The sequence below is a fragment of the Acetomicrobium thermoterrenum DSM 13490 genome (assembly GCF_900107215.1).
Taxonomy (GTDB): domain Bacteria; phylum Synergistota; class Synergistia; order Synergistales; family Acetomicrobiaceae; genus Acetomicrobium; species Acetomicrobium thermoterrenum.
In genome coordinates this window covers 57,385-115,055 of record NZ_FNPD01000006.1, presented here as the reverse complement: position 1 = coordinate 115,055, position 57,671 = coordinate 57,385, and the positions used below count along the sequence as shown (strand labels likewise).

Genomic DNA, 57,671 nt, shown 5'->3' with positions numbered 1-57,671 from the left:
AGGAACACGACGGAAATCCCCTCTGCTATCTTAAAATATTCCTTCCAGCGCCCTTTAGCGAAACGTCCAAAAAACACTATGACGAAAAAGGCTACAGGGCTGTATAAAATGATGTCCAGGCTCAAAAAATATACGATCAATCCGGTACCTACACTTGCTCCCATTATGGCAACTAGGGCGCCCTCGGAGGCCATAAGCCCCACCTCTACCAAGCCCACGATAAATGATGTTGCTGCAGCACTGCTTTGCACCATTACCGAAAAGGCCAAACCAAAGAGCAGAGAAGACCCTTTTCTGGTTCCTACTTGAGACAAAAATACTTTTCCGCCTCTGCCGAGATACTTCTTTATATTCTCGGGACAGACGTTAAGTCCGTATAAAAAAAGCCCTACTCCGCCAAGGAGCAAAATAAAGCCATACAAAGGCGTCAAACCAAATCACCAACCTAGAGCCTTACAACTCCTTCCAAGATTTAAATCCCTTTCCCACGACTTCCGAAGCCTCCGTTATGACCATAAAGGCATTTTTGTCGACCATAGCCAAGTATCTCTTCAACTCCATAGTCTGTCGGGGAGTTAAAAGACACATCACTACTTTCTGTTCATGTCCCGTAAATCCCCCCTCGCCTTTGAGCAATGTCACTCCGCGACCCAGTCCGTTGATTACAAAATCTTTAACCTGATCGTACTTTTTGGATATTACGAAAACCTGCCTTCTCCTGTCGAAGGACCTCAACACCCCATCAACGGCAATTCCGCTTATGTAGATAGCCACAAGCCCGTACACCGTTCGTTCGATACCAATTACCGGAGCGGAGATCAATAGGACTGCCAGGTTTATGTAAAAGCCGTACTTTCCCACTTCCACGCCATATCTGTTTCTTAAGGCGACGACAACGATATCGGTCCCCCCGAGGGAGGCTCCGGATCTGAAGACCAACCCTCCCCCTATCCCCTTTATGACTCCTGCAAATACGGCAATCAAGAAAAGATCGTCTAAAGAAGGAGCCGGCATAAATTCGAGGAGCTTTAGAAGTAAGGAGAACAACCCGACGCCATATATCGTAAGTATCACAAACCTTGGAGACAGCTCTTTCCATCCCCAGACCAGCAATGCAGCGTTGCCGATGGCAAACAGCCACGACGGAGAAATATTGAAGACATAGGAAGACAGTACGGCCAGACCTGTCAGCCCGGAATCGGGAAATTTGTAGGGCATGATGAGGGTGAGGGTTGCGATTACAGAGATAGTCGTACCGAAGGTAATGGTAAGAAAGCTGTCTTTTTCTTGTTTTAAAAGGTGATATATATGCATAAATATCCTTTTAAAATTACTTTTGTCCACTGAAAGTCACTCTCCCTTTGAGCTGTCGGTAATTTTCCGGCATGAAAAACGGATCATATGATATCATAGGATTGAACAGAGATATCGTCCATCCCCGGTATTTACGCTTCATTCAATATACCACATAATATAAAGTTTTATTGAGGTGATCTTCTTGGCCATCACCATTCACACCTACAGATTGGCGAAGCAGCTTGAAAGGCCTCTAAAGGAGATATACGAAGCCCGCAAAAACCTCATATTCATAGTACCTTCCCGCGAGGACAAGAACTTGCTCCTTGAAATGTTGTCTTTAAAGGGATTTAGGTTCAATTTGCCCCAGATATGGCAATGGGGAGACCTGTACAGCGGACTTTCCGACATCCTTCGAAGATCTGGGTTCGAAACAGTAGTCAAAAGACAGCTGGACCCCCCTGACCATTGGCTAGTGGTAAGGCATCTGGTCCACGATATCCTCGCATCATCGAAAGAATTGAAAGAAAAGATCCCGGCGGTAGGGCAACCTGCCTTCATAGAGACCATAGGACGGCAACTTCACGAGCTAATCGGCGAGGACACATTGCCCGAGGACCTTTCGACGACACTAAATTGCAAAAGCTGCACCGATGATTGCCCCCACCTGACAGAACCGACGGGTCTTTTATGTCATATCTACAAAAAATACTTGAATTACTTAAATGAAAACGACCTTGCCGACAGTGCCCAGATACCCATCCTTGCCCGCAAGTTGCTCGACACAGAAAGTCTTGCCCGCCAATTGAAAGACAGGCCCTTCGTCCTGGTGGGTTTTATGAGTTTCATGAGGGCTCAGCGAGAGTTCATAGATACCTTGGACGATATAGGGGCAAGCATAGACATATTTAAACCGGACTCGACGATGGGCGATAAATTTTACGATGCAGAACAACAATTCGCCGAGAAAGCCTTTATCGGCAAGGTCTCAGAGGACAGGCCTGCAAAGATTCGTCTTTTCACCTGTGGCGATCCGAGGCAGGAGTTAGAAACGCTCGCACGAAATTTATGGTTTAAGGTCGAAGAGGGAGTCTTAACTTTTAAGGACATTGCCATAGAGATACCTTCCTCTTACAAAAACATCGCGGAGGACGTTTTAAACGCTTACCGAATTCCATGGAAGTCAGGCTCGGGAAAATATTTGAACGAAACGATGTGCTGGGATTTGGTAAAGCGACTTAAAATCGCCAAGGATGAAAATTGGCCCTTCCTTGCCACCATAGGACTTCTCTCCAACCCTCTATTCGGATTCGATTTGCCTAAAGAATTCTTAGAATTTCTTAAAGAAAGGATCCCGTCGGGAGCAAAGGAATGGACCGATATATTATGTAAAAGCGGCGCAACGGAGTTGACTCGCATCATTAAAAAATGGGACTCCTTTTTCGACCACATCAAAAGGGGCTCCAATGTAGAAAGTTTATTTCAAAGACTTCTCAAACTGCTCGACGATGAGCTTGAAATCCGAAAAAGGGCAGGAGCTTGCGTAACCGACCCCTCATTAGACGAAAGTTTGTACGAGGTATCTAAATTCTTGGAAGCTTTGGAGAAAAAGGCGCTTTCTTTGGCCGAGTCCTTGCCTGAGTTGGGGCCGGCTCAGAAAGACATGCTCTCCGAGGCCGAAGGATGGGAATACTTAAATCGCTTCGCCGAAGAGACGAGAATCCTGCCTCCGAAGAGAAAAAGAGAATCGGTAACGATTTACTTCGACAGCTCTCCCGTTCTGGCAACCCATAAATTATACGTAGTAATAAACGCAACTTCACAACAATGGCCCGGAAAGATAACAGATCCCCCCCTATTGAACGACGAGGCGAGGAGGATGATACACGAAAATGCCAATCTTGCAGGAATCCACTTGCCCTTAAGGCACGAAAGGCGACAACAAAAGGAAGCCCTCTTCAGAAGGCATTTATACGCTTCCACGGAAGAAACCTGGTTAACCTTTTCAGCTATCGACGCCCAGGGCAGGCCGAACAAGCTCTCTCCCTTTTTGGAAATGGACGGTGAAAAGGAAGATCTCTATATAATCGTAGAAGAGACACGAAGGCCCTTGAGCAAGTTGTTGCCCGAGGGAGAGAGGTTCCTTCGCGAAGCGGAAGTTCCCAAAGACAAGCTTTCCCGCCCGAGAAGGAAGCCTATCCCCTCGGTAAAACCAAAGGACGAAGGCTATCTAAGCGATATCGACACCTGGGTTCAATGCCCCGCCCTCTACGCTTACAGAAGCATTCTAAAGCTCTTTCAACCGAAAGAAGCAGGGCTGGACGCTCAAAAGTGCGGTAATATGCTTCACCTCCTCTGGTCGAAGGCATGGAAAATGAGAAGTTCTGAAAAGGGGCTTTCCCTTGAAGCTTGTGTGGAGCAACTGTGGGAAGAAGTGGTGGAATCGACCTATCCCCTTCTTAACCACATCAGGAAGCTCCATCGCCATCGCGAAAGGCTTCGCCTGCAGGTCCTGCGCCTTGCCCGCATTCAGGAAGAGATATACCTAAAACTTCGCACAGCCTTCGCATCGACTGAATGGGAAAGGCAGCTTCCTCCGTTTACGATAAACGATGTCTCCTTTCGCGGCAGGGCAGACCGCATAGACCACCTGAAGGAAATTGGCCAAATCCTTTGGGACTACAAGACTGCGGGTTCCAAAAATTACGAAAATTCATTGCAACTTGCCTCCTACGCCCTGGCGCTATCGAAGGCCGACCAAAAGACAGGAGGCGCCTTCTACCTGTGCCACAGTGACAGCATGTGTCTGGGGCATATTTCAAAGGAGCACAAAGGCCTCGACAAGAGACTGGTCCCGGAAGGATACTCCGATAACATAAAAATAAAACGCGAGAAACTCGAGGATATCGCAAAGAGAGCCGAAGAACAGCTGATCAGTTGGGCAAAGGACTTGACCTCCGGGTCCTTCGAACCCCATTACGATCGAAAGACCTGCAAGGACTGTCAATATAAGGTCCTCTGTCGCAAAAGCGAAATCGAAGGAGGAGAATGGTTAGAAAATGGCGAACAATGATGAAGCAATGGCCGAGATTTTCCTGGCTACCGCCACACCCAATCAACGTGAAGCAGTTTTAGCGGAAGACGATTTAGTGGTGGTTAGCGCCGGGGCCGGAAGCGGGAAGACTCGCACCCTTTCGTGGAGATTTGCATGGCTGGTCGCAACGGGAAGGGCAAGGCACGATGAGATATTGACCATCACTTTTACCGAAAAGGCAGCACAAGAGATGGAAGATAAAATATTATCGACTCTGGGGGACTGGCTTAACGCCGTGAGAAGCTCGAACCTTTCCCGGCAGAAAAGAGAGGACACAGAAAAGAGACTGGAGCTTGCCTGCAGTCGTTTCGATGAAGCGCAAATTTCGACAATTCACAGCTTTGCCATGAACCTTCTAAAATCCTACAGCCAATTTTTGGAGATAAGCCCCGCTTTTAATATCGTTACGCCACAACAGGAAGACCTGTTCTACCAATCTGCCCTCAGCGCCCTGGATTTTCTCGACGGGGAATGGTTTGCACAAAACGCCCCCACTAAGTGGAAAAAAAGAATTAAAGCAATGATTTCCGACGATAATTTCAAAAAAGCCTTAGACTTCTTCGGCGCAAATGCCATCGTCGAACTTTCTAAGGCAGCTTCCTCCCTCTTTGGAAGCAGAGGATTAAACCCCGAGGACCTCTTCAAAGAATCGGCCTCCCTTGAAAAGGTTGACAAAAGGGCAGAGGAGATGATCTTCGGCTTAAAGGAACGTTTTAACTTATATCGCAACCTCTATGACTTCTGGGTTGAAGAAATTAGGACAGAAGACGACAACAACGACGGCCTGTCCGAGAGGGTTAGAGAATTTCAAAATCGGTGGAAGGGCATTTACCCCGACTCACCTGCCACATGGGTCAATTTTTTGCTGGACTTAAACGACAGTCTTCTCTCGAACATCAAAGGCGGTGGAAAATTCAAAAAGGAACTGGAATCGCTTCTAAGCGATCGTTTTGGCCATAAGGGGCTGAAAATCCATCGCGAAAGCCTATCTCAGGAGGTGGCTCTTGCCAAATGGTCGAAGGAGGCCCATGAAGACAGACCCCTTCGCGAAACCTTGCTCAAGTTTGCCAGCATGCTTTGGGCCCTATGGGAGGAACAGAAAAAAAGAAAGAACATCCTTTCCTTCGATGATTTGTTGACCAAAGCAAAGGATATGGTAAACAAATATCCCAAGGCTGTCGAACGATACAAATACATATTAGTCGACGAATTTCAGGATATAAACGGCGTTCAAAACCTTCTGATAAAAAACATCGCCGCCGGTAAAGAAGGAGCGACAAAATTGTTCATCGTGGGAGACCTTAAGCAGTCCATCTACAGGTTTCGCCACGCCGACCTAAGGATTTTCGCCGACTACATCGAGAAAGCCAAAAGTGGAGCCGGCAAGTACGTTGCCTTAAAGGAATCTTTTAGGATGACCAGGGATCTGTTGGAAAGGATAAACGATCTTTTCGAGTATATCTGGAAGGATGGAATAAGCTCTTCCTTGAAAGAGATTTACGAACCGTTGGTCTATCCGGAAACGTTAAAAAACGAAAATAGCTCAGGCGATTTAAAAATACTGCTTGAGACGAACGCTGAAGACGAAGATGGGAACAAGGCAAGTTCCGCCCAAAGAAAAAACTCCCTGGCCACGAAGTTGGCGCACCGCTTCAGGATGTTTCACGAAGGGGGAGTTTTCTGGAAAGATATGGTGGTCCTGGTTCCAACCCGCAATTATTTCGACACTCTGGAAGAGGCTTTTGAAAGGGAAGAAATACCTGCAGTATTCGTGGACCAAAGGAGCTTTTTCTCAAGGTCCGAAACGTTGGATGCCACGGCTTTGTTGACCGCTTTAAACAATCCCGAGGATGATTTTGCCCTGATCGGGATGCTTTCGTCTCCCTTTTTGAGACTATCTCAGGAAAGGGTATCGAAGGCCCTTTCCTCTATAGAAGGCGAAGGTGGAGAGGGGAGGATCTGGAGATACCTCAAGACAAACCTCAAAGGTACGGCCGAAAAGATAGAATATCTCCGCAGAAGGGCAATTTTGCGCGGCCCTTCCGACGTCTTAAATTACCTTCTGGAAGAACCCCTGTGGCTCCTTGCCCTTCCTTCCAACAAAAGGATGAGGGCCTTTTCTAACATCAGGTATCTAATACACTTTTTAAGAGGCTATGAAGACGCCTTCGGAAAGGACCTCGCCGGGGCAGCCGACTATCTCAAAAAGACGGCAAGGCTAAACGCTCCCTACGAAGAAGCAACACCCCTGGGAGAGGACGAAGATGTGGTGAGGATAATGACGGTCCACGCCGCAAAGGGATTGGAGTTTCCCGTTGTTGCCGTCTTCGGCCTCGAATACGCCCGTCACCCGAGAAGCGGCTCCTCCCTGGTACCGTCAATTTTCGTAGGCACCGTGGCAAGCTCATACGGTGACCCCTTTGACAGAAAGAAAAATCCGCCTTCAAAGGCAGCTCACGACTACCTTGAGGGCTTAAAACAGGAGGAAGAAAATCTGCGCCTCTTTTACGTCGCCTGCACCCGCGCCAAGAAACACCTGATCCTCTGCGGCAATTACGAAATCGATTCGCAGGGCAACCCTTCAAAAAAAACGGGTCTTTGGCTTAAAACCGTACTTAATTGGGAGGGTGCTCGCAGATACGCCGATCCCGACGACATTGACGAAGCTGAAATAATTACACCGAAGACAAGCGACGCCGGGAGCAAAAAAAATAAACTGTCCCATTCCAGAGGCATATCCCTTAAAAAATTGATAAGGCCCATAGCCGACTCTCCCCTCGATAAGTTCAGCGCCACTGAATATGCCTTAATTTCATGGTGTCCCCATGCATATAGGATGAGCTGCAGGCAGGGTTTGCCGTTGAAATGGGAACTTCCGAGATCCGAAGAATACGGAGGCCCCGACGTTGGCAGTTTGGTGCATTGGATCTTATCCCGTTGGGACTTGAAAGAAGAAAGTCTCGTGAGGTTCTTCCCTGAAAACGACGAGAACCTAGAAAGGACCTTGAGGATGCTCCCCACGGGACTTCGCCCGATCCTAAAGGACAAAAGCCACTGGCCCCTTCTTCAAAGATGGCTCACCGCATTCGCCGGCAGCTTTCTGGGCTCTACCTTGAGAAGGATCCTTTCGTCGAAAGATCCCGAATATAAAACCTACAGGGAAATACCCTTCGATTTCGAGCTTGAATCGGGCACTCGGCTGGCAGGCCAGATAGACCTCCTTTACCTGGACGACGCGACTGCCCATATATGGGATTACAAAATAACCGAAGACCTCGACGAAGGCTCCTTCATGGAACTTTATCGCAAGCAGCTGGAATTTTACGGATATGCAGTCAATCGGGAGTTTCCCCAAAAGAACCTGCTAATGGGGCTTTACATGTTGAGGGAAAGCAGAGAAATCTTGCTAGACGCAGAAGACATTTCCTTCGCAAAGATAAAAAGAAGCATTGAGGAGGCAGCCCTGAAGGCCGCTGTTGGGCCATATGAAAAAGACACCTCACGCTGCAATGCCTGTCCCTGGAAAAACGCTTGTGCCTGAGAGGGATGTATCTTCCGTCATGATGCAGTCGATTTAAATATACATTATCATACTTTTGCCTGTCGTAAGAAATGAGAAAATTCCGAAAAGTTACTAATCATTAAACCAGATTACGTATATAATAAGAACCCAGGCTTGCCCATATCAAAGAAAGAGAGGGTTTCCTTCATGCCTACATTTGACGAGAACCCGTTCAAGATCGCAATAATCATTACGGACGAATTGGGAAAGGTTATATCTGCTTCATCGAGCATCGTATATTTCATCGGCCTTTCGCCGAAAGAGCTGATCGGAAGATCAATCTGTGAATTTGTCGATGAAAAGGACTTACCGACGGCGAAAGAATGCCTTTTGAAATGTCTATCGAAAGATGGTGGTTCCGTAACAACGGCGTACCAAGTCTTAAACCCTCAAAAAAAGAGCAAAAACCTAGTGCTGGCCACCTATCACGGATTATTAAAAGACGTCAATCCAAAGGGCATAGCAATTAGTTGGAGCGATATTTCCAAGGAGACGAAAGCCCGACAGGAATTGAAAAGGGAGAGAGCACGCCTTCAATATTTATTTTACGACAATCCAGAGGCCATAGTATTGACGGATAAAAACAACTTTATCGTTGAAGTTAACGACCCTTTCTGCAAACTTTTCGGATACGATAAAGAGGAAGTTAGGGGAAAGCATGTCGACGAGATCGTGGCAAAAGACTCCCCCTACTTCGAAGAGGCATCTCATTTGAGCTCCCTGGTAACTTCCGGCAAAGCTCTCGATTTGGAATCGGTGAGAAAGAAGAAGGACGGCACCCTTTTCGAAGTAGCCATTACCGCAATCCCCGTTAAGTTCGGTGACGAATTCTTCGGAATATACACTATTTATAGGGATATATCCGAAAGGAAAAGGGCCGCACGAAAGCTGAAAGAATACGTCGGCTACTTAGAAAGGGCATGGATTCAGACTATATCGGCTTTGGGTTTCGCATTGGAACAAAGAGACCCTTACACGGCAGGTCATCAACGGAGGGTCGCAGAATTAGCCAAAGCCATAGCCTTGAAGTTACAGTTGACAGAAGATGACGTTAAGGCCCTCTATATGGCTTCCCTAGTTCACGACATAGGCAAGATTCGCATTCCTGCGGAGATACTGACCAAACCGTCGAAACTTACCTTCGAAGAATACGAGCTCGTGAAGACGCACCCCCGTGTAGGATTTGAAATCTTGAAAAGTATAGAGTTTCCGTGGCCCATAGCCGAGATCGTCTATCAGCATCACGAAAAACTGGACGGCAGCGGGTACCCGCGAGGGCTATGGAGAAGCGAAATTCACCCCTTAGCCCTCATACTGACCGCCGCCGACGTAGTGGAGGCCATGGTTTCAGACCGGCCCTACAGAAAGGGGCTCCCCGTAGTAACCGTCCTTGCGGAAATAGAGGCCTTCAAAGACACGTATTACGATCCTTGGGTAGTGGAAGCCTGCTCAAGCCTACTTAAAAACGGCGAATTTTCCTTCAAGGACTAGTCCGTCCCGCTTTCCAGCACGGAGTTTAAAACTTGGCCATTGTCCCGGATACCTGCATTTAGTGTAAAATTTCAGTAATGATGTTACCTGAAAAGGAGGCGGCCCACGAATGATATCCTTTGTAAAAGCCCATGGCAACGGCAATGACTTCATTATAATAGAAAACAAAGAAGGGACATACAGCGACGATGGGTTATCCGATCTGGCAAAGAAGATATGCCGCAGAAAGACTTCTCTGGGCGCAGATGGAGTCCTGGTGCTCGAGGGTTCGAAAACGTTCGATTTTTATATGAGGCTTTTCAACGCCGACGGATCGGAGGGAGAGATGTGCGGGAACGGTGCCAGGTGTATCGCGAGGTACGCCTTTGAAAAAGGCCATGCGAAAAGCGACATGACCTTTGAGACCAAAGCCGGCCCCTTAAGGGCTTCCGTAAATCCTCCCTGGGCTACAATTGACATGGGCGAAATCGATGTCTCAAACCTGAAAGAGGGGAAAATCAACGCCTTTGACAAAGAAATTCCCTATATGGCCTTTTACGTTGGCGTACCTCATTGCGTCCTCTTTTTTCCTGGATTTCGGGACATACCGCGCGACAGTTTGCTTTTCCTTGCACGCCATATGCGCCGGAAGGGCGCGATCTTCGACGAAGGGACAAACGTAAACTTCGCAGAGAGGAATAAAGACTGCATAGTGGCGATGACATACGAACGAGGGGTGGAGGATTTCACCCTCTCCTGCGGCACGGGATCCATAGCCTGTTGCCTCGCATCCCATCTGTTTTTCGGTTCTCCTCTTTCGATGAAGGTTAAAAATCCGGGGGGCGTAAATAAAGTGGCATTGAGGCTCACATCCGAAAAGGTCTTCGAGGCCTCTCTTTCGGGTAAAGCTCTAATAGTGGCAGAAGGACTTATTACGGAAGAGGCCTTGTCAGAAGAAGAAGGCTTTAAATAAGACGCCGGGGGGGAAAGCAATGACCGATAGTAGGATAGGCTTGTTAAAGAATTACGGATTTCCCGTAATCTTGCTGATATCTATAGCAGTAGGTTCGACTATCGGCGCCTTAATGGGCAAAGAGGCATTGGTCTTCAAGCCCTTAGGCGACGTCTTTATAAATCTAATGTTCATGATAGTCGTGCCATTGGTATTTTGTACCATAACGAACGCTGTTGCCGGAATGTCGTCTCTTAAACGTTTGGGAAAAGTGCTCGGAACGACTATATCTATTTTTCTCATAACCGGCGTCATAGCTGCCGTACTAATGCTCGCCGCCGTAGTATTTTTTCCTCCTGCACAGGGCATAGTGATAGAGGGAGTTGCTCCTCAGGATTTCGAGCCTTTGAACACAGCCGAACAAATCGTAAAAGCCTTCACGGTAGAGGATTTTGCTGACCTATTTTCGAGACGGCACATTTTACCCCTGATAATCTTTTCCATATTGCTGGGCGTCAGTTTGAACGCCCTCGGCGAGAAAGCTCGCCCCGTAGTTAATATCGTATCAATACTATCCGATGCCATGTTGCAACTGGTCAAGATCGTAATGTATTATGCCCCCATCGGGCTTGGGGCTTACTTCGCCACCCTGGTAGGCGACTTCGGACCGCAACTTCTCGGTTCATACGCAAGAGCCATGATAGTCTATCACACCGTTACCTTTGCCTACTTTTTCATCGCCTTCAGCGTCTATGCTTACATTTCGACGGATGGCGAGGGCATAGCCCCTTTCTGGAAGAACATGATCACCCCCGCCATTACTGCCCTTGCAACGGGAAGCAGCAACGCCACACTGCCCGTAAATCTGGAGGCCGCGAGAAATATTGGAGTTCCGGAAGACATAAGAAACATGGTCCTGCCCCTGGGAGCGACAATTCACATGGAAGGATCGTGCTTGAGCGGCATACTTAAGATATCCTTTCTCTTTGGCTTTTACGGGTTGAGTTTCTCAGGCGTGAACACCTTCGTCACCGCCATCGCAATTGCCGCCTTAAGCGGAGTAGTCCTCTCGGGGATTCCCGGAGGCGGCCTGGTGGGCGAAATGCTGATCGTAAGCTTATACGGTTTCCCCCCGGAGGCCTTTCCCATAATAGCAACCATCGGCTTTCTCGTCGATCCGGCAGCTACCATGGTCAACGCCACGGGTGACACGGCCTCCTCCATGCTTGTGGCCCGATTCCTCGAAGGTAAAAATTGGTTCAGGAAGGCAGGGCACTAAAGGCCATGTGGCAAGAGGTTCTTCAGCGCCCTGCCTCGGGACAGCCCATTTATTTTTGACTGCCTATGGAAATTTTAAGGGTTCCTATCCACTCCACTGTTACAGAAACGACGTCCCCCCTGCGAAGCTCTCCAACGCCGCTAGGAGTTCCCGTCAAAACCACATCTCCAGGAAATAATGTCATGAAAGAAGATATGTAGCTCAATATCCTCCTGACGGAAAATATCATAAGGGATGTCCTGCTGTTTTGCCTTATCTGTCCGTTCACTTCCGTTTTTATGCCGAGATCGGTGGGATCGAGCCGGGTCTCGATCCAGGGACCGATGGGACAAAATTTATCGGCCGATTTGGCCCTTATCCACTGCAGGTCTTCCCTCTGAGCGTCCCTAGCTGTAAGATCAAAGGCGCAGGTATAACCCAACACATAGTTTAATGCTTCATCTTCCGGAACCTCTTTCATCGGTTTAGCGATTACCACCGCAAGCTCTCCTTCGTAGTGGAATTCCTTAGTGAAAGCAGGGTAGGGTATTATGTCCTCAGGATCGGCCAAAGCATTCGGTGCCTTTAAAAAAAGTCCGGGCTCCTTTGGAAGACTGCTTACATCCCCGTCCATTTCCTCGATGTGATCGACGTAATTTTTCCCGACGCACACGATCTTTGACGGCTCAACGGGGGCCAAGAGCCTCACTTCGGAAAGAACAAAGTTCTTTCCCGTAAAAGATCCCAACAAACCTTCTGTCTCTTTGATCTCATTTTCTTCGACTATACCCCAATGAATTGACCCCTTTGGGGCCACGAAACGAACAATTTTCATTCTGCATCCTTCTCCTTATCATGTTAGAATGGTTTAATACCTTGGTTAGCATTATACGACAACATCGCTGGATGAGGTGATGACGATGAAGGATATTGAAACGAAACTGGACGCAAAAACTAAAGAGGCAGTTTTAAAATCGCAAAAGACTGAAATGACGGAACATGTCGTCTACAAGAGGTTAGCTAAAAAACAGCGCGGCAGGAACGCGGAAATTTTAGAACAAATATCTGAAGACGAGGCTCGACATGCTTCAATATGGGAAAGATATACGAACACAAAAGTAAGGCCAAATCCTGTGGCCGTTATCTTGTACTCATTTTTGAATATGTTATTTGGAATTACCTTCACCTTAAAACTCATGGAGCTAAACGAAGACAGGGCTCAGAAAAAATACAAGAAGTTTCTGACGCTCCTTCCGGACGCCGAAGAAGTATTAAAGGAAGAGGAAAAACATGAGCAAGCTCTGCTGGACTTGATTGACGAAGAGAGGCTAAAATACACCAGCTCAATAGTATTAGGGCTAAACGACGCGTTGGTGGAGCTTACCGGAACTTTGGCCGGACTGACTTTTGCTTTGGCAAACAGCAGAATAGTCGGTTTAGCCGGCCTGATTACGGGCATCGCCGCATCGCTATCTATGGCAGCCTCGGAATACCTCTCCCAAAAGTCGGAGGAAAGAGATACCCACCCATTGCGGGCTTCTGTATATACAGGAGTGGCTTACATCATAACAGTCGCTTTGCTCATATTTCCCTTTTTCGTATCCTCTTCGGTATATGCAGCGTTGGCATGGAGCTTGATCAACGCCCTCATTATCATTGCTCTGTTTACCTTCTTCGTTTCCGTCGTGAGGTCCGTCAGCTTTAAGCCAATGTTCACCGAAATGGCTTTGGTGAGTTTCGGCGTCGCCGCCATCTCCTTCGTCATAGGTTCCATCGCCAATAAACTATTGGGCGGTTCCCTCTAAGGATAAAGATCAGGGGAGAAGAGGTTTTTCTTTCTTCCCCCCTGATCTTACGATGAATTTAAAGGAACTTCGCTATCTCCTTTACGGGGAAGCGGAACCTGGGCAGTAAATTTATCCCCTCTCTCATATAGCCAAGGGCAACGATACAGGGTATGATCTTATCTTCCGATATGCCGAACTCTTTCTTTATGGCCTCCTCATCGAAACCATCCATGGGATGGGTTTCAAGCCCCAGGCCCTGTGCGGCAATCATGACGGTCATGGCGAAAAAGGCCGTGTTCTTGGCGGCGAAGATCTTCCTTTTGACGCTTTCCTTTGGACCGTATAAGTTATGGACCATTTCTGTCGTTCCCTGGCGTCCTTCCGGTTTCATATAGCCAAGCTCGACATTCTTGTCCAGTATTTTATCCAGGTTCTTTTCCACAGCACCTGGATCGGCTATGAATATCAAAACTGCCGAGGCTTCTTCCACCTTAGGCTGGCCGGAGGCACAGCGCCTTAAGGCTTTCTTCCTCTCGGGATTTTTAACTACAATGACTTCCCAGGGTTGCAAATTAAAAGAAGATGGGGCAAGGCTGCCGAGCTCGAGCAATTTCTGTATCGTTTCATCAGGTACTTCCTTAGCGGAATCGAAGAAGTTAATGGCTCTCCTCTTTTGAATGGCCTCTATAACGTCCATAAATAAATCACCTCCATATAATTAGGTAACCCTAATCTTATTTCATTTTAAACTCTAAATAAATTCATGTCAAATAGCAATATAGAGCAGACCATGACAGAAAATAACGGAGGTATTTTGCGATGGGCATTTATTTTATCTGACCGCTGGAATATATAATTATTCCCCATTTACGAAGCAGGGCAGAGGATACACCTCTGCCCTGCTTAAGTTTACCCGTGAAGGATCCGTCGTAAATGTTATATACACCACAGGATGGACTTTTATCCTTTAAGATAGCATATTTAATGTTGTTCTTTATCGCTAAATCCAAAAACTTAAAAGCTCCTCTAACAAATTGTGGCGTTACATCCTCTCCGTTTTCATTTATGACTCTGGCACGTCGAAGCAAAACGTCCTCTCCCGTCCCATCGACTATTTCAGCCCTGGGCCTGGGTATTGCAAACCCTCCAAGCACCTCCGGGCAAGCCGATAACGCCAGGCCTTTTTCAACTAAGGCCCTTAAAATTTCATCCTCATAGGACTTGCCGTCATATCTACAGCGACATCCTACCAGACAGGCGCTGACCAAAAGTTTCACTTTTATGCCTTCGATTCTTCTATCCACTTACTAAGGGTCAAGAGGTCTACGTTTCCGCCCGACATCAAGGCCACTGTTTTCTTGGACTTAAAGGGAACTTTCCCGTATAAAAGTGCGGCAACGGGTACCGCTCCCGACGGCTCCACGAGCAATTTAGCCCTTTCCAGAAGCAAGAGAACCGTATTTTTAATTTCCTCCTCCGACACCAGAAGGACATCATCTACATATTTCTGAACTATCGGAAAGGTAATCTTCCCGGGGCTTGCAGTCCTCAGGCCATCTGCAATCGTCTCGATGTTTTTAAGTTCTACTATGTGACCGGCCTTAAGGGACAAATAGGTGCTGTTGCTCCTCTCAGGTTCTACACCGTAAACTTTGACCTTTTTAGAGGATTCCTTTAGGGCCGTGGCCACTCCTGAGATCAGACCACAACCACCACATGGGACAAGGACGGCATCGACGTCGGGCAATTCGTCCAGGATCTCGAGACCAGTCGTTCCCTGACCTGCCATGATCCAAGGATGGTCAAAGGGGGGTACAAAGGTCATCCCTCTTTGTTCTGCTATCTCCATAGCTCTTGATATGCGTTCCGTCGACGAACGTCCGCATCTTTCTACAAGTGCTCCGTATCCTTCGATAGCAGCCACTTTAGCGGAAGAAGCATCTTCAGGAACTACCACTATCGCCTTTACACCCAAAATCTTGGCTGCGCAGGCAAGGGCCTGACCGTGATTTCCCGAGGATCCCGTAACCACTCCCTTTTTTCTCTCCTCTTCATCCATAGAAAGCATGAAGTTCATCGCTCCCCTGAATTTAAAGGCTCCGCTTTTCTGTAAATTTTCCGCCTTTAGATAAACCTCGTTTCCGGACCATAAGCTGAAGGTAGCCGAAGAAAAAAGCGGCGTCTCGTGAATCCAATCCTTTATTCGTTCTCTCGCCTTCTTTACGTCTTCCAAAGAAATCATCAATTATCACCTCTTAAACATTGATCAAAAAAGTTCTTCCCCATGCTTGGCCCTTTCAAAATCCTCCCTGACAGCCCTCCTAAGATCTCCGTCGCAATAAATGGCCAGGGCCATCCTGACCAAAGCCCTGCTGCCTAAGATCAAAGCCTCGTGCGCCCTGGAAGTCGTCACTGCTTCTGCGAACTCTCGACTGTGGGTCACCAGAGGTTCATCGCTTATAGCCAGTTTTGGCTGCAAAGCGGGGCAGCGATGGCTCACGTTGCCCATGTCGGAAGAACCCTCATAACCCTCCTCTTCGCTTATTTCTATGCCAAGGCCTTTCATTATTTCCTCCATCTTACTTTCCGCCGCCTCGTTGCTCAACATATTGTCGAAGCTAAATTCGAAGTTCTTCATCTCTACTTCCGTCTCCGTTGCCATGGCCGCGCCCAGGGAGATTTTCCTGATTCGTTCTACCAAATGATCCAGATAAGCCCTGGTGGGCGCTCTGAAGTAAAATCTGCAGGCAGCAGCTTCCGGAACGATATTTGGCGCATCGCCACCTCTATGTATTATCCCGTGCATCCTCGCTTCCGATCGAATGTGCTGGCGCAACATGTCCAGGGCGTGAAAAAACAGCTGAACGCCATTCAAGGCGTTACGGCCCTCCCAGGGGCAACTTGCCGCATGGGCGGGTTTTCCTTTGAAGCTAAATTCCATGGCATCCATGGCGAGGCTCCTGTATCTGACGTAGCTTTTATTCCCGGAAGAGTGAATCATGACGGCAAGATCAAGATCATCGAACACGCCCTTTTCCGCCATAGTGACCTTCGCTCCGTTCGTCTCCTCTGCTGGAGTCCCTATAACAAATAAGGTGCCTTTGATATCTCCCTCATCCAGGAGAGGAGCCAGCCCTATGCCGGCAAGGGTAGACATGGCACCATGGAGACAATGCCCGCAAGCATGGCCGATCTCGGGAAGGGCGTCGTATTCGACCAATAAAGCCACCTTCGCACCCTCTCCGTTGGATTTTTTTGCACAAAATGCCGTGGGAATGTCTAAAAAGGGGTATTCGACCTCAAAACCGTGACGGCGGAGCAGCTCCGCGTGTCTTTTGCTAGACTGAAATTCCCTTTCCGAGACCTCGGGATGTTCTGCCAGATAATCGCTCAAAGCGACAGCTTCGCCCGAATATCGATCGACCGCATCTTCTGCCTTAGAAACCAATCTTTCGTACGAAATTTCCATGTGGCCTTCCTCCTTCGCGAAGATAATAAAAACTATAAAATAAAGGGAGGAAATCCTCCTCCCTTTATTTTATATCTTTAAGCCGCAAAGACTTCCAAAATTATTTATTCAAGGTTAATCCAGGGGAACCAAACCCGCGCTCCCAAATCTCTCGAGCTTGCAAAAGCTGTGCTCATCTTTAGAATCTTTCATTAACACGCAGGTATACTCTTTCGTGAAATATATCTGATATAATGTAGCCCCTTTATCGAAAAATCTATTACTTTAGTCATTATAGCAAATTATACATCCAAATTTCTCACTTCGTTAGCGTGGCTCTCTATAAACTCCCTTCGGGGCTCCACCTTGTCTCCCATCAATATCGTGAAATACTCGTCGGCAGCGAGGGCATCTTCTACATCAACGCGCTTCAGTATTCTTTCGTTGGGATCCATCGTCGTCTTCCACAGCTGTTCGGGGTTCATCTCGCCAAGGCCCTTGTAACGCTGCACCGATATCTTCTTGTTAGCAAGTTTGTCCGCCAGATTGCGCAACTCCTTATCGGAGTAACAGTAATATTCGCTTTTGCCCGCCTGTACCCTATAAAGAGGGGGCTGAGCGATATAGAGGTGCCCTCCCTCGATTATTCCCGGCATGAAACGATAAAAGAAGGCGAGCAAAAGGGTCCTGATATGTGCGCCGTCGACGTCGGCATCGGTCATTATTATGACCCTATGGTAGCGAAGTTTATTGACGTCGAAATCCTCCCCTATTCCGCAACCTAGGGCTTGAATAATCGTCCTGATTTCGGCATTTGACAGAACTTTGTCGAGGCGCGCCTTTTCGACGTTGAGTATCTTGCCGCGAAGGGGTAGTATCGCTTGAAAGGTCCTGTTCCTGCCCTGTTTTGCGCTGCCTCCCGCCGAATCTCCCTCCACTATGTAAAGCTCGCACTCTTCGGGATCTTTGCTGGAACAGTCGGCCAGCTTGCCCGGCAAGTCCAGCCCTCCAAAGGCCGATTTTCGCCTGACCAGCTCCCTCGCCTTTTTCGCTGCATCCCTCGCCTGCCTTGCCTTTATGGCCTTTTCAACGATAGGCCTCAAACAATCGGGCTTTTCCTCCAAAAAGGCCATCAGCCCATCGTAAACGATCGAATCCACTATACCCCTGACATCGCTGTTACCAAGCTTCGTCTTGGTCTGTCCTTCGAATTGGGGCTCCTTAAGCTTAACCGATATTATCGCAGTAAGCCCCTCTTTCAAATCATCGCCCGACAAGTTTGCATCCTTGTCCTTTAAAAGTTTCTGCCTCCTCGCCATTTCGTTTACAGCCCTGGTCAAAGCCGTCCTGAAACCCACCACATGTGTGCCGCCTTCTACTGTATGGATTAGGTTGGCGAAGGCAAAGACCCTCTCCTGAAAGGAATCGTTGTACTGGAGGGCAACTTCCACAAGGACATCGTCCTTATCTCCCTTTATGTAAATTGGTTCCTTGAACAGAGGGTTTTTGTCTCTGTTCAGATACTCCACAAAGGAAATCACACCGCCATCGTATTTAAAGGCAACAGATTTGTTGTTCCTCAAATCCTTCAGATCTATCTTCAAGCCAGGCACCAAAAAGGCAATTTCCCGCAACCTGGAGCTTAAAACGTCAAAGGAAAAATCCTTTTCTTCAAAGATAGTATCGTCGGGCAAGAAGTGCACTTTAGTGCCAGTCCGATCGGCCTTGCCCACAGGGGTCAATTCGCACTGGGGAACACCCCTGGAATAGCGTTGATGCCACTCCATCCCGTCACGCCATATGATAAGCTCAAGCCATGTCGAAAGGGCGTTGACGACGGATACGCCGACACCGTGCAGCCCACCCGATACCTGGTAGGCTTTGTTGTCGAATTTGCCCCCGGCGTGGAGAATCGTCAACACCACTTCCGCCGCAGGCTTATTCACCTTCGGATGGGTATCTACGGGTATACCCCTTCCGTTATCCTCCACGGACACGCTGCCATCGGGATAAACGATCACGCTCACCTGATCGCAATATCCCGCCATTGCTTCATCTATGGCGTTATCCACCACTTCGTAGACCAGATGATGCAAGCCTCTGATGCCCGTATCGCCGATGTACATGCTCGGCCTGCGGCGGACCGCCTCAAGGCCTTCCAAAATCTGTATATCGTTTGCAGTATATTCCTTTAAATCAGCGACTGTTGTCTTCATCGACTCACCACTTCCCCTTTGCATTTCATATCCCATAGTCTTGGTTTTATCTATCCCGCCAATTTTTTTGATAATAATCCAAGATTTCCTCGTATTTTCTCTTCAATGCCTTGACGCTTTTATCTGTCTCCAGTATCTTCCCATTCCGCATGTAGATCAACGCACCTTTCTCTGCATTGATCAAAGCCACAACGTCACCCAAAAAAGCAAAATCATCGTTATTAGACGAAAATTTCAAGACAGGACCTCCATCGGGGTATCCACTTTATTAAGCCAAATATATTATAGCAAAAAAAGCGTTCGGCCGCTAATAAAGCGCAAGGGATCGAAATGCAAACGATTGCATAAACTTATATAAGATTTATAGATTTTTAGTAAACCTAAGTTGACAATGTTCTTCGGATGTGATATAAATCTTCCAAGGAAAAAAGGGGGATCACAGATATGAACGGTTTCTTTCGACGCCCAGGACGAATAAGACGAAGCCTCACAACAAGGAAGGGCTGATTTTCACCAAAAAATTTTCCTGGTTGGGAGGTTTTAAATATGTGGTTGAAAGATAAAAGCGGTAACTGGTTTATATTACAAGATACTCTTTTTACCGAAATATTTGGAAGCTATGGCACATGGTTTAAAGACGAGAACGGCGATTGGATTAAAGATATGCAACCCGTTGAGATGAGTCAGGTTTCATTGACGGCATAAGCGATAATAGCTTTTAAATAAAATAATAATATATATCCTAAAAATATATGGGAATGTCTGAGACATTCCCATATATTATATTTTAAGGACATATACTAATTTAATGTTACGGTTTAACTCAACAGTTTAATTAAACCCTTTAAGATTTCCTCATCCGAAGGGAGGGACAGCGCAATTTCAGGTATGGCCTCGAGATGTCTAACTTTTCCTTCGGTATTTATATAAGTGCCCGAACGTTCGAACCAAAGCCTGGAAGGCAAGGCCAAATCGGCGTAATTTACCGCTTCATTTTCGTAGCAAGACTGTACCGCAAGGAATTCGGCATTGCCCAGTTGTCCCAACAAATCGTCGGAAACTTCGAAATCGCCCAGCAGAGCGTATAAGCCTCTGAACCCTTTGTCTTTCTTCCAAGGTTTGATCTTCAACTTTTCAATACCGCGAATGTTGCTTCCTCGAGCCAGGCCAAGCTGTCTGACGCCGGGACGTAGCCCCCATAAAAACTCCATAACCGATCTTTTCGTCCCCGGCCCATAGACGACAAGGGGATTAGAGAACCTTCCCATGACCTCGCTCAGAGAGTCAATATCTTCATCATGAAAGCGATATGTCGCACGAATATCTACCTTTGCCCCGGCAGAACCCATGACTACGACGGTCGATCCTAGATTCGCGCCCCTCTTGACGAAGGAACTTAGGGCCTTAAATTCCTCGTCCAGATTTGCACCGACAACGACTATACAATCTGCATCGTCGATTTCTTCAATAGAGGCATTGCCAAGGGGCACAGAAAAGGAATCGATTAAAAAGACGTTATCGCCAAACAGCATTTTGAATTGAAACGCAGCTTCGTTTGTGGCTCGAGGGGATATCAATCCCGCAAAGGAATTAATTCCCCATTCTTTGATCTTTTTTGCTAAAACAGACAAGGCTTCATTTAGATTTAAGCTTCTTTTGCCCTCATCTTCCCTCAATAGCGGTCTGTCCAGCCTTTTATTTACCTCGAAAAGGGGCTCAAACCTTCCCTTTGAACACAAAATCCCGGAAGTAGGCCCCTGGCCGAATATTCCTTCTATTCGCAATGGCTCGCCGTCTCGCGAGGATATCTCTACTTCACAGCCAACGCTACAGAAGGCACAGGCACTTCTCGTTTTAGTCATATGTTCTTGCCTTCCGATGTATGTGCTCTTCCTGTCCGCCAAGGCCCCGGTTGGGCAGACTTGCAAACAGGTTCCGCAAGAGACACAGGTAGATTCGATGAAGGGAAGGTCGACGTCAGCACATATCATACTTTTGGGCCCCCTGTCTCGAACTGTCAAAACGGAATGTCCGGCCAACTCTTCGCAGGCCCTCAGACATCTCCTGCAGAGAATACAGCGGTTTTGATCGTATAAAAAATATTTTCTGCTGATATCCATGGGCAATTCGGGCCAAAAGAAACCATAGCTGATGTGGTCCAAGCCGTACTCGTAGGCCAATTTCTGAAGTTCGCAATCTCCGCTCTTTTCGCAAAACATGCAAAAATGGTTTCGCTCGGAAAAGAGCATTTCGAGATTTGAACGCCTGAGATCCCTGATTTCATCGTTTTCGGTAACTATCGCCATGCCATCCGTAGCTTGCGTTGTGCAGGCTGGAACGAGACCTCTTGCGCCCTTTACCTCAACCAGACACATGCGGCAAACTCCGATATCGGCAAGGCCCTCGAAATGACACAGTGTAGGCACGACAATAGCATTTTTCTCGCATACCTTTAGTATCGTATCTCCCGAGCTCCCCTGAACTTTCCTGCCGTTAATTTCCAAGGTAATATCAGACATCGTCAACACTTCCTTTAGCGCTCTTCCAGGTCGCATCGAAGGCATCTTCTCGCTTCCGACCTGGCCACAGCTTCGTTGGGAAAACCCAAGTTGACCTCCCTGAAATCGTAAACCCTCGTTTCGGGCGACAATATGGACGTCTTAGCCCTCGGTCGCTCCGCATCTTCTTCGGAAATTTCATACTTTTGCGGCTCCGGTCTTTCGATAAATGAAGGCGGTTCAGGAAGGGATAGCCCTCTTAGGAACCTGTCGATTGCCCGTGCCGCTTTGTTTCCCTGGCCGACGGCTTCCACTATGCTTGCTGGCCCCAACACTACATCTCCAACTGCAAATACGCCCTCCCGACTGGTCATCAAGCTCCTCTCATCTACCAAGATCGTGCCATTCCTGTGTTGTTTGATGCCCAAATCCTCCAATGAGGGTTGCTCTACCTTTTGCCCTATGGCGGCAACGATTACATCAGCGTCAAGAACAAACTCGCTTCCTTTCACCGGAAAGGAGACCTTCCTGGCCGAGGAATCGAACTGGCTTTTACCACTTTCGTCGTGAAGTTTAAGTTTTTGACAAAGCAATCCTGTAACCCTTCCATTCTCTCCGAGCACCTTTACGGGAGATGTTAAATAATGGAATATAACCCTCTCCTCTTCTGCCGATATTCTCCGTCTGCGCCACCTGCGTGTGCTGAGGTCGAAGTGGATTCCCTCCTCCTCGGCAGCCTCGACTTCTTCCACAAGGGCAGGCATATCTTTGCGCTCCCTTCGATAGACCAGGTGAACTTCCTTGGCCCCTAGCCTGAGAAGGGATCGTGCGGCATCCATGGCGACATTTCCTCCGCCTACCACTACTACCCTTTTACCCTTGACGAAGGAGAGGTCATCGCCCATATTTAGCTTTCGCAGCAAGGAAACGCCGCTTTCGACGCCGGAAAGCTCATAGCCAGGAATTCCTAAATCCCTGGAGCCCTGTGCCCCTATGGCCAGCAAAAGGGCATCATGAGTTTTTAACAGGTCTTCAATTGTGATATCGCGACTTACTTTAGTATTTAACTTGACATCGATTTTCCCGACGTTCAAGATCGAATTTATTTCCTTTCTCAACACGTCCTTGGGCAACCTGTAATCGGGAATGCCCCACCTCATCATGCCGCCCAGTTCCGAGCTTTCTTCATAAATGCAAACTTCATATCCAAGTTGAGCCAATCTTAAAGCTGCGGTAAGGCCTCCCGGTCCGCCCCCAACTATACCTACGCTTTTTCCTTTATCTGGTTCGTAAGCTTTAGGGAACCATTCTTCAGATTCGCGATCGGCCATGAAGCGCTTCAAATCTCTTATTGCAACGGGTTCATCGACCTCTCCTCTCCTACATTTATCTTCGCAGAAAGAGGGACAAACCCGCCCACAAACGGAAGGGAAGGGATTGGATGCCCTGTGTATATCCAGCGCTTCGTCATACCTTCCTTCCGATATTAAAGAAACATAGATGGGAATTTTTACCTCTGCAGGGCAGGCACTTTGACAGGGGGAGGGCGCAAGAGTCGTACACGCCCCAGCAGGACATCTTAAGTCCAATATATGCCTTTCGTATTCATCTCTAAAATAACGGAGCGTCGACAACACCGGATTTGGAGCACCTTGTCCGAGAGCACAGAGAGAAGCTTTTTTCATGAACTTCGCTATCTCTTCCAGCATATCCAAATCTTCCATCTTGCCCTGTCCTTTTGTTATCCGCGTGAGTATCTCGAGCATCTTGTTTCCGCCAACCCGACAGGGGGTGCATTGCCCGCAGGATTCAGCCACGGCAAACTGCAGGAAGAACCTAGCGAGCTCCACCATGCAGGTAGTCTCATCCACGACGATCATTCCGCCGGAACCCATCAGGGCGCCGGAAGCCGTGAGGGAATCGAAATCGACGGGGAGGTTTAAAGCGTCAGAGGGAAGACATCCTCCCAAAGGGCCTCCCGTTTGCACTGCCTTGAACTGCCTGTCCTTGGCCACACCTTCTCCCACATCGAAAATGATTTCCCCTATAGTCGTTCCCATTGGAATTTCAAGCAATCCGGTGTTTTTTACCTTGCCGGTCAGGGCAAACACTGCCGTCCCCTTGCTTTTTTCCGTGCCGATGGAGGAAAACCACTCATGACCGTTTAAAATGATTTGGGGGACGAAGGCGTAGCTTTTTACGTTGTTTATATTCGTCGGCTTGTCCCAGAGACCCCTTTCTGCGGGAAAGGGTGGCCGCGGCCTGGGCTCTCCCCTTCGGCCCTCTATAGAGGCAATCAAGGCCGTCTCTTCGCCACAGACGAAGGCTCCGGCGCCTTCCTTTATTTCTATGTCGAAATTAAAGTTGGAACCTAAAATGCCTTCTCCCAACAAACCATATTCCTTAGCCTGGTCAATGGCTATTTTCAGCCTCTGTATGGCCAAAGGGTATTCGGCCCTACAGTAAATGAATCCTTTTTGCGCTCCTATAGCATAGCCTGCGATGAGCATCCCTTCGATCAAAGCATGAGGATCTCCCTCGATCAAGCTTCGATCCATGAAGGCTCCCGGATCCCCTTCGTCGGCGTTGCAAATCACGTATTTAGGTTCCGCGGGGTTTTTTCTTGTTAAATCCCATTTAACCCCCGTTGGGAAACCGCCGCCTCCTCGCCCTCTCAAATTTGAGCTTTTTACTTCTTCTATGACATGTTGCGGAGACATTTTATAAAGCGCCTTGGCCAAACCCTGGTAACCTTCTCTTGCTATGTATTCCTCGATGCGTTCCGGATTTATGAGGCCACAATTTCTCAACAAAATTCTCGTCTGATTCATGTAAAAGGGAATCTGATGATAGTGAGGGATAGCTTCATACGTTATAGGATCTTTAAACAAAAGTCGATCCACCAATTTGCCCCGAATAAGGGTTTTCTCCACTATTTCAGGCACATCTTCTGGCTCTACTTGACAATAAAATATATCCTCCGGATATATCACCACGATAGGACCTATGGAGCACAACCCGTGACAACCGGAAAAGGAAAGGGAGACCTCATCTTCTAGGTCATGCAACTTTATTTGTTCTCTAAAGGATTCCAATATCTCACGGGATCCGCCCGCCGTACAACTCGTACCTCTGCAACACAAAATATTTGCACGATAATTAACTGACATGACAATCTCTCCAATATATCATTAGAAATTAATGCCAGCTAAAGAGCACATGCTGGCTGCGCTTCTGAGAGATGATCCACTCAGAAACAATTTTTCCCCTTACCAAATGCTCTCTTACCAGGATGGGAACTTTGTCGGGAGTGATGTTTGCGTAAAGAACAACGCCGTCCCGCGGTGTATTTATCTCGACGAGGGGGTCGAAACCAGAAGCAGCTTCACCCTCTGCAATTATCACCCTGGCTCTGACGTTAGCCCTTTTCGTTTCATCCACAAAGGCCTTGGCCACTTTTTTATATGTCTCTCTGTTATTTAGCGATCCGATGAAGACTTTTACCGTAAATTCAGCACCCTCCCTAATTACCAGCTCCTTCCTGGCCTCTTCGGCCAACTTCTCAAGATCCTCGGGGCCTTTCAACTTAAAGCTGCACATTTCGCTCCCCTCACTCCATCGAATCTAAAATTCTCTTCATTTTCTCCTGAGTCAGCCTTCCAATCACCTTGCCATCGATCATTGCAGCTGGCGCCAGGCCGCAGGAACCCAAACAATAGACGATCTCGTATGTAGCCTTCAAATCCTCGGTAGTTTCGCCGGGAGAGATGCCCAATTTTTCCTCTATGACACGCCTTATCCTGGGACCTCCCTTGACATGGCAGGCAGTACCGTCGCATTGTTGGATCACGTGACGTCCTCTTGGCGTCAAATGGAACTGTGCATAAAATGTAGCTACTCCGAAGACCTTGCTGTAGGGAAGGTGCAACATCTCCGACAATACTACCAGGGTCTCCTTCGGCAAATAGCCGATTACCTCCTGGGTTCTCTGGAGCAGAGGTATTAAACCTAAATTCTCTTCCTTAGCCTTGTTTACGATATCCTCTAGCTCCTTAATGTCGAGCTCGACTTCTTTAGTGCCTTTAGTCACACACCTCACCTCTTTCCCTTCTTTAGTGATAGTGATATGTTTGACTAGTAACATGTTTTTTATATTATACTACGCTTTAAAAGTAAATTATCTGTATATTGTATTATATTAATGAGGATAAATCGCGCTCTGGAAGGAAGCTTTTTTTTCGAGAAGTTCCCCCTAGAAATATGACGAAAGTTTGATATCCTATTACGAGACGAAATGTCGAGCATCTCACATACAAAGCAGACATGAGGGATAGAATTGAAACTTGAAATATTGGCCAACAGACTGAGAGAAATAGGCATAAAGGACCTAAAAAAAGACGAGCCGCTGGCCCTCCACTCGAGCTGGAAGATCGGCGGACCTGCCGATGTGTTGGTAAATGTGAGCGACATACCCTCCCTGCAGAAGTTGATCGTCTTCGCCAAGGAGTGGGACATCCCCTTTATCGTCATCGGAAGGGGAAGCAATATACTTTTTCCCGACGAAGGCCTGCGTGGCATAGTGGCAAAATTCGGCAAAGCCTTCGCAAGTGTTCGGACAAGCGGCACAAGTATTGTCGCCGATGCCGGTGTGTGGACTCCTCGCTTGGCAAAGATCGCCGCCTCAAAAGGCATCTCGGGACTTGAGCACGTCAGCGGAATACCTGGTACCTTGGGCGGGCTTATCTACATGAATGGAGGCAGCTTGAGGCGTTCAATCGGCGATAATGTAAAAAGCGTTTTGGCTTTGGACGAAAGTGCAAATCTCATCGAGATATCTCGCGATAAGTGCGAATTTTCTTATCGCAGCTCTCTTTTTCAAAGAAAAAATTATGTAATCCTCAAGGCCTGCATCGAGGGCAAAGGCGATGACCCCAAAAACATCAAAAGGCGCATTTTAGACATACTGGCCGAGCGAAAATGCAAATTTCCCCTTAAATTTCCAAGTTGCGGCTCCGTCTTCACGAACAATGCGGAAATATACGAAGTATGCGGCCCGCCGGGCAAGATAATAGAAGAGGCGGGTTTGAAGGGACTTCGCGTGGGGGGGCTCATGGTTAGCACAATGCATGCCAACTTTATAGTTAATGTGGGAGGCGGGCGCTGCAAAGACGCCTTCGAGCTAATTTCCATGATTAGAGAGACAGTCCACAAAAGGACTGGTTTTTGGCTCGAATGCGAGGTAAGGTATGTTACCCCCAAGGGAAAGATAGCGCCTTTACATGAATTTCTTTAGGGAAGGAGGTGGTGAGCCATGGGGTTTTGAACAGGGAGAGGCCTCAGGTACTATCGAAATAAAGAGCGTGAACCCCGCCGACTACGAATCGGAGATCGTTGACCTCTACAGACGTGCTTACAAAGGCTTAGAGGAGTACGCTGACACCGATATCGAGACGATCAAAAGATATCTCGGATGGCTTTACAGGCGAGCCGATGGCGGTTTTTTGGTCGCCTTTGACGGATCGCGAATCGTAGGTTTCGTGTCCATAGACCACAAATGGCTTTCCCCGGAGAGCCATATCGTGGGAGAAATACATGAAATCTTGGTCGACCCCGATTACCAGGGCAAAAGAATCGGGAAACTGCTATTGGAAAAGGCCGTGGACTTATTGGCTAAAAGAGGCGTCAAGATGATAGAGCTGTGGGCGGGCGAAAAGAATTTCCACGCCCAAAATTTTTACAAAAGCCAGGGTTTCGAAGAAAAAGAAAAAAGAGGAAAATGGATAAGGTTTATAAAAAATCTTTGAAGGGATGCTTTTTAAGTTAACATTGGCTGTTTTAGGTTTAACCTAAAACAGCCTTTATTTTTGAATGTTCAGCGAACCCTTGAAATATTCAACTCATCCCTCGAGATATCTGTAAGGGAGGCCAAAAAGGCCGTCAAAATCCTGCTTGCAACATCCATTTCCCCCAAGGAGATGTGTTCAAAGGGCGTATGGGATATGGAGAGCTTTCCTGGACCAAAAACTATCGCGGGGATGCCCGCTGTAACGTAAGGCTCTGCATCGCTCCAACTTTTAAAAGCTCCCGTTTGCAAGCTCAGGCCTAACTTTGCTGAAGCAACTTCCTTAAGTTTCCTGGCGATTGGAACTTCATCGTCCAACTGAAAGGAAGGCGAGACATCGTCGATCTCGTAGTCGACCCCCTTCTCCTCAAAGAACTGCCTTAACTGAATCTCTGCCTCTCTGTGATCTACCCCTGGCAATAACCTGAAATCGACGTACATCTCGCTTCGGCTTGGAATGACCAGTTCGTCGACAGAACCGCCAAACAGAGCCTGCACGTTGAATCCGGCCTCGCCAATGCGAGGATGCTCCCCTTCGAGAAAGGGTAATTCCTTCAATTTGGACAAAAATTCGATGGCCTTTGTAATGGCGTTTTCTCCCGCCTCGAAATCGCTTCCATGGGCGGGCCTACCTGAAAAATTCAGTCTGACTCCTATGGCTCCTGCTTCCATTGTGCATATATCAAGCTCCGTCGGCTCAAAGACGATGACCTCTTCCGGCTTTAGGTTCACTGCTTCGCAGGCTCCTCTGCCGCCCTGTTCTTCGTCGACGGTAAAAACTATGCTCGCAGGAAAGTCAACATCCCCTTTGGTTATCTGTGCATAGTCTTCCAGGGCAATTATGAGCGATGCTATTGACCCTTTTATGTCGGATGCCCCTCTGCCGTAAACCAAATCTCCGTCCAGATACGGGTTACACTTAATACCTTCCATGATTTCAGGAACGGTGTCTACATGAAGATCGAACAACACCTTAGAACCCGGGTTAAAGACTAAATTTCCCATATTTTCGGTTATCATTTGCCTTTTTGAAGGAAGGTCAAGAAACTGCAGCCTTTTTTCGAGGTATCCCAAGATAGGTCCTTCATTTCCGCTCGGACTTGGAATTTCTATGAGCCTCAAAAGCTCACCGGCCAGTCGATCAAATCTTTCGTCATTCAATCAAAACACCCCCTTGAAGCTCCCGCTTCCGAATCACCTCCGCAACATCTTTTAATAAAGAGGAACTTAGAGGTTAAGATTAATTGTATCACGAATATCAAAAAAATATATTTTTATCCTGATATAAAAAGGAATTAAGGCGAGTTCATTGTTATATTAAGCTGCTATGTATATCATTTAAAAAGAGGATACTTACACCTTTACTCAAAGGCCCATCGCTCATACTTATACAAAAAGACGGCAAAAAATAGTAGGCCTAAAAAGGCCCTTGAAAATTTGAAGGGCTTCGGTCCTTTCTTTGCAACTTCTACCCCTTCGGAAACGCCGGTCATCCGGCATAAACTTTTGACGTTAAGCATATGTATAACTGGTATTCCTCTTTTGAGGACCAATCCTATAACCCCATTGCCGGCGCGTTCGGCATATCTTGAATCCAAAAAACCTGGTGGTAACGACAATACAGCATCGTCGGTTCCCATATTTGCATGAGATCCGCCAATTTGCACCACCAAAGCAGGTTTAAATATATCCAAACGTCCTACCTTTGCATCAATCACTTCTTGCAATGACTTCGCTTGTAAAAGCGGTACATCGTCCGATATCGCAGATTGCGACAATATTTCAAGTCCATCCGGAGGAATGCCTGCTCCTATTTCGTAGTCTCCGCCAAAGGTATAAAAAGCCGCCTTCGTAGAGATAAATCCTGCCCTTCTCAGTTCCCTTAGAATTATCGGGATAGGAAAATTCGGATCATTAGCGCCATAGGAAGATGCGCCCAGCGAGACAACAAGCAGCACATCTAACCCCCTTTCCTCTGCGGCGACCAGGGAAGATATCAAAAAACCTGGAAAAGAACCTGAGCTTAAGATTGCAATCCTGTCTCCTCGCTTTAGTCCCGCCTTATCGAACCAACGCAGAAAGATCGCGCCCCAGAGGGGATTACATGAAATCTGTTTGGACGCCAAAGAGCCCACTGTGGTAGTTATGATGCTCCATTCGGTCCCGATAAGACCGCTTTGCCAAGGGTCCAAGCTTTGAGAGGGAGCAACTCCTTCTCTTTGCGTTTTTAAGCTGTAAAGATAAAATTGAGCTTCTCTGATCCGATCCCAAACCCTTTCCTCCTCGACAGTGAGAGTTCCTGAAGGCCAGGACCACACCAATAAAGATATAACGGCGGCAAGCATGAAAAGATACAGGTTACACCTTCGCGATAAAGTTGTGTCCTTTCCCAGGATCATCGAAAATATGCCACGCACGAAGGCGTTAAAATATCTCATATACCAAATTCCCCATTAAGACAGATAATCCGGTAACGACAAACAGCGCCAAGGACGTTGGAATGACGCCTTGACGCTGCATGTCAGCAGCGATAAGGCCTGGGACCACCCATCCAACCCATGGTAAAAAGGGGTTCGAGAAAAAGCCCAGCAATGCTGCGATGAGCAAAGCAAAGGACACCCTTTCCCTTCCGTATAGGCCAAAAACCCTGACGAGGACTTCCAGTAAAGAGAGTACAAGAAGCGAACTCAGTATGACGAAGGCAAACGTACGTGGTGCAAATGGCCCCAAAGCCAGCAAGCCCGGCGAAATTATCCCTCCCGTAGCTACACCTGTCCTGCGATAAAATATCAAACCTAAAGCTATACTTACAGCGATAACGATTAAATCCTGTCGCAGATATAATTCACCTCTTCATAAGAGAGCAGTTCTCGAAGGGGCAATCCTGCTATATTACCGCAACCGAAAACCAAACCTCTTTCACTCACGAAAGAAACGATCTCGTCAACATCCCTAAAATAAATCCATTTAGCACCTTTTATATGACGAAGGGGATGGGAACCGCAAATGTAAATACCTTTGTACTGAGCATTATTAAACCATGGTTCAAACGCCTTCAGCCTTCCCGGCCTATCTCTACGATTGTTAAAAAGCACAGTAGTCTCTTCTTTCTGCCATTTAAGGGAAAAAAGAAGGCTTACGGTGCTTTCTACGTCGTTAGCCGAAAAACCCCATGCCAGAAGACCATTACCCATCTTTAGAACTCTAAATCTACCTGGATCATCAGTTAAATTACTGCTCAGAGATTCCTCTGTTACATTAAGTCCATATGTCTTTAGAGCATTTATAGCTAAAGCCTTATTTGCTTCCTCAAAATCTACAGCATCTCCTGTCAAAAAAACCTCGTTACGATTTTGTTTTAAAATCCCGTGCAATTTTTCTTCCAAATGCATGTCAGGGCCCAATGCTACAGGCACGCCCTTCGGGATCCCAGAAAGCAAAGCCCGCATCGCACCTTCTTTCGTCGGACCCCAAGCTTCTGGATGGTCTTCCTTTAAGTTGGTCCAGATTACTAGGTTGGGCTTGAGCCACTTTGCCGCCAGAGGCTGAAGCTCGGCGGAGACAGCACTGTTTTCCACGACGATAGCTTCCGAATCTTCGGGCACATGGTAAAGCCACCACCGGAGCTCTTCGATATGCCCCTCTCTCGATCTGACTATCTGCCGAACACCGCTGGGCAATATTTCCATCGGGACGACTCCGGTAATACGAGAAAAACAGGAGATACCTAATGCCTTAAACCCAGCCGTCATTAACCTTACCAAAGTGCTCTTTCCTCTTGTTCCTGTAACAAGGATTTTGTATCTGGTTATGTTTTTACACCTCTTATTTGATTATAATATCACACGATAGAGAAGACTTCTTCTCTATTGTGTGATAGACATTATCAATTAATTTCTCCTGAGCTCCGTATTGAAAATGAAATACAAAAATAATTTTAGAGAGCAACTTAGGTGGATTTTTATATTTTAAGTGAAACTTATTCCTTTGGTTCCATTTCCTCCTTACCAAATTCGACAGTCTCTAACCACCACGTGGGATATCCAACAGCATCCTGTTTTCCGTCAGGATAGGTTATATAACCATCACAATATTTTCCAACAAGCCTTTGCGCTAGCGACCACCAACCATCAACAACCTTATTTATATTGTCATTAACGTAATCCGTCAAATAAGATTGTGCCTCGGCAGGATTTTTACTATAAAGGTCCATAGCCTTTTCCTCTATTATAGGTTGATACATTAAAAATTCATTTTCATATGCTTCTTGTGCTTCTTTTATATCTTCTATACTTGTACTTATACTTATCATGTCGATGTTATAATCTATAGATAACAAAATATTATCTAAAATTTATAATATCAATCTAATTGGGTATTATGTTTTTCGTTTAGAAACATCCCCTATCGAGCCAGACCTTCTAGATCTTTGCAACATCCAAACTCCAACTATTGCGATTACGCCACCCATAATCGATATAAAAGTGGGCATTTCGTCCAGCCATATCCAAGCTATGAATATAGCCATTACAGGATTCAGGAATAGACTGCTGGCAACCAGAGAGGCAGGATTTCTGGAAGTGGCGTAAGCCCAGCCCGCATAGCCGATGCAGGTCGGGAAAATGGCGAGATACACGACAGTGATAGTGGCAGATGGAGGTGCCGTTATAACCGCCTTCAAAAGGTCCTTTCCAAAGGGGATCATCAAGATAGTTCCGGCCATTATTACATAAGTTGTAAGACGAAAGGCACCATATTTAGGTAAAAGCTTTTTCTGGTAAACGAAATAGAAGGACTCCATAAAGGCCGCACATAAAATCCAGAGAGCTCCCAACTCCAGGCCAAAATCGCCTTCGCCAAGTGAAATCACGGCTGCTCCCGTAAAGCTCATGATAATGCCGGCCCAGCCCAAAGGGTTCATCTTTTCCTTTAAGATGATAACGGCCAATATGGCAGTGAAAACGGGAGCCGTGGCGATCAAGAGACTTGCCGAACCCGCCGCAACCGTCTGTTCTCCAATGCAAAGCGGTATATGGTAAAGGAGCATGCCCGTAGCGCTCAGAAAAAATATAAATGGGAGATCCTTTAATTGGGGCAAACCGAACTTAAAAAATACGAAGGGAAGCAATATCAGCGAAGAGATCATAAAACGGAGGACAGCAAGATGAAGAGGAGTATAATGCTCTAGAGCTGCCTTTATCGCAGCGAAGGCCGACGACCACACTAAAAGAGTAACTGCCAAGGCAATGAGGCTCGACCAATCTAAAGAAGTATCGACGGTCGCTTCGTCGACTTGAAATTCCCTGTTCTCCATTATATATCTCTCCCTGATCGTTTATATTGATTCTTTGATAGCTATCTCATTGTACTAAAGAATAAGTTCTTTTGCCCAAGCTCCAATTGTGAAGTATAATAAATTTCGAAAACATATCAAATTAAGGAGGGATTTTCCATGGCCGAATATCATGAACCGGTAGAAGAGCTCACTGCACAGGATAGAGATTTTCACAGAGCCCTGGCCAGCCTCAAAGAAGAGATAGAGGCAGTCATGTGGTACAACGACAGAGCTGCAGCCACAAAGGATCCAGCGATTAAAGCAGTAGTAGAGCATAATCGCGACGAAGAAATGGAACACGCAGCCATGCTTCTCGAATGGCTGAGGCGAAATATGCCGAGTTGGGACGAAGCTCTTCGTACCTACCTTTTTACCGAAGAGCCCATTACGGAAATTGAAGAATCGGCGACGTCAAACGAAACACCCTCGAAGGATAAAGCCCCTTCGAGCTTAAACATCGGATCTCTTAAAAAGTAAAGGAGGGATGAATCAGATGGATTTTTTAAAAAAAGAGCTTGCACCCGTAAATAACCCTGCGTGGGAAGAGATACTCCAAAGATCGGAAGAGATATTAAAACAGAACCTCTCCGCAAGAAAGTTTGTGGATTTCATAGGCCCCCTGGGTTGGGACTATGCAGCCTACCCGACGGGAAAGCTTAAAAAGGGCGATGCCTCCAAAGAGGTTTGTTATGCTACGCGCCTGAGTTTGCCTTTGGTAGAAGCTTACGTGCCCTTCGAGCTATCCCTATGCGAATTAGACAGTATAGCCAGAGGCTCCAAATCTCCCGATCTCTCTAGTCTCGAAGAAGCAGCCAGAAAGATAGCATCCTTCGAAGATAAAGCAGTATTCTATGGTTTGGACGATGCCTGCATAGAAGGCATTTTCGCTGCCTCAAAAGAGTTTGTCCAGGAACTGCCCCTTCAAGACCCATCGGAGCTCCTAGCAAGCTTGGCACAGGTAAGGGCGCATTTTACCTTACACGGCATCGAAGGACCCTACGCCCTTGTTGCAAGCCCGGCCCTTTATACCAGGATATACTCCGCAGGAGAAGGCTATCCCCTTTACAAGAAAATCAGCGACATTCTTGGCGACAGCAGGATAATCCTATCTTCCCAGATAAACGACGGAATAGTTGTCTCCCTTCGCGGCGGAGATTTCGAGCTCGTATCGGGACAGGACATCTCGATCGGTTATAAAGAGCACAATGATACAGTAGTATCCTTATATTATACTGAAACATTTACGTTTAACGTAAACACCCCGGAAGCTGCCGTTCCTTTAAAGCTGGTCGACTAAGGCTCCTATAAAAGGCTTACACCGATATGCCAAATAAGGGCCGCAGAAATCCGCGGTCCTTATTTTATGGTCTCAGATAACAAATCAGCACCCTTATTTTTTCTATGACTTCAAAATCAAAAGACATCGTAGGTATTGACGAATATATCAATTATCTTTACAAACTCGCTTGGCAGGAGCATCCTCGACTTTTCTACCATTTCGCCGGGAATGCCTCCATAATATGCGTGGGCCACGGCTCCTGCTATGGCAGCCTGCGTATCGGCGTCGCCGCCCAAAGATATCGCTTTTCTCAAGGCGTCTCCGAAATCATCGGACTCCAAAAAACCTATAAGCGCTTCTGGGACGGAACCGGGACAGGTGGCATCAAAGTTGTAGGAAGGACGTATTTCCTCGAGTTCTCTCGACAGGTCGTATCCAAAACGGCGTTCTATTTCTCGTTTTATCTGCTCCTTCAAATAACCTTTTCGAGCTAAAAATACGGCCAAAGCCACGGCCTGGGCGCCCTTTATACCCTCCGGGTCTGAATGCGTGGGAAGGGCACTTTTTTCGGCCTCCCTCAAAAGGTCCTCCGCTTCGTTACATGCCCATCCTATGGGGCTCGCCCTCATCGCCGAACCGTTTCCAAGGCTTTTTATAGATCTCTGTCCGTTAAATTTCAACCAAAGCTTAAACATTCGACCATAGCCAGCGTTTGGATATCGGCTGGCATATTTTAAATAATAATCGGCGTAAGACCCTCTATGCAACAGACAATCGGCCACCGCTACAGTGAGAACGGTATCGTCTGTGTAGGTGCAGCCTTCTTTAAAGAAAATTACCGCCTTTTCGTCTTTTACCGGATCAAACTCATATACCGATCCGACTATATCTCCCACAATTGCACCTAATATCAACAGATCCACCTCCGAGAATCAAAGGCCTTCATCCCTCCATCCTACGTAAAAATTCCCATTTTCAATTCCAGTATAAAATATTAGAATTAATATTGGAAATGAGAATTAAAATAAATCTAGAAATTTACCCCACTATGGATGGGGGTGATAAAAATGAAAAAATTTGCACGCTCTTTCCTCGTTGGGGCGGTAATTATTATATTTCTTTCGGCTAACGCTTCATTGGCTGCGCTGGAACCCGATTCGGTAAAAAGTGTTTGGGCGAAATTGGCAAAAACAGCCGGAATCGATCCTTCTGCTCCAATCGCTGTCGTCGACCAAAAGGAGCCGAACGCCTGGGTCTCTTTTTCCTTGAATAAGTATTCGATAACGGTGACAAAGGGAATGCTCGAATTGCTGGACAGCGAAGATGAGCTTGCGGGCGTGCTGGCCCACGAGATCGGACACATAAAACTCAATCACTACAGCAGAACGGTCACCCGAAGCATTTTATGGGGCCTCTTGTTCCGCAAGGTGGGAAGTTCTTCGGGCATAGATCCTTTGGACATTGGCTACGCCCTTGCAGAATCCGGTTTTAGCCGTGAGCAGGAAGTGGAAGCAGACGACTACGGCATAGAGTTGGCCGCCAGGGCCGGTTACGATCCATGGGGTTTGGTTAGGGCACTGGAAAAGATGAAAGAGGCAGGTTACGAGACCAGTCCCAGCGGCTTTAATTCGCATCCTCCAACCGACAGAAGGCTTATCCATGTAAGAAACAAGGCGGCAGAAGTATCGACACGTTATTAAGCGCTCCTTCAAAATGAATTTTTTAGGGAGCGTAAGGAGAAGGGATCCTTACCATCAAACTCCTGTATGGGCCTTTGGGCTTTTTATTGCAACCGGTAAAGCCATTGCAATATCGTTCTGGTGCCGAACCCCGATATTCCGCTGGAGTAGTACCCGAAAGGCTCCTTATAGTAACTTACGCCTGCTATATCGATATGAGCCCAGGGAATGTCTTCGGGCACAAACTCTCTCAAAAACATGGCAGCAGTGATGGCGCTTCCATATCTTCCCGCTGAATTGGCCACATCGGCAAAGGGCGAATCCAAGCGCTTTCTCAAGCGCTCGTCGTCCATGGGAAGCTGCCAGAGCATTTCTCCCGTGAAGGACGACGCATCGAGCAATGCGTTGCAAAGGGCTTGATCGTTCGCAAATATTCCTGCCCTGTAAGGACCCAGGGCTACGGCACAACCTCCCGTAAGAGTAGCAATATCGACCATGCAAGAGGGATTTAACTTCGAGGCAAAACCCAACACATCTGCCATAGTCACCCGCCCTTCGGCGTCGGTGTTATCGATCTCTATGGTCTTTCCTGTATAGGTTTTGATTATATCATCGGGTTTATATGACGAACCGCTCGGCATGTTCTCAACGGCTCCTATCAAGGCGTGCACTTCCATCGGCAAATTTAACTTGACAAGGCTTCTCATCGCTCCCAAGACGACACATGCTCCCGTTTTATCACCCTTCATGGTCCTCATGTTCTCTGAGGTTTTTATATCCAATCCGCCGCTATCGAAGGTGAGCCCCTTTCCGACAAGGGCAATTTTCTTTAAAGGCCTGGACGACGGCTTGTACGTCAGGTGGATCAACCTGGGTGGATTAGCAGATCCCCTCCCGACAGCAAGGAGGGCATTCATGCCCATGCGTTCCAACTCTACTTCGTCGTATATCTCGCATTCCAAGCCCATATCATCAGCCAAATCAACGGCCGCCTTCGCCAAGGTGGCTGGGTTGACAAGGTTTGGAGGCTCGTTCGCCAAATCCCTGGCATAATTCTGTCCGCAGGCAAAAAGGACGCCTCTTTCGATGGCATCGTCGTCGCCATTTATTATATAGAGGTCATCAATTTTCCCTTTATCTTCCTCCTTTCGGCCATCGGTTTTATATCGGTCGAACTTGTAGGCGCCGAGCAAAGCCCCCTCGGCAAAGGCCTGTGAAATGGGAGGGTTAATTTTTGGAGAGTAAAGATATAGTTCTCCGACATATGATTCTAAAGCGGCCTTCGTTACAATTGCAGCAGCAACCCTGTAATCGTCTATTCTCGCTTTCGATTCTTGTCCCAATCCCGCCAGAAAAACCCTGGGCGTCGGGCCTTCGGAAAAAGTGACTTTGAGCAAACTTTCCTTCTTACCGGTAAAGTGCTCATGTTCCGCCTGTCTTTTGACCCTCTTGCCCAAACCTTCAAGCTCTTTCAAAGACTCCTCAATTTTGCCTTCAAAGACGAAAATACCCAATGCCTGCGAGCTCACCTCGCTTGGCCTCGCTGAGCTTTTGTAAACTTTCAACATCAACACCTCCAGTTTTATTCCAGGAACCCAACAAAATTTAACACCCTAAAGCCGAAAATGCCAAGACAACAAACTTTTTCGGATATTTCCTGCCAGTACTGAAACTATACGGCGGCGTGACGCCAAAAAAGACTGTTTTTAAAGTAACGTTGGTTTTACAATTTTGTAAAATTGTTGTTACATAGAATATGATAAGCTCTTAGCGAATGTTATTGTTTTCATAAGTATGTACAGGCATGAATTTTTCATGAAGCTTTATAGAAGCGTAAGTCAGTTATCCAAAAGGAGGAAGTTCTGATTTGAGGGATAGAAAGCAACGGGATCTCATAGCCAGGACCATTATAAGCGGCATAGCTATGGTGGGTATCTTTATCCTTATATTTATCTTGTTTTTCTTGATAAAGGAAGGAATCCCGGTTTTAAAATCGACGTCGCTCAAGGAGCTTTTATTCGGATTATATTGGTATCCCACTTACTCTCCTCCGGATTTTGGAATGCTCCCTTTAATAGCGGGGTCATTGGCCGTAACTATTCTGTCGTCCCTCTTCGCCCTTCCATTAAGCGTTCTGGTCGCCATATACTTATCCGAAATTTGCCCATCCCCTTTAAGAAATATAATGAAACCTCTGCTCGAAATGCTTGGTTTTTTACCTTCTGTGGTGCTGGGTTTCGTCGGAATGGTCCTTTTGGCCCCCTGGCTTCAAAATACCTTTGAGCTGGTCTCTGGATTAAACCTTTTCAACGCCTCCCTACTTCTGGGCATCCTAATCATACCTATAACTGGGTCGCTGGCTGACGACGCGATTTCTTCCGTACCTTCCGACATTAGGGACGCCTCCTTTGCCCTGGGAGCCACAAGGCAGGAGACAATCACCAGAGTGGTCCTACCCGCCGCATTGCCCGGTATCATGCAGGCCTGTCTACTTGGCATGATGAGGGCAATTGGTGAAACCATGGTGGTTTTAATGGCCGCAGGAGGGGCAGCCATTATCCCAAGGAGTTTATTCGATCCCATAAGGCCTCTGACGTCTACTATAGCTGCCGAAATGGGCGAAACCCCAGTCGGTTCTCCTCATTATCACGCTCTTTTCTTTGCCGGATTACTCTTATTGTTAATGACCCTGGCGCTTAATTTTGCGGCCATCTGGGTAGAAAAGCGATGGAGGTGGCAATTGCATTGATGGGAAGAAAGTTAAAGGACAAATCATTGACCTTTATATTGTGGGCCTCTATGTTCGCTGTGATACTTATTTTATTCGGCATTTTGGGTTTCGTGATCGTCCAGGGAGCCGGAGCCTTGTCTATAGAATTTTTAACACAACCGCCCAGAAATTCTATGACGGAGGGCGGTATATTAACACCGATCGTGGGAACCGTACAGCTAATACTGGTCTCCATTGCCTTTTCCCTTCCTGTCGGAATTTGTACGGCCATATATTTGGTGGAGTACGCCAGAGACGATATATTCACAACAACACTGAGACTGGCCATAAGGAGCTTGGCGGGAGTTCCCTCAATAGTCTATGGTCTTTTCGGACTTTCCTTTTTCTGCATAATGCTTAAGTTCAATCCATCCCTCTTATCGGCAGGACTCACTTTGGGCTGTATTGCCCTACCGCTTATAGTGGGCGCAGCCGAAACGGCGCTCTTTGCCGTCCCCAAAAGCCTTCGATATGCATCTTATGCCCTTGGTGCCTCCAAGTGGCAGACTATCAGTAAGGTAGTAGTTCCTACGGCTATGCCATCCATCCTCACTGGTGCCATACTGTCCGTTGGCCGCGTCGCAGGGGAAACGGCACCTATTATGTTTACAGGCGCAGCCTTTTTCACGCCCGGAATTGCAAAAAGCCTGTTTCAGGAAGTCATGGCCCTTCCCTTTCACGTTTACGTTTTGGCTACTGCAGGCACATCTATAGACAAGACACGACCGCTTCAATATGGCGCAATTTTGGTCTTGCTCATTTTGGTCTTGGGAATCACTTTAGTAGGCATTATAATGCGCGCCAGATTAAGCCGTAGACGTTACTTAATGTAGCAAAGGAAGGTTTTTTAATATGAGCGACATTACGAGGGACATCATGAAAATGAAAATCGAAAATTTATTCCTTTATTATGAAGGCGTTATGGCGTTAAAAGACATAAACATGAAAATACCTAACAAAAGCGTAACGGCTCTCATAGGACCCTCAGGGTGCGGAAAAAGCAGTCTGCTAAGATGTCTCAACAGGATGAACGATTTCGTGCCAAACGCAAAAGTCGAAGGCAGGATTTACCTGGACGATACCGATATTTACTCTCCAGGCGTGGATTTAATCGAGCTTCGCAAAAAGGTGGGAATGGTCTTTCAAAGACCAAACCCCTTCCCCATGTCTATTTATGACAATGTGGCCTTCGGACCTCGCCTCCACGGTGTAACCGACAGAAACAGGTTGGACGAAATTGTAGAAAACAGTTTAAAAGCATCTGCCCTTTGGGATGAAGTCAAGGATATACTCACCAGGTCGGCTTTGTCCCTGTCGGGAGGACAACAGCAGCGTCTGTGCGTGGCAAGGGCTATCGCCGTAAATCCTGAGGTGCTTTTAATGGACGAACCAACTTCTGCGTTAGACCCTATGGCCACTGCCCGCATTGAACAGTTGATAAGAAACTTGAAAAATCATTTCACGATAGTGATCGTGACGCACAATATGCAGCAGGCTGCAAGGATTTCCGACGTGACAGCATTTCTTCTGATGGGAGAACTGGTGGAAATGGGGCCTACGGAAAAAATATTCACCTCTCCCGAAGACCAGCGCACTGCCGATTACATCACGGGTCGTTTCGGATAAAATATAACCAAATTTTAATTAACATAAGAGGGTCGGTGATGGAGTGATGGATATTAACGTTAGAGAGCATATAGACCTAGAATTAAAAAATCTGGAGGAAAAACTCTTAAAACTTGGCAAGCTGGCCATAGATGCCGTATCTCAATCGGTTCTTGCTTTAAAAGAACAGGATGTAGAAAAGGCCAAGGCAGTAATAGAGGGCGACAAAAATCTTGACGATATGGCCGAAGATATCGACATGAGTTGTTTGACGTTTATGGCCAGATTTCAACCCTTGGGACAGGATTTGAGGACGGTATCGGCAATAATGCATATGGCAGTCGACTTAGAGCGTATAGGCGATTACGGCGCAAGCATCGCAAAAAGGGCGATCAAGCTTTCCGACAGACCCCATATAAAACCTCTCCTGGATATACCTAGAATGGAAAGCGACATACGTAAAATGGTCTTTCTCGCCCTTAATGCCCTGATGGAAAAGGATACGAAAAATGCCGAGGATGTATGTCGTATGGACGATGAAGTTGACGATCTTGAGCGCCAGATATTCCGCGAACTTCTGTTGATCATGATAGAAAGACCGCAAGTAATAGAACAGGCAACCGAGCTTCTTCTTGTCGCCCGAACGCTTGAAAGAGCCGGAGATCATGCTACAAATTTAGCTGAAAGGGTTATCTATATAGTCACCGGGAAAAAGATAAGTGCCTCACAAATAAGGAGGCCTAGGGAGGAAAACTCTTGAGCGGTGAAAAAATACTTCTCGTAGAAGACGAAGAGAATATAGCTTCCCTCCTAAGCCAATACCTCTCAATGCAGAGATATGAAATAATAAAGGCCGCAGACGGAGATAGGGCTTTGGAGATTTGTTACGAGTCGTTGCCGGATTTGATCATATTAGACCTCATGTTGCCAATTATGGACGGCTGGGAAGTGTGCAGGAGGCTTAAAAAAGACCCCATAACGAAGGATATACCCATAATTATCCTGACCGCAAGGCGCGACGAAAGAGACGTCATTGAAGGTTTAGAGCTTGGTGCCGACGATTACGTAAAAAAACCTTTTTCCCTGGCTGAACTTCACGCGAGAATTAAGACCATCCTTCGCAGAGCCCATCCAGCTTCCCCTCAAAATGAAACGATAAAGCTTGGTAAGCTGGAACTCATTGCTGATGCGGATATCCTGACATACGAGGATATAAAGATAGTACTAACCCCCATAGAGACTGAGCTGATAAAGATATTGATGAAAAATGCACCAAAGATAGTCTCGAGGGAACAGCTGCTGGCGAAGGTGTGGGGGACATATCTTGGAGAGACCAGGACCATAGACGTTCATATAAGCAGATTGAGGACGAAGGTCAAGAAGGCTGGCTTGAACTTCAACCTAATTGAAACTGTCAGACATCGAGGCTACAGGCTCGGCGGTGACATCAATGATGAAAAGCATTAAGGGGCAGATAGTATTCTTCACGGTCTTTCTAGTCTTACTCACAATATGCTCATCGTGGTATTTATCTTCTAAAGCATTTCAAAATTCATTGATAAATCAGGCCTTCGAAGAACAGAGCCTCACGCTAGAGAATATTGAGAAATCAATTGCAAAGCTAAATCGATCGGAGGCCATCCGTTTTTTAGCCCAAAAAAATTTTGCCCATTCAGACAGAATATCTCTTTACGATTTAACTGGAAAAATAATATGGGATAGCAAGCCGGAAAAGGCAAAAATAGAATATTTATCGGGGAGCGCTGATTTTCAAAGAGCTTTAAAAGAACCGCTGGTCTTCGACAGTATTTACAATAGAGCAAAGAGAACCTATTTGACCCACATGTTGAAAAAAATTTCCTTGAGCGATGAAGAATTGATCGTAGTGTTATCCCGATCATTAAATCTGTTGACCTCGGTAAAAGGGGGCTTAAATTTATACTTTTTCCTGCTGATGTTGATCCTTTCTTTTTTTGCTGTTTTACTAAGCCATTTTATTATAAGAAAAATATTAACCCCCTTGGAAGAATTGTCCGGCGTAGCATCAAAACTCGCAGAGGGAAAAGAGGCCAGGTTTTCTCTCATCGGCCCTCCAGAGATATCGAATTTAGCGAAGAGCTTGAGAGAGATGGCGGAAAATCTGCAAAACACTTTAAAACTATTAAATCAACAGAGAAACAATCTAAAACAATTGATAGACTATCTCCCCGCAGGCGTCATCCTGATAGACAGCGAGGGGAAGATACTCTATCTTAACAAAAGCACGATAGATATGTTGGATATGGCTCAAGGCGATTACATCAATAAACTATTCATAGGTATAATAGGCCTTCCCAAACTGATAGAACTTTACGACGAATTAAAAGAAAGATCCGAAGCGGAATCGACCATTGAAGTAACCAATCAGAATAAAAGATACTTAAATTGCAAAGCAAAGCGTCTAGAAAAGGGTTATCTCTTCTTGATCACAGACACCACCGATCAGAAGCAAATGGAAATCGCCAGAAGGAACTTCATCGCCGATGCAAGCCACGAGTTTCAAACCCCTCTCACCGTAATAAAGGCCGCAACGGAAATTTTGGCATGTAATCCCAATATGGAGACCTCCGAGCGTGAAAAATTGTTGCAAAAAATCGCAGAACAACAGGATCGACTCTCCAGGTTGGTAGACGACCTTCTGTATCTCGCTAAACTTGAAAGCCAACAAACTACAATTACAATGGGAGAAAGAGAGACCGTAGATATCGTCTCAATACTTAAAGATCTGGTGAGTGAATATAAAGGCTACCCGCAGGTCAGATATATAGAATGGAAGGTGGACATACCCTTCTCTCGCGCTCCCATAGAAGCCTCCTACGACGCTATAAAAAAGGCCTTGGGCAATATAATCGATAACGCGGTCAAATATACACAGCAAAAATTCAAGGACCAAAAGGGAGGACTTATCTGTATATCCCTAGATGAGAACAAAAATTTTTGGCATGTGAGCATATCGGACAACGGCGTAGGAGTACCGTCGAACATGACTGAAGATATCTTCGCCAGGTTTAAGAGAGGCTCCTTTAAAACAGGATACAGAGAAAAATCAGCGGGCTACGGTCTTGGCCTTGCCATAGCGAAAAATATAATAGAAGGACACGGAGGAATCATAGAGTTAAAATCGCCTATAGACCCTACCACCTTTCTTGTAAGTTTGCCGAAACTACGTAAAAAAGATTAAGTCGGGTTGGCAAAATCCAGCAAAACATGTAAAATCAGATTTACAAATATAATCCACTTATTTTGTTGTATACAATAGATCGCCCATGGGCGGTCTATTGTGTTTTTAAGACAGGCCAAAGGGAAATTTCTCTCTTCCGTGGCCATAAGTGCAATTTTTCAAGGAGGTTGTGATGATATTGAGACATTCGCTGAATATCAGCTCTCGAATCATAAAGATCGTAACTATATTTCTATTTTTCAGTATATTTTTATCCATAACGACACGAAGCGATAGTGTGGTAAACAACGAACCTGCAAAAAAAATGTTAAATCTTCAGGAACAAGTCATTAAAGCCCTAACTGCAATGGGAAATACCCCCAAAGACGTACTTCGGTGGCAAGAAGAACACCCCAATTCGTCCCTCAGATTCTTGGAAGAAATGCCCCCTGAGGAACAGGATAAAGTAGCCAAGCTGGCCAGACACATAAAAAAAGCCAACCCAAAGCTGTCTTCAAAAACGGTGTGGAGAGAAGCCTGTGCTTTCGTTCACTATGGAAAAAAATATGGCATTTCGGAAGATCTGTTGGTGGCAGTTGCCAATACCGAAAGTCACTTTAACCCCAAGGCGGTGAGCAAAAAGGGGGCTGTGGGCGTGATGCAGGTCATGTGGGATATTCATGCAGGATTGTTGTCTGCCAACGGTATAACATCGAAAAACTTACTGCATGACCCGGAGTTTGGAATAGCTGCCGGAGCCCTGCTGTTATCCCGCTATATAAGAGCCTATGGCTCGGAACATAAGGCCCTTGACCGATATTACGGGAAAGCTTCTTCTAAATATAAAAGCGTAGTTAACAATCACCTAAGGACGCTTCAAGAGATCTTATAAACAAAATCATCCCCCGGAATTTACCGGGGGATGATTTTGTTTATATTTGATTATTGTGATGGTTAATATCTACTTAACCTTTATCTCTTTGGAGTTTTCCCAAAGCCCGTGAATATTACAATAAGACATCACCAAAAGCGTGCCAGATTTGTTGAGTTTAATTTTTGCCACCGCATAGGGCTCGCTATAGACCGGGCCTGTATTAGGGCCGTTTACGTGCTCACCGTGGGCGTTGAACTCGTATGTACCAATTTCAAAGGGAAATTTCTCGTCCTCTCCCTTAAAAAATAACTTTATCCATCTTATATGATGTTCTGTAGTATTGGGATGCGGTATCTCCTTGCCGACGCTAACTGTAACGGTAAAAGCTTCGCCCGAGGCCACCTCTTCGGGAGCTTCGATAACGGGAACGTGTTTTTCACCCTTCCAGTCGCCTGACTGTATTAATGTTTCAAATTTCATATCCAATCCCTCCTTCTATATGCGATAGTCTTTTAAAAACAATTTTATTTTAACATACTTTAAAAATTTGGCCATATCTCGTCCTCATTTCGCCCGCCTTTGACGTTGTATATCCTACCCCTCGCCCTATCCCAGGCATAAACGCCGGATCCACCTCTTGGCCTTCCAAGGGAATCGAGAAAGGTCATTTCATGGACAAGGGCGGTATCGACAGATATGTATCCGTATATTTTTCTTGCATAGGGAAGCCTCCCTAAGACCTTAGGGTTTGGCCACCCCCCAATAGGCGGCAAGGGTGCCCTCACTTTCAGCTTTTCAATTATATCAACGACTTCTATTGGAGCAGTCCTTATTCCGTATATTCTGGCTCCTCTGGATTCATAAAGCTGAACTAGTAAGCTCCTAGCAAGCCAGGCAGCTCCCTCATTATTTAATGACAGCAACGATCCTACTGCTACATAAAGAGCATCAAAGGCTGCCAGCGGTTTTGGAACCAGCTGTGGAATCCACAGCCCCCCTATCTCGTCCCATTTTGCCGGATTCCCCTGAGGATAAATCTCGTCTATTAACTTCAAAGCTAAAGCAGCCCTTTCCTCTTCCGTTACATCCTCCTCGAAAAGGCTACGCCACATGTCGTATTGTGACATATTCTTCGGAGCCTTTTCCAATAAATTTTTCTGCAGTATCAGACCTTGACCCTCACCACGTTCTTTTTCGCCGTAAATTACAAAAAGATCTTCTATTTCCTCAGCACCTGATATTTTTGTCAAGTATGAAGGATAGATAAGAGTTATAACAACCGCAATAAAAGTCAATTTTTTAATCAAATTAAATAAGTGACTTTTTTTCATAAAATGCCACCTCTTTTTCTTAATATTATTAAAATTATTTTAAGGAATTAAACCTTCTGTTATAAGCTATATATAGCCTGCAAAGTCCATCTAACACATCTTTAGGCAGGCCTTTCTGATTGAATCTGTTTTTTACCCTTTCTATATCATCTGTCGAGTAACCCCTTAAAATCGGCTTAAACCGGTGACGGTTGCCTTCATTCAAAGATCGGGATCCGACAATAGGTTTCACTCTACCGATATTAACCAAGACCGACTCGATCTTAACGCCCTTGGAGAGGGCTTCGGAAATTATTCTCCCCGACATCATCATGATTTCCTGAGCCACAGATGGAGAATCGGCTACAATCTTCAGTTTTCCCTTTAACAAACTAACAGGTCTTGACCTGCTCGACACTCTGCCTGCAAGTTCAGGCCATGCACTGCTTACTTTATAAAACTCCAGAAAATTCTTCAGGTTTACCGATGAAGCCTTATCAATGACCTCGGCTATGTGTTTTGGTTCTCTTATTTTCCTCCTCATGACGCTTTATTTTTACTCCTCATCTCCAAATACATCCACAAAATTTGAAGGTCGGAAGGCGTTACCCCCGATATTCTACCTGCCTGCCCCAAAGTGCCGGGCAGGATTTTTTTGAGTTTCTCCTTTCCCTCGGAAGAAAGGCCCTTAATTTCGTCGTAATTTAAATCCAAAGGTATGCGTAATTGCTCTATCCTTTGCAATTTAGAAGCAAGGCTGGTCTGTCTTTCTATGTAGCCAGAATACTTGACCTCGATCTCTATTCTGGATTTTATTTCTTCGTTTAAACTCTCTTCCAATGGAGCTATTTTATATAAAATATCGTAGTCAATTCCCGGCCTTTTGAGTAAATCGTAAGCGCTTACGGTTTCTTCTAACTTTGGTTGATTTAAGGAAGATAATAAAGTATTTACCTCGTAAGATGGATAAATCTTCGTACCCTTAAGGCGATCGATTTCCTCGTCCATGGACTTCCATTTCTTTAATAAGAGGCTCCATTTATCGTCGTCTATAAGCCCCAACCTTCTTCCTATAGGCGCAAGCCTCTTGTCAGCATTGTCGTGTCTCATCAGCAGTCTGTATTCACATCTGCTCGTGAGCATCCTGTAGGGCTCTTCCGTCCCTTTGGTCACGAGATCATCGATGAGTACGCCTATGTAGGCTTCCTCTCTGCCTAGTATTATGGGGTCTTCTTTTCGTAATTTCAGTACGGCATTAATGCCCGCCATCAATCCCTGGGCTGCCGCCTCCTCATAACCGGATGTGCCGTTTATTTGTCCTGCAAAGAAAAGCCCCTCTACCAATTTCGTCTCTAGCCAGGGATAAAGTTGTGTCGGAGGAAAATAATCGTATTCGATGGCGTATCCCGGTCTCAATATGTGCGCCCTCTCACATCCTGGAACGCTTCTTACCATTTCCACCTGCACATCATAGGGCAAGCTTGTGGAGAAGTTTTGCATATAAATTTCCTTCGAATGACGGCAGGTGGGCTCCAAAAATATGGGATGAGATTCCTTCTCAGGAAACCTCATGACCTTATCTTCAATAGAAGGACAGTATCTGGGCCCGGGACTATTTATCTCTCCCTTTGCCAGGGGAGAACGGGTAAGAGAGTACTTTATTATCTCATGCGTCTTCCCCGTCGACCTCGTTAAATAACAGGAATAGCCACTATAGATCCGCGGTATCCCCCAGTGGCTGAAACATAATGGTTCATCTGCAGAATCCTGTTTAGTTAAAGAAGTAAAATCTATACTATCAGCATGAAGTCTTGGTGTGGTATCAGTTCTCAATCTTCCCATTATGAAACCTATTCGTTTTAATGAGTTTGATAACTCTAAAGAGGCCATCTGGCCCAATGGCCCCGATGGAAAGCTGTGCGAACCTATAAATACCCTGCCATTCGTATAAGGACCCGTGGTTATTATCACACAGGGGGAATAATATTCCTCTCCCAACCATGTCTTTACTCCTCTAACCCTTCCCTTCTCCACCCAAAGGTCCGTTACCAGAGCTTGGTGGACATAAAGGTTAATTGTAGTCTCCAAGGTATTTCTCATGTATTTATGGTAATCCGACAAATCACACTGTACCCTAAGCGCCCTGACAGCAGGCCCTTTTGAAGTATTCAGCCATCTGATATGAATGGTAGAGGCATCGGCTGCCTTTGCCTGTTCTCCGCCCAAGGCGTCTATCTCTCTCGTAATATGCCCTTTGGCCGGACCGCCTATCGAGGGATTACAGGGCATCAATGCAATATTATCCAGATACAAATTGAGAAGGAGGGTTCGCGCCCCCATCCTCGCCGAAACTAAAGCGGCCTCACATCCGGCATGCCCTGCTCCCACCACTATAACATCGAAATTTCTTTCGTCCTTATATATCATCTATGCGGATAAACCTCCTCGACATATATGCCAAACCTTTGCCGGAAAATCCTCAATATAGCCTAACTGTTCATCGGCCGTGGCAGTTATGACTTGCCAGTTGCTCTCAACCAGCGCCTTTATCAACTGCTCTTTACCTTCCCAATCCAGCTCGGCCGTCACCTCGTCCAATAATATTATAGGACTTCTTTTCAGCTTATACTCGACGACCTTTGCTGATGCCATCATAAAAGCAACAGCAAGCTTTCTTCTCTGCCCTCTGCTTAAGGCCTGAAATGCAGGCCTTCCCTTTACCGTTATTCTCAAATCGTCTCTATGGGGTCCCACCAAGGAAACTTTTCGGGCAATTTCTTCTTTTTTAAAGAAGGCAAGGGATTCATAAAAAGCCTCTAAGGGATCTTCATAATAATCCTTGTTTCCCTCTTCGATGTCGACTTCAAAGTCGAACTCGACCAAATGGGACGATACCTCCTTAAGTCCCACCTTTAACAGGTCTACAATGCTTCTCCTGTAAGACCAAAGCCACGCAGCTACGGGTGCCATAGCTTTAATCACGGCATCGTCGTATCTGCCCGCCCGTAGAATATAATTTTTATGGCGCAGGAGCTTTCTGTAGTCATATAATCTCCTGGCATACAGCGGAACTATAGTAGCACAGAGGTGATTTAAGAAATTCCTTCTGATCGCAGGAGATCCTTCTATCAACCGAACGTCGTCACTCCAAAAGGATAGACAGGGAACATGAAGCCTTAACGTTGAAGCGCTGCATTGTTTTCCTGCAACCGATATTGTTCGTTTGTCCTGTATCGAAACCACTACGGATATGTTCTCTTCTCCGTCAAATTGCGAATAAAGCTTTGCCTGGCCGGGGCTATCCCAATTTACGAGATCCCTTAGCTTTCCCCGCTGAACCTGACCCCAACCGCAAAGCATGGACAAAGCCTCAAGCGTGTTAGTCTTTCCCGATGCATTAGGTCCTACGACGACATTTAAGCCTTTATGCCAGGATATTCGCACTGGTTTTAAATTTTTATAATTCAGCCAATAGGTCTGGCTAAACCACATCTGCCTCTTCTTCCCCGTCTAACAGCTCTTCGGGCAACACTACAGGCATTAGAATGTAAAGGAAATTATCGCTGCTTATTTTTTGCAACCTCATTTGCCCGTGAGGGCCATTAAAACTCATCCTTACCGATGAATCCCCTATGGCCTTTAATCCCTGCAATAAATAGGCGACGTTAAAACCCACTTTCAGAGGTTCTCCATCCACCTCGGCAGCCATTTCGACGAAGCCCTCTCCAACGTTTTTGGCAAAGGCAGATATTGACAAATTTCCGGCAGGCTTTAAATCCATTATTATAACTTTATTGAAATCTCTCACTATTACCTCTACTTTCTCAAGTGCATCAATCAACGCCTGACGATCGATCGTCATCCACGTAGTCCTGTCGGAGGATATAATTCTATCGTAAGGGGGAAAAAGAGATTCGACCCTTCTAATGGAAAGCTCTATATCATCGCCTCTGAAATAACATTGGGAGTCATCGTATAATATCTCTATAAGACTTTCTTCATCCAGTGTCGAAAGTATCCTCTCAAGCTCATTTATCCCTCTGATGGGTATTAGGATACTATCTTCCTCGGTCGATCCTTCCATCAGATCCGCTTCCGAAAGGGAGAGTCTTTTGCCATCGGTGGCAATTAGCTTGAGGGAGTTCCTTTTAAATTCAATTAATGCACTTGATAGGTATTGAGGAAATTCTTCATTAGTTGAACCCGTAAAAGAACCTTCCCTTATCGATCTGGATAGATCCTTTGATTTTATGCGGCAGACCAGCTTCGCCGATTCCGAAGAGGGTAGCTTTGGGAATTCCTCCGTAGGATAGGTTGTGAAGTTAAATTGGTTTTTCTCGTGTCTAATCGTTACTTTTGTGTTAGTGGCCTCTATAGTAAATCCGTGGGATAGCTTTTTTAATATCTCCCCTACTCCCTTTGTTGGAAATATGGATTCTCCTTCTTCCTCAATTGTGACATCGTGTATTAAACATTTTATGGATGTCTTGAGGTCCGTTGCCATCAAGATAACGTCGTTGTTATATGCCTTTACATATATGCCTGACAGGATAGCCGATGTCTTTGGTCCTCTGGAGGTCCTTTCTGTGATTTGCCAGCTTCTTATTAATTTTTGGTCATCAATTTTTATCCTCATTTTGCAATGGCCCTCCTATTTATTACTTTTATTTTAATAATATAAAAAATAGTAGTGACAGTAATAGGTGCGGTGGATATTGTGGATAACGTGGAACAAGGCCGATCTGCTTGAGTTTTCCACAGTGGATAGACGTGCGAAGAAGCTCGGAATCTATCCACAATATACGCATATCAGCTGGAATAAAAATTATATATGTGGATTTATGACAACTTATCCACTATTAGACCGCAAATTACTCAATAAGTTATCCACAATCTTTTTCATCTTCAAATCTTCCTTCATCATCTCCTCAATCTTCCTACAGGCATGAAGGACGGTCGTATGATCCTTCTTGTTGAAGGCTATACCAATCTGTTGTAAGCTGGACTCAGTCAATTCTCTGGATAAATACATGGCTACCTGTCTTGCCAAGGCAATATCGGCAGTTCTTTTTGAGCTTTTCAGGTCCTCAACGTCGAAGCCAAAGTAGGAAGCGACGGCATCCTGAATGAGATCGACCGATATAGGCCCCTGTTGTTGTATTTTTATTATGTCCTTCAGCCACTCCGTGGCATTTTCCACCGTTATCGGTTCCATGTTAAGTTGAGAGCACGCTATTATTCGGTTCAAAGCTCCTTCTAGCTCCCTTATGTTGCTGGGGATGTTTTGAGCCAGAAAATAGACGACGTCCTCGGGGATGTCATATCCTCTAAATTCCGCCTTCTTTTGAAGTATCGCTATTCTAGTTTCCAGATCGGGAGGTTGTATGTCCGTTACAAGTCCCCATTCAAATCGGGAGACCAGCCTCTGTTCTATACTCTGAATTTCCTTGGGAGGCCTGTCAGAACTTAAAACGATCTGTCTTTTTGCGTTGTGCAAGCTGTTGAAGGTGTGAAAAAACTCCTCCTGGGTGCTCTCTTTGTTGGCCAAAAACTGTATATCGTCTATCAAGAGGATATCCACATTCCGAAACTTGGCCTTGAATTCCTGTGTCTTGTTGTTTTGTATAGCCGATATCAGTTCATTAGTGAATTTTTCGGAACTGGCATAAACTACACGTGCGCCCGGCAGGTGTTCCAATACGTAATGACCTATGGCATGCATCAGGTGAGTTTTCCCAAGACCCACGCCTCCCCAGATGAATAAGGGATTGTAGGCTACTCCAGGAGATTCGGCCACGGCAAGGCTTGCGGCATGGGCTAATCTGTTGGATTTCCCTACTACGAAGGTATCGAAATAATAGTTAGGGTTGAGTCCGTCGGGATTCGGAGGTGGTGGTTGTTTTAAGGCATTTTCAGCTCTCTTTTGTTCTCCATCGCGCACCTCCGTTCCCACTACCAGCTCAACTTCCCTGGCAATACCCCTGTCGGCCACGAGATCTTTAAGCCCGCTCAAGAAGCGAGATTGAATTTGTTCCTTTACGAAAACGTTAGGAACATCGAGGACTAGTTTTCCTCTGTCAAGGGAAATGGGTAAACAGGTCTTAAGCCATATTTCAGTAGCCCCCTGAGGGAGTTTTTCACGAGCTATCGAAAGAATGTCTTTCCACGTATCGTTTAACTTGTCGTCCACAAAAAGGCCCCCCTTGGTTATCCACAGGTTATTCTAAATATTACCACATATTTTCCACAAAAGTTATCCACATATACACAAGTTATTGACCAAATATGTGGATAACTTTTTTCTTAATTGTGCGTTAACCACGGGATTTCGATTATTAAAACCAATTTAGTGAAATATATAATTTATAGTGAGTGAGCGCGATTATGTAGTTATCCACAGGTTATTCACCGACTGTGTATAAGTTTTTTTGCGAAGTTATCGAAACTTTACTGGCTAATTGATCACACCATAGTGAATAAATATGGGAATCCTTATATCCGGATGATGTATTTTTCCACATCGCCTACGTTGAAATCGCAAGGAGGAAGATAAACAAAGCATCTGGGCCAACCGTACCCGTAGCTTGCGGAAAAGATGGTCATACATCTGTTGTCGAAATTAAACTTATACCCTCTGTTAGGTACGTATTGGTGTCCCCTTATCAGGAGTTTCGCGCCTGTTAGCTTCAAAAAAGCTTCCAAATCTTCGGCGGTAAAGGGTTTTGTCCCTCCTCCGCGGGGCCAATAGCCTTCGTCCAGAGGGTCGTTCCACAAAATTTGCATCCCCAAAGGATCGGTGGCCCTTATTCCGGAAAGGTCGTCTATATTTGAGGGAATCGGTTTTGGGACGCCACCGTGTAAAGCGACAACGTCATCGAAAAGGGCAATTAAGGGCAGAGACTCGTACCAGGAGAGAATATCTTCGATTACCCCTTCGTAGCCTTTGGCTATTAATTCGCTGGCGAAGGAATAGCGTATATTCATATCCCAATCTTCGTGGTTGCCTCGAAGCAATATCACTCTTTCTCCGTTGTTTATTTGAAAGTTGATGATGTCTTCAAGTAAGCCCATACAATCTGGACCCCTGTCCACGTAATCCCCTAGAAATAGAAAAAGGGAATCTCTTTCGTCGCTTGTTATCTCTAAGATTTCTTTCAGGGAATCGCGCTCTCCGTGGAGATCACCTATAATTATCAAAGGGAAGTCTCTTCTTCTTTTGATCATATTTTCGTGACGGTCGGGACGTTTTATATTAAGCTCTATACTGCGTGATATGAGTTTTTTAAGACACATGCAAATCACCCCTTTCAAATATTGGAGGTGCAGTTTATTTTGATGAGGCCTTTGATTAATATAATAAGCCATACAGACCTCGACGGCGTAGTGGCCGCTGCCGTGGCCTGGCATGCCCTCTATCCGGATAACTCCCCCCTGCAGATTTATTTAATAGGATATGGGGATGTGGACAACGTTATCTTCGATTCGGTGAAGTCGGGAAGAAGCCTTGTCGTTTTGGATTTATTCTGCCAGAGGAGGGAGACGATCGATTTAATAGACAACTTTTTCGACGGAGGTTCGCCAATATGTTTTGATCACCACAAGACCACTCTGGAACGCTGGGGCAACAGGCCCTGGCTGAAGATAGATACATCGTGTTGTGCTGCCAAGGTTTACTATAATTGGCTCATGTCACTTGAACTTCCAAAAAACGTAGAGGAACGCCTCTTGCCGCTTTCTGACATAGTTGAAGTAGCAAACGACAGGGATCTTTGGCTGGGACAGATTCCCGAAAGCAGGCTTTGGCAGGCGTTGATCACGATGTGCGGACCCTGGAGCGTTTTAGGCAGGCTTATAGCCAATCCTTCCTCATCCCTCTCAGAAGGAGAGTACGAGGCGACCGTGACTTTCGTCAGGGATCAGGAAGAGCGGTTCGCAACGGCTCTAGAAAGGGTAAAACGTTTTGGAGACGATCTTGTGGCCGTAGGTCCCGAACTGTTGCAGTTTGGGGATGTCTCCGATTTTTGCGGCCTAATTTTGGATAGGAGCGAGGATCCCCCAAAAATGGTCGCCGTTGCGAATAAAAAGGTCACGGGCGAGTGGGCCGTTTCCCTTAGGAGCAGGACGGGATTGGCGGGAAAGATAACGGGGATGTTGCGCGATGGCAAAAAGATCCATGGAGGTGGTCACGGCGATGCAGCTGCCCTCTACTTCCCTTCCCATTATTCCCTTGAGCAGATTTGCGATTCCATTATCTCGGCGATCAAATTGATTTCAGAGCAGGAGACGCCCATTTCCATGACTCTGGGAGATATGCTTAAAAATAAGCTGAAGCAAAGCGAGGAGCGAAAGTGATTATGACAAATGAGAAAAGAAGGGCAGCTATAATACATTCGTCCATTGGGACGGGGCATAAGACGGCAGCAAATGCATTGTGTGAGTGGTTTTCGATGTTCGGTGTAGAGACGATATGCCTCGATGCTCTAGCTTACGTAAACCCGCTAATTCGAGGAATATATGCTCGCTCCTATCTGGAGATGGTTCGTAAGGCGCCGCAGATTTGGGGATATTTTTACGAATCCACCGATTCGCCCGAAGGATCTATAGGGCTACTGATTGGACTTCACGAACTGACCGTAAAGTTAAACGCGAGAAAATTGCTCAAAATTTTATACGATTTTTCCCCAGATGTGATAATATTCACCCATTTTTTTGCCGCCTCCGCCGTTGCTCAGGAATTCAGGGGGAGAATTCCCATTATTTCGGTGAATACGGACTTTTTGAGTCATATCTTTCACCGCGATAAGGATGTTTACGACGAGTGGTTTATAGCTTCGGAAGAGGCGAGGTTACAATACGAAGCAGACGGTATCGACATGAACAAAGTTCACGTTTCTGGAATTCCTGTGAGGCGCTGTTTTGCAGACCCTCCAACAAAGTCTACCGCTCGTGCCAAGTTGGGCCTGTCGCAGGAGTCCGAGGTATTTTTAGTTATGGGGGGCGGTATAGGAGTCGGCCCTCTGGAAGATGTTGTCGAATCTCTGTCTCGGATAGATGGAGCCACAGTCTTGACCCTCTGTGGTAACAATGACGACCTAAGAGAGGCAATGGAGGAGAGGTTCTACGACAACTTCAAGGTGAAGGTATTCGGTTTTGTCAAGGATATGGTGAACATATATGCTGCCTCTGACGCTATCGTGATGAAGCCGGGCGGTTTATCGACCTCCGAGGTGCTGTGCATGAAACGCCCGTTCTTTCTTTGTGGAGTCATCCCGGGGCAGGAACAAAGAAACTCCGATTATCTGCTCGATCGCGGTGCTGCAAAAGCCATATTTGAACCCCGGAGGACAGCCCATACTGTATTGTCCGTCCTCAGAAACGATGCGGAGAGAAAAAGGCTTACGGATATTGCGGGCGGCTTGGCCAGGCCAAGGGCAGGGGAATTCATAGTTAAAAAGGTTTTGGAGAATATTTAGTTTTTACTGCAGGAGGAGTGAGGTTAGTGTCCTTATATCTTAACAACGCTGCGACCAGTTGGCCGAAACCAAGGGCGGTGGCGGAGGAGATGTCGAATTTCATTCTGAATGCCGGCGCCAATCTTGGCAGGGGAAGCGCTTCCGACAGAGACGTGAGGACCCTCGGTTTGGTCGCCGATGCGCGTGCCAAAATTGCGGCCCTTTTTGACGGCCATTCGGATCGGGATCCCAGGTATGTAACCTTTACTTCCAACGTTACGGAAGCTCTAAACGTCGTCATAAAGGGATTTTTGAGGCCCGGCATGACCGTCTTAACCTCCTCCATGGAGCACAATGCCGTGATAAGGCCCCTCAGAAGCTTGGAGAGAAGGGGCGTAAAGGTCATCGTAATGAGGTGCGACCGAAATGGTTTCCTATCTCCCTCGTTTTTTGAAGAGGAGATAAAAAAACACAGACCAAATTTGATCGTCTTAAATCACGCAAGCAACGTCTGCGGAGCGATTCAGGATATCGAGGCCTTATGCGGGACATGTATTGATTACGGCCTTCCTGTGGTTATAGATGCCGCCCAAACCGCCGGTCATCTGCCTATATCGGTGTCCAAAAGGGGCATAGCTGCTTTATGTTTTACGGGGCATAAAGGGCTGCTGGGCCCCCAGGGCACGGGAGGGATTGTGTGGAGGCCCGACTTTGCCGAAGCGGTTTCTCCAGTTATAGAGGGGGGGACGGGAAGTTTCTCTCACGAAGAGGTTCAACCGGATAAACTACCCGATAAATTCGAGTCCGGCACCCTTAATTTGCCCGGAATAGCTGGGTTAAGCGCTGCTATCGATTGGATAGAAGCTCGTGGGATAAAAAATATCGCAGAAAAATCCAACCGCCTCGGCGAGAAACTTTTAGATGGGCTGCTGGGCATGCCCGAAGCCATCCTTTATGGGCCGAAGACTATGGCAGGCAGGCTTCCCGTATTCGCCTTTAACGTGAAGGGTTGGGATAACGCCGAGCTGGCGTTTAAGCTTAACGACAGGTGGAAAATTGAGACCCGTCCGGGGCTGCACTGTGCTCCGCTGGCCCACAGGACGCTCGGCACCTTCCCGGAAGGCGCCTTGAGGGTCTCGCCCGGCCCCTTCAACGAAGAGGAAGATATAGAGTTTTTTTTGAATGCTCTGTCGGAATTAGTTAAAGATAGCGGGGAATGACGATCTCTTCAATGGCTACGGCTACGCCATCTTCGTCGTTGGAGGCAGTTACGAAGGAGGCCTTGGATTTCACGTCCTCTCTGGCGTTTCCCATGGCGATCGACACTCCTGCCGCTTCGAACATCTCTACGTCGTTTTCGGAATCGCCTATGACGCATATTTCGTCTCTTTCTATGCCAAGGCGATCGGCCAGAAATTTTATAGCCCTTCCCTTGCTCGTCTCCGGATTCCCAAGATCGATATAAAGTGGTGATGAAATGGCCACGAAGAGGCGGTCGTTGAAATTCAGTTTTATCTCGTCTCTGATTTGCTCCGTCTGGTTTGGGTCGTTGGCAACGACGAGCAGCTTGGTCGGCTCTTTTTTTGGGTTGTATATCTCATCGCCCGCGACTTGGGGCGTTACACCCGAGTTTCTGGCATATATCAAGGCCTTTTGGTTCAATTCCTTGACGTAGAGCACATCGTCAATGTAGCTGTTTACGTGCCATTTCCTCTCCCTTAAAAAGGACATCACGTCCTTGGCCAAATTCAGCGGTATCGGCTTATGCAACAACAGCTCGCCAGCAGCGCTTTTTATCAAGGCGCCGTTATAAGATATTACCTGAGTATTGGGTCCGAATTGAAGGGCATATTTTCTTGCAGAGGGAAACATCCTCCCCGTTGCTATTACAAAAATAACCCCGCGGGAGATCAGTTCTTTAATGACCAGAGCCGTCCTTTCGGTAATGTTGTTTTGTGAAGTCAATAAAGATCCGTCCAGATCTATCGCGATCAGTTTTATTTTTTTTCTTACCGGATTTTTCATTCTTACCACTTCTTCTTTCCTTATCAGTGTGCTAAAAATTGCGGATCTGTCCTGCCCTTGGTAGTTTAGGACGTAAATAAAGCTATAGCAGCAAGGGCAAGGACTTCGCCCAAAACCTCCGTTGCCCCAAGGACGTCGCCGCTTATCCCCCCCAATCTGTATTGTGCCCAAAGGGACATAAGGACGCCTACGACCGTCGTCGCTAAAAAGGACAAGACCCACATCCAAGGTCCGAAGAAGAAGATTAACACAAAACAGACAAAAGCGTAAGCGGTTTCTTTGAGGGAAAAATTTTGAACGAAAGAAAAGGCCATACTGTTCTTCCAAGGACAATTGCCGATACAGGCAGCGCAACACATCGCCCATTTGCCCGATGCGCTCACTATCATTCCTATCGTTATCCATCGCCATGAAGGGAGGGCGAACAGGAGGGAAGTCCAGAGGCCAAAGGTCAAGACCAGGGCCATAACGCCATAGGGACCGCAGCGGCTGTCCTTCACGATCTCTCTCATTTCCTCACCGCTTTTACCGCTTGCCCAACCGTCGGCAATGTCGCTCAGACCGTCCAGGTGCAATCCCCAGCCCAAAAGGACGTATACTACTGCCGAGGCCCAGGCGGCACCGAGCGCAGCAAACCTCAAGCTGAGGAATGCCCCTATCCCTCCCCATATAGCGCCTAAGAATCCCCCCATTAGAGGAGATACGACGAGAATCATGGCA

The 57,671-nt window shown here is 46.5% G+C and carries 53 protein-coding genes (2 of these 53 only partly in view); 22 read left to right on the top strand and 31 right to left on the bottom strand.

Features of this window, described 5'->3' with window-relative positions; all coding sequences use genetic code 11:
• A protein-coding gene (locus tag BLU12_RS06195; protein WP_091461406.1) for a Na/Pi symporter crosses the window boundary here: on the bottom strand, positions 1-431 show its start. 1,207 nt of this gene lie to the left of the window's left edge; 431 of the gene's 1,638 nt are visible here — the first part of the coding sequence; its start codon is at positions 429-431; its stop codon lies off the left edge, out of view.
• 22 nt (positions 432-453) lie between these two features.
• Positions 454-1,344, bottom strand: a complete 891-nt coding sequence (locus BLU12_RS06190; RefSeq protein ID WP_306337021.1) for a YitT family protein — start codon at positions 1,342-1,344, stop codon at positions 454-456.
• A gap of 145 nt (positions 1,345-1,489) precedes the next feature.
• Between BLU12_RS06190 and BLU12_RS06185 the strand changes: the two genes are divergently transcribed.
• The 5 genes from BLU12_RS06185 to BLU12_RS06165 all read left to right on the top strand — a co-directional run bounded on the left by BLU12_RS06185 (position 1,490) and on the right by BLU12_RS06165 (position 11,653).
• Positions 1,490-4,369, top strand: coding sequence for a PD-(D/E)XK nuclease family protein (locus BLU12_RS06185; protein WP_091461404.1), 2,880 nt, complete (start codon positions 1,490-1,492; stop codon positions 4,367-4,369).
• Entirely contained in the window at positions 4,356-7,931 is a 3,576-nt protein-coding gene (locus tag BLU12_RS06180) for a UvrD-helicase domain-containing protein (RefSeq protein WP_009202004.1), read from the top strand. The genes BLU12_RS06185 and BLU12_RS06180 overlap by 14 nt, the downstream gene beginning before the upstream one ends.
• 168 nt (positions 7,932-8,099) lie before the next feature.
• A complete protein-coding gene (locus BLU12_RS06175) occupies positions 8,100-9,443 on the top strand; it encodes an HD domain-containing phosphohydrolase (protein WP_009202005.1) in 1,344 nt (447 codons plus the stop codon).
• Between the two features lie 109 nt (positions 9,444-9,552).
• Positions 9,553-10,395, top strand: a complete 843-nt coding sequence (gene dapF / locus BLU12_RS06170; protein WP_091461402.1) for a diaminopimelate epimerase — start codon at positions 9,553-9,555, stop codon at positions 10,393-10,395.
• Between the two features lie 19 nt (positions 10,396-10,414).
• Entirely contained in the window at positions 10,415-11,653 is a 1,239-nt protein-coding gene (locus tag BLU12_RS06165) for a dicarboxylate/amino acid:cation symporter (RefSeq protein ID WP_091461401.1), read from the top strand.
• Between the two features lie 49 nt (positions 11,654-11,702).
• On the opposite strand, the gene BLU12_RS06160 is transcribed toward BLU12_RS06165, so the two are convergent.
• Positions 11,703-12,467 (bottom strand): fumarylacetoacetate hydrolase family protein, encoded by a 765-nt coding sequence (locus tag BLU12_RS06160; RefSeq protein WP_091461399.1) that lies wholly within the window; start codon positions 12,465-12,467, stop codon positions 11,703-11,705.
• A gap of 85 nt (positions 12,468-12,552) precedes the next feature.
• Between BLU12_RS06160 and BLU12_RS06155 the strand changes: the two genes are divergently transcribed.
• The gene (locus BLU12_RS06155) at positions 12,553-13,437 is read left to right on the top strand and encodes a VIT1/CCC1 transporter family protein (RefSeq protein WP_234945508.1); all 885 of its coding nucleotides are present in this window, start codon (positions 12,553-12,555) and stop codon (positions 13,435-13,437) included.
• Between the two features lie 58 nt (positions 13,438-13,495).
• Here the strand turns inward: BLU12_RS06155 and BLU12_RS06150 are convergent, their stop codons facing one another.
• The 6 genes from BLU12_RS06150 to BLU12_RS06125 form a co-directional block, all read right to left on the bottom strand.
• On the bottom strand, positions 13,496-14,116 hold the full coding sequence (locus tag BLU12_RS06150) for a nitroreductase family protein (RefSeq protein ID WP_091461396.1): 621 nt from the start codon (positions 14,114-14,116) through the stop codon (positions 13,496-13,498).
• Between the two features lie 130 nt (positions 14,117-14,246).
• Complete coding sequence (locus BLU12_RS06145; RefSeq protein ID WP_234945507.1) at positions 14,247-14,696, bottom strand: DUF523 domain-containing protein; 450 nt, start codon at positions 14,694-14,696, stop codon at positions 14,247-14,249.
• Positions 14,697-14,698: 2 nt separating this feature from the next.
• On the bottom strand, positions 14,699-15,661 hold the full coding sequence (locus BLU12_RS06140) for a threonine ammonia-lyase (protein WP_091461392.1): 963 nt from the start codon (positions 15,659-15,661) through the stop codon (positions 14,699-14,701).
• A gap of 24 nt (positions 15,662-15,685) precedes the next feature.
• The gene (locus BLU12_RS06135) at positions 15,686-16,888 is read right to left on the bottom strand and encodes a M20 family metallopeptidase (protein ID WP_091461390.1); all 1,203 of its coding nucleotides are present in this window, start codon (positions 16,886-16,888) and stop codon (positions 15,686-15,688) included.
• Between the two features lie 281 nt (positions 16,889-17,169).
• Positions 17,170-19,083: a DNA topoisomerase (ATP-hydrolyzing) subunit B gene (gene gyrB, locus BLU12_RS06130; RefSeq protein ID WP_200778726.1), complete on the bottom strand. Its 1,914-nt coding sequence runs from the start codon at positions 19,081-19,083 to the stop codon at positions 17,170-17,172.
• Positions 19,084-19,129: 46 nt separating this feature from the next.
• Entirely contained in the window at positions 19,130-19,321 is a 192-nt protein-coding gene (locus BLU12_RS06125; RefSeq protein WP_091461388.1) for a hypothetical protein, read from the bottom strand.
• A gap of 308 nt (positions 19,322-19,629) precedes the next feature.
• Here BLU12_RS06125 and BLU12_RS10010 point away from each other — a divergent pair, with 308 nt between their 5' ends.
• Positions 19,630-19,788 carry a hypothetical protein gene (locus tag BLU12_RS10010; RefSeq protein WP_200778725.1) on the top strand — a complete coding sequence of 53 codons (159 nt, stop codon included), beginning with the start codon at positions 19,630-19,632 and terminating at the stop codon, positions 19,786-19,788.
• A gap of 113 nt (positions 19,789-19,901) precedes the next feature.
• Here BLU12_RS10010 and BLU12_RS06120 read toward each other — a convergent pair whose 3' ends face one another.
• The 4 genes from BLU12_RS06120 to nuoE are packed head-to-tail and all read right to left on the bottom strand — an operon-like array spanning position 19,902 to position 25,725.
• A complete protein-coding gene (locus BLU12_RS06120) occupies positions 19,902-21,647 on the bottom strand; it encodes a 2Fe-2S iron-sulfur cluster-binding protein (protein ID WP_234945506.1) in 1,746 nt (581 codons plus the stop codon).
• Positions 21,617-24,751 (bottom strand): FAD-dependent oxidoreductase, encoded by a 3,135-nt coding sequence (locus BLU12_RS10210; protein ID WP_091461387.1) that lies wholly within the window; start codon positions 24,749-24,751, stop codon positions 21,617-21,619. Before BLU12_RS10210 ends, BLU12_RS06120 begins: the two co-directional genes overlap by 31 nt.
• 28 nt (positions 24,752-24,779) lie before the next feature.
• Entirely contained in the window at positions 24,780-25,181 is a 402-nt protein-coding gene (locus BLU12_RS06110) for a thioredoxin domain-containing protein (protein ID WP_091461385.1), read from the bottom strand.
• 10 nt (positions 25,182-25,191) lie between these two features.
• Positions 25,192-25,725 (bottom strand): NADH-quinone oxidoreductase subunit NuoE, encoded by a 534-nt coding sequence (nuoE, locus tag BLU12_RS06105; protein ID WP_091461384.1) that lies wholly within the window; start codon positions 25,723-25,725, stop codon positions 25,192-25,194.
• 192 nt (positions 25,726-25,917) lie between these two features.
• Here nuoE and murB point away from each other — a divergent pair, with 192 nt between their 5' ends.
• Entirely contained in the window at positions 25,918-26,874 is a 957-nt protein-coding gene (gene murB, locus BLU12_RS06100) for a UDP-N-acetylmuramate dehydrogenase (RefSeq protein WP_091461382.1), read from the top strand.
• A complete protein-coding gene (locus BLU12_RS06095) occupies positions 26,861-27,385 on the top strand; it encodes a GNAT family N-acetyltransferase (RefSeq protein WP_091461381.1) in 525 nt (174 codons plus the stop codon). The genes murB and BLU12_RS06095 overlap by 14 nt, the downstream gene beginning before the upstream one ends.
• A gap of 68 nt (positions 27,386-27,453) precedes the next feature.
• On the opposite strand, the gene BLU12_RS06090 is transcribed toward BLU12_RS06095, so the two are convergent.
• The 6 genes from BLU12_RS06090 to BLU12_RS06065 form a co-directional block, all read right to left on the bottom strand.
• Positions 27,454-28,584, bottom strand: a complete 1,131-nt coding sequence (locus BLU12_RS06090; RefSeq protein WP_091461379.1) for a M20/M25/M40 family metallo-hydrolase — start codon at positions 28,582-28,584, stop codon at positions 27,454-27,456.
• Positions 28,585-28,784: 200 nt separating this feature from the next.
• On the bottom strand, positions 28,785-29,861 hold the full coding sequence (gene pgsW / locus BLU12_RS06085; protein ID WP_091461378.1) for a poly-gamma-glutamate system protein: 1,077 nt from the start codon (positions 29,859-29,861) through the stop codon (positions 28,785-28,787).
• Positions 29,848-30,228 (bottom strand): poly-gamma-glutamate biosynthesis protein PgsC/CapC, encoded by a 381-nt coding sequence (locus BLU12_RS06080; RefSeq protein ID WP_268753510.1) that lies wholly within the window; start codon positions 30,226-30,228, stop codon positions 29,848-29,850. The genes pgsW and BLU12_RS06080 overlap by 14 nt, the downstream gene beginning before the upstream one ends.
• Positions 30,229-30,245: 17 nt before the next feature.
• Positions 30,246-31,220 (bottom strand): Mur ligase family protein, encoded by a 975-nt coding sequence (locus tag BLU12_RS06075; protein WP_268753509.1) that lies wholly within the window; start codon positions 31,218-31,220, stop codon positions 30,246-30,248.
• A gap of 182 nt (positions 31,221-31,402) precedes the next feature.
• A complete protein-coding gene (locus BLU12_RS06070; RefSeq protein WP_200778724.1) occupies positions 31,403-31,762 on the bottom strand; it encodes a hypothetical protein in 360 nt (119 codons plus the stop codon).
• 39 nt (positions 31,763-31,801) lie between these two features.
• A complete protein-coding gene (locus BLU12_RS06065; RefSeq protein ID WP_091461374.1) occupies positions 31,802-32,737 on the bottom strand; it encodes a DMT family transporter in 936 nt (311 codons plus the stop codon).
• Positions 32,738-32,875: 138 nt separating this feature from the next.
• On the opposite strand from BLU12_RS06065, the gene BLU12_RS06060 reads away from it, so the two are divergent.
• Positions 32,876-33,235 (top strand): encapsulin-associated ferritin-like protein, encoded by a 360-nt coding sequence (locus BLU12_RS06060; protein WP_091461372.1) that lies wholly within the window; start codon positions 32,876-32,878, stop codon positions 33,233-33,235.
• 16 nt (positions 33,236-33,251) lie between these two features.
• On the top strand, positions 33,252-34,055 hold the full coding sequence (locus BLU12_RS06055; RefSeq protein ID WP_234945504.1) for a family 1 encapsulin nanocompartment shell protein: 804 nt from the start codon (positions 33,252-33,254) through the stop codon (positions 34,053-34,055).
• 116 nt (positions 34,056-34,171) lie between these two features.
• Here BLU12_RS06055 and BLU12_RS06050 read toward each other — a convergent pair whose 3' ends face one another.
• Positions 34,172-34,951 carry an ADP-ribosylglycohydrolase family protein gene (locus BLU12_RS06050; protein ID WP_234945503.1) on the bottom strand — a complete coding sequence of 260 codons (780 nt, stop codon included), beginning with the start codon at positions 34,949-34,951 and terminating at the stop codon, positions 34,172-34,174.
• Positions 34,952-35,104: 153 nt separating this feature from the next.
• On the opposite strand from BLU12_RS06050, the gene BLU12_RS06045 reads away from it, so the two are divergent.
• Positions 35,105-35,737 (top strand): M48 family metallopeptidase, encoded by a 633-nt coding sequence (locus tag BLU12_RS06045; protein ID WP_234945502.1) that lies wholly within the window; start codon positions 35,105-35,107, stop codon positions 35,735-35,737.
• 83 nt (positions 35,738-35,820) lie between these two features.
• Here BLU12_RS06045 and BLU12_RS06040 read toward each other — a convergent pair whose 3' ends face one another.
• Positions 35,821-37,284: a leucyl aminopeptidase gene (locus tag BLU12_RS06040; protein WP_091461367.1), complete on the bottom strand. Its 1,464-nt coding sequence runs from the start codon at positions 37,282-37,284 to the stop codon at positions 35,821-35,823.
• Between the two features lie 299 nt (positions 37,285-37,583).
• Between BLU12_RS06040 and pstC the strand changes: the two genes are divergently transcribed.
• From pstC to BLU12_RS06005, 7 genes are all read left to right on the top strand, one after another.
• Positions 37,584-38,465, top strand: a complete 882-nt coding sequence (pstC, locus tag BLU12_RS06035; RefSeq protein ID WP_091461365.1) for a phosphate ABC transporter permease subunit PstC — start codon at positions 37,584-37,586, stop codon at positions 38,463-38,465.
• On the top strand, positions 38,444-39,319 hold the full coding sequence (gene pstA, locus BLU12_RS06030) for a phosphate ABC transporter permease PstA (RefSeq protein WP_091461363.1): 876 nt from the start codon (positions 38,444-38,446) through the stop codon (positions 39,317-39,319). Before pstC ends, pstA begins: the two co-directional genes overlap by 22 nt.
• 19 nt (positions 39,320-39,338) lie before the next feature.
• A complete protein-coding gene (pstB, locus tag BLU12_RS06025) occupies positions 39,339-40,112 on the top strand; it encodes a phosphate ABC transporter ATP-binding protein PstB (protein WP_091461361.1) in 774 nt (257 codons plus the stop codon).
• A gap of 46 nt (positions 40,113-40,158) precedes the next feature.
• On the top strand, positions 40,159-40,851 hold the full coding sequence (gene phoU, locus BLU12_RS06020; protein WP_091461441.1) for a phosphate signaling complex protein PhoU: 693 nt from the start codon (positions 40,159-40,161) through the stop codon (positions 40,849-40,851).
• Positions 40,848-41,558 (top strand): response regulator transcription factor, encoded by a 711-nt coding sequence (locus tag BLU12_RS06015; protein WP_091461359.1) that lies wholly within the window; start codon positions 40,848-40,850, stop codon positions 41,556-41,558. The genes phoU and BLU12_RS06015 overlap by 4 nt, the downstream gene beginning before the upstream one ends.
• The gene (locus tag BLU12_RS06010) at positions 41,542-43,311 is read left to right on the top strand and encodes a sensor histidine kinase (RefSeq protein WP_091461357.1); all 1,770 of its coding nucleotides are present in this window, start codon (positions 41,542-41,544) and stop codon (positions 43,309-43,311) included. Before BLU12_RS06015 ends, BLU12_RS06010 begins: the two co-directional genes overlap by 17 nt.
• A 172-nt stretch (positions 43,312-43,483) precedes the next feature.
• Positions 43,484-44,182, top strand: a complete 699-nt coding sequence (locus tag BLU12_RS06005; protein WP_234945501.1) for a lytic transglycosylase domain-containing protein — start codon at positions 43,484-43,486, stop codon at positions 44,180-44,182.
• Positions 44,183-44,251: 69 nt separating this feature from the next.
• Here the strand turns inward: BLU12_RS06005 and BLU12_RS06000 are convergent, their stop codons facing one another.
• The 8 genes from BLU12_RS06000 to BLU12_RS05965 form a co-directional block, all read right to left on the bottom strand.
• Entirely contained in the window at positions 44,252-44,644 is a 393-nt protein-coding gene (locus tag BLU12_RS06000) for a class II SORL domain-containing protein (protein WP_091461353.1), read from the bottom strand.
• A gap of 59 nt (positions 44,645-44,703) precedes the next feature.
• The gene (locus BLU12_RS05995) at positions 44,704-45,495 is read right to left on the bottom strand and encodes a cell division protein FtsL (protein ID WP_091461351.1); all 792 of its coding nucleotides are present in this window, start codon (positions 45,493-45,495) and stop codon (positions 44,704-44,706) included.
• A gap of 34 nt (positions 45,496-45,529) precedes the next feature.
• Positions 45,530-46,018, bottom strand: a complete 489-nt coding sequence (locus tag BLU12_RS05990) for a DciA family protein (RefSeq protein WP_091461349.1) — start codon at positions 46,016-46,018, stop codon at positions 45,530-45,532.
• Positions 46,015-47,901, bottom strand: a complete 1,887-nt coding sequence (gene mnmG, locus BLU12_RS05985; RefSeq protein WP_091461347.1) for a tRNA uridine-5-carboxymethylaminomethyl(34) synthesis enzyme MnmG — start codon at positions 47,899-47,901, stop codon at positions 46,015-46,017. The genes BLU12_RS05990 and mnmG overlap by 4 nt, the downstream gene beginning before the upstream one ends.
• Positions 47,902-48,966 (bottom strand): DNA replication/repair protein RecF, encoded by a 1,065-nt coding sequence (gene recF / locus BLU12_RS05980; RefSeq protein ID WP_091461345.1) that lies wholly within the window; start codon positions 48,964-48,966, stop codon positions 47,902-47,904. It abuts the gene before it with no gap.
• A complete protein-coding gene (gene dnaN / locus BLU12_RS05975) occupies positions 48,956-50,110 on the bottom strand; it encodes a DNA polymerase III subunit beta (protein ID WP_091461343.1) in 1,155 nt (384 codons plus the stop codon). Before dnaN ends, recF begins: the two co-directional genes overlap by 11 nt.
• Positions 50,111-50,323: 213 nt before the next feature.
• Positions 50,324-51,664, bottom strand: a complete 1,341-nt coding sequence (gene dnaA / locus BLU12_RS05970; RefSeq protein ID WP_091461342.1) for a chromosomal replication initiator protein DnaA — start codon at positions 51,662-51,664, stop codon at positions 50,324-50,326.
• A 302-nt stretch (positions 51,665-51,966) separates the two neighbouring features.
• Complete coding sequence (locus BLU12_RS05965) at positions 51,967-52,767, bottom strand: metallophosphoesterase family protein (RefSeq protein ID WP_234945500.1); 801 nt, start codon at positions 52,765-52,767, stop codon at positions 51,967-51,969.
• A gap of 42 nt (positions 52,768-52,809) precedes the next feature.
• Between BLU12_RS05965 and BLU12_RS05960 the strand changes: the two genes are divergently transcribed.
• Genes BLU12_RS05960 through BLU12_RS05950 form a run of 3 tightly spaced genes read left to right on the top strand, consistent with a single transcriptional unit; the run spans position 52,810 to position 56,146 of the window.
• Positions 52,810-53,826, top strand: a complete 1,017-nt coding sequence (locus BLU12_RS05960) for a phosphohydrolase (protein WP_091461338.1) — start codon at positions 52,810-52,812, stop codon at positions 53,824-53,826.
• A 2-nt stretch (positions 53,827-53,828) separates the two neighbouring features.
• Positions 53,829-54,947, top strand: coding sequence for an MGDG synthase family glycosyltransferase (locus BLU12_RS05955; protein WP_091461337.1), 1,119 nt, complete (start codon positions 53,829-53,831; stop codon positions 54,945-54,947).
• Between the two features lie 26 nt (positions 54,948-54,973).
• On the top strand, positions 54,974-56,146 hold the full coding sequence (locus tag BLU12_RS05950) for an aminotransferase class V-fold PLP-dependent enzyme (RefSeq protein ID WP_091461335.1): 1,173 nt from the start codon (positions 54,974-54,976) through the stop codon (positions 56,144-56,146).
• Here BLU12_RS05950 and BLU12_RS05945 read toward each other — a convergent pair.
• A complete protein-coding gene (locus BLU12_RS05945; protein ID WP_091461333.1) occupies positions 56,127-56,951 on the bottom strand; it encodes a Cof-type HAD-IIB family hydrolase in 825 nt (274 codons plus the stop codon). The two genes, BLU12_RS05950 and BLU12_RS05945, sit on opposite strands and share 20 nt — an antisense overlap.
• Positions 56,952-57,016: 65 nt before the next feature.
• A protein-coding gene (gene cobS / locus BLU12_RS05940) for an adenosylcobinamide-GDP ribazoletransferase (protein WP_234945499.1) crosses the window boundary here: on the bottom strand, positions 57,017-57,671 show its 3' portion. Its footprint extends 92 nt past the window's final position; the window shows 655 of its 747 coding nt (coding positions 93-747); its start codon lies off the right edge, out of view; the stop codon is at positions 57,017-57,019.

Bases quoted from the DNA above. Each gene is read 5' to 3' on its own strand.
- BLU12_RS05955 (WP_091461337.1), top strand. From the start codon at position 53,829: ATGACAAATGAGAAAAGAAGGGCAGCTATAATACATTCGTCCATTGGG.
- BLU12_RS06135 (WP_091461390.1), bottom strand. From the start codon at position 16,888: ATGGAAATTTCGTACGAAAGATTGGTTTCTAAGGCAGAAGATGCGGTC.
- BLU12_RS06165 (WP_091461401.1), top strand. From the start codon at position 10,415: ATGACCGATAGTAGGATAGGCTTGTTAAAGAATTACGGATTTCCCGTA.
- BLU12_RS05960 (WP_091461338.1), top strand. From the start codon at position 52,810: ATGAGGCCTTTGATTAATATAATAAGCCATACAGACCTCGACGGCGTA.
- pgsW (WP_091461378.1), bottom strand. From the start codon at position 29,861: ATGAGATATTTTAACGCCTTCGTGCGTGGCATATTTTCGATGATCCTG.
- BLU12_RS06150 (WP_091461396.1), bottom strand. From the start codon at position 14,116: ATGGACGTTATAGAGGCCATTCAAAAGAGGAGAGCCATTAACTTCTTC.
- BLU12_RS05990 (WP_091461349.1), bottom strand. From the start codon at position 46,018: ATGAGGAGGAAAATAAGAGAACCAAAACACATAGCCGAGGTCATTGAT.
- BLU12_RS06155 (WP_234945508.1), top strand. From the start codon at position 12,553: ATGAAGGATATTGAAACGAAACTGGACGCAAAAACTAAAGAGGCAGTT.
- BLU12_RS06005 (WP_234945501.1), top strand. From the start codon at position 43,484: ATGATATTGAGACATTCGCTGAATATCAGCTCTCGAATCATAAAGATC.
- nuoE (WP_091461384.1), bottom strand. From the start codon at position 25,725: ATGTTACTAGTCAAACATATCACTATCACTAAAGAAGGGAAAGAGGTG.
- BLU12_RS10010 (WP_200778725.1), top strand. From the start codon at position 19,630: ATGTGGTTGAAAGATAAAAGCGGTAACTGGTTTATATTACAAGATACT.
- BLU12_RS06045 (WP_234945502.1), top strand. From the start codon at position 35,105: ATGAAAAAATTTGCACGCTCTTTCCTCGTTGGGGCGGTAATTATTATA.
- BLU12_RS06175 (WP_009202005.1), top strand. From the start codon at position 8,100: ATGCCTACATTTGACGAGAACCCGTTCAAGATCGCAATAATCATTACG.
- pstB (WP_091461361.1), top strand. From the start codon at position 39,339: ATGAGCGACATTACGAGGGACATCATGAAAATGAAAATCGAAAATTTA.
- phoU (WP_091461441.1), top strand. From the start codon at position 40,159: ATGGATATTAACGTTAGAGAGCATATAGACCTAGAATTAAAAAATCTG.
- BLU12_RS06065 (WP_091461374.1), bottom strand. From the start codon at position 32,737: ATGGAGAACAGGGAATTTCAAGTCGACGAAGCGACCGTCGATACTTCT.
- BLU12_RS06060 (WP_091461372.1), top strand. From the start codon at position 32,876: ATGGCCGAATATCATGAACCGGTAGAAGAGCTCACTGCACAGGATAGA.
- BLU12_RS06110 (WP_091461385.1), bottom strand. From the start codon at position 25,181: ATGTGCAGCTTTAAGTTGAAAGGCCCCGAGGATCTTGAGAAGTTGGCC.
- mnmG (WP_091461347.1), bottom strand. From the start codon at position 47,901: ATGATATATAAGGACGAAAGAAATTTCGATGTTATAGTGGTGGGAGCA.
- BLU12_RS06095 (WP_091461381.1), top strand. From the start codon at position 26,861: ATGAATTTCTTTAGGGAAGGAGGTGGTGAGCCATGGGGTTTTGAACAG.
- BLU12_RS06180 (WP_009202004.1), top strand. From the start codon at position 4,356: ATGGCGAACAATGATGAAGCAATGGCCGAGATTTTCCTGGCTACCGCC.
- BLU12_RS05965 (WP_234945500.1), bottom strand. From the start codon at position 52,767: ATGTGTCTTAAAAAACTCATATCACGCAGTATAGAGCTTAATATAAAA.
- BLU12_RS06140 (WP_091461392.1), bottom strand. From the start codon at position 15,661: ATGATTTCTTTGGAAGACGTAAAGAAGGCGAGAGAACGAATAAAGGAT.
- BLU12_RS06120 (WP_234945506.1), bottom strand. From the start codon at position 21,647: ATGCCTTCGATGCGACCTGGAAGAGCGCTAAAGGAAGTGTTGACGATG.
- pstA (WP_091461363.1), top strand. From the start codon at position 38,444: ATGGAGGTGGCAATTGCATTGATGGGAAGAAAGTTAAAGGACAAATCA.
- BLU12_RS06055 (WP_234945504.1), top strand. From the start codon at position 33,252: ATGGATTTTTTAAAAAAAGAGCTTGCACCCGTAAATAACCCTGCGTGG.
- gyrB (WP_200778726.1), bottom strand. From the start codon at position 19,083: ATGAAGACAACAGTCGCTGATTTAAAGGAATATACTGCAAACGATATA.
- BLU12_RS10210 (WP_091461387.1), bottom strand. From the start codon at position 24,751: ATGTCAGTTAATTATCGTGCAAATATTTTGTGTTGCAGAGGTACGAGT.
- BLU12_RS05995 (WP_091461351.1), bottom strand. From the start codon at position 45,495: ATGAAAAAAAGTCACTTATTTAATTTGATTAAAAAATTGACTTTTATT.
- dapF (WP_091461402.1), top strand. From the start codon at position 9,553: ATGATATCCTTTGTAAAAGCCCATGGCAACGGCAATGACTTCATTATA.
- BLU12_RS05945 (WP_091461333.1), bottom strand. From the start codon at position 56,951: ATGAAAAATCCGGTAAGAAAAAAAATAAAACTGATCGCGATAGATCTG.
- dnaN (WP_091461343.1), bottom strand. From the start codon at position 50,110: ATGAGGATAAAAATTGATGACCAAAAATTAATAAGAAGCTGGCAAATC.
- BLU12_RS06010 (WP_091461357.1), top strand. From the start codon at position 41,542: ATGATGAAAAGCATTAAGGGGCAGATAGTATTCTTCACGGTCTTTCTA.
- BLU12_RS06000 (WP_091461353.1), bottom strand. From the start codon at position 44,644: ATGAAATTTGAAACATTAATACAGTCAGGCGACTGGAAGGGTGAAAAA.
- BLU12_RS06160 (WP_091461399.1), bottom strand. From the start codon at position 12,467: ATGAAAATTGTTCGTTTCGTGGCCCCAAAGGGGTCAATTCATTGGGGT.
- BLU12_RS06040 (WP_091461367.1), bottom strand. From the start codon at position 37,284: ATGTTGAAAGTTTACAAAAGCTCAGCGAGGCCAAGCGAGGTGAGCTCG.
- recF (WP_091461345.1), bottom strand. From the start codon at position 48,966: ATGTGGTTTAGCCAGACCTATTGGCTGAATTATAAAAATTTAAAACCA.